General features: G+C 55.0%; 50 protein-coding genes, 1 pseudogene and 1 riboswitch. Of the genes and pseudogenes, 34 read left to right on the top strand and 17 right to left on the bottom strand.

The window, feature by feature from the left end; genetic code table 11:
• Positions 1–227 precede the first annotated feature (227 nt).
• From tsaD to U8T64_RS09565, 10 genes and pseudogenes are all read left to right on the top strand, one after another.
• Positions 228–1256: a tRNA (adenosine(37)-N6)-threonylcarbamoyltransferase complex transferase subunit TsaD gene (tsaD, locus tag U8T64_RS09520; RefSeq protein ID WP_322183179.1), complete on the top strand. Its 1029-nt coding sequence runs from the start codon at positions 228–230 to the stop codon at positions 1254–1256.
• Entirely contained in the window at positions 1256–1762 is a 507-nt protein-coding gene (locus tag U8T64_RS09525) for a GNAT family N-acetyltransferase (protein ID WP_322183180.1), read from the top strand. Before tsaD ends, U8T64_RS09525 begins: the two co-directional genes overlap by 1 nt.
• Positions 1759–3411 carry a biosynthetic-type acetolactate synthase large subunit gene (gene ilvB / locus U8T64_RS09530; RefSeq protein WP_322183181.1) on the top strand — a complete coding sequence of 551 codons (1653 nt, stop codon included), beginning with the start codon at positions 1759–1761 and terminating at the stop codon, positions 3409–3411. The genes U8T64_RS09525 and ilvB overlap by 4 nt, the downstream gene beginning before the upstream one ends.
• A gap of 44 nt (positions 3412–3455) precedes the next feature.
• Positions 3456–3926, top strand: coding sequence for an acetolactate synthase small subunit (gene ilvN / locus U8T64_RS09535; protein WP_322183182.1), 471 nt, complete (start codon positions 3456–3458; stop codon positions 3924–3926).
• A 29-nt stretch (positions 3927–3955) separates the two neighbouring features.
• A complete protein-coding gene (locus U8T64_RS09540; protein ID WP_322183183.1) occupies positions 3956–4360 on the top strand; it encodes a hypothetical protein in 405 nt (134 codons plus the stop codon).
• A gap of 47 nt (positions 4361–4407) precedes the next feature.
• Positions 4408–5058 carry a lysoplasmalogenase family protein gene (locus U8T64_RS09545; RefSeq protein WP_322183184.1) on the top strand — a complete coding sequence of 217 codons (651 nt, stop codon included), beginning with the start codon at positions 4408–4410 and terminating at the stop codon, positions 5056–5058.
• A 459-nt stretch (positions 5059–5517) separates the two neighbouring features.
• Positions 5518–6223 (top strand): annotated as a pseudogene (locus U8T64_RS13900) (class I SAM-dependent methyltransferase).
• 423 nt (positions 6224–6646) lie between these two features.
• Positions 6647–8107, top strand: coding sequence for a UDP-N-acetylmuramoyl-L-alanyl-D-glutamate--2,6-diaminopimelate ligase (locus tag U8T64_RS09555; RefSeq protein WP_322183185.1), 1461 nt, complete (start codon positions 6647–6649; stop codon positions 8105–8107).
• Between the two features lie 146 nt (positions 8108–8253).
• On the top strand, positions 8254–9588 hold the full coding sequence (locus U8T64_RS09560; RefSeq protein WP_322183186.1) for a C1 family peptidase: 1335 nt from the start codon (positions 8254–8256) through the stop codon (positions 9586–9588).
• Between the two features lie 75 nt (positions 9589–9663).
• Positions 9664–11031, top strand: a complete 1368-nt coding sequence (locus tag U8T64_RS09565) for a UDP-N-acetylmuramoyl-tripeptide--D-alanyl-D-alanine ligase (protein WP_322183187.1) — start codon at positions 9664–9666, stop codon at positions 11029–11031.
• A gap of 279 nt (positions 11032–11310) precedes the next feature.
• Here the strand turns inward: U8T64_RS09565 and U8T64_RS09570 are convergent, their stop codons facing one another.
• The 7 genes from U8T64_RS09570 to U8T64_RS09600 form a co-directional block, all read right to left on the bottom strand.
• Entirely contained in the window at positions 11311–12477 is a 1167-nt protein-coding gene (locus U8T64_RS09570) for a Gfo/Idh/MocA family protein (RefSeq protein WP_322183188.1), read from the bottom strand.
• A gap of 39 nt (positions 12478–12516) precedes the next feature.
• On the bottom strand, positions 12517–13305 hold the full coding sequence (locus U8T64_RS09575) for a sugar phosphate isomerase/epimerase family protein (RefSeq protein WP_322183189.1): 789 nt from the start codon (positions 13303–13305) through the stop codon (positions 12517–12519).
• 25 nt (positions 13306–13330) lie between these two features.
• Complete coding sequence (locus tag U8T64_RS09580) at positions 13331–14161, bottom strand: carbohydrate ABC transporter permease (RefSeq protein WP_322183190.1); 831 nt, start codon at positions 14159–14161, stop codon at positions 13331–13333.
• A 13-nt stretch (positions 14162–14174) separates the two neighbouring features.
• Positions 14175–15083 carry a carbohydrate ABC transporter permease gene (locus U8T64_RS09585; protein WP_322183191.1) on the bottom strand — a complete coding sequence of 303 codons (909 nt, stop codon included), beginning with the start codon at positions 15081–15083 and terminating at the stop codon, positions 14175–14177.
• A gap of 81 nt (positions 15084–15164) precedes the next feature.
• Entirely contained in the window at positions 15165–16514 is a 1350-nt protein-coding gene (locus tag U8T64_RS09590; RefSeq protein ID WP_322183192.1) for an ABC transporter substrate-binding protein, read from the bottom strand.
• A gap of 296 nt (positions 16515–16810) precedes the next feature.
• Positions 16811–17833: a LacI family DNA-binding transcriptional regulator gene (locus tag U8T64_RS09595; protein WP_322183193.1), complete on the bottom strand. Its 1023-nt coding sequence runs from the start codon at positions 17831–17833 to the stop codon at positions 16811–16813.
• A gap of 96 nt (positions 17834–17929) precedes the next feature.
• Positions 17930–19339, bottom strand: coding sequence for an MATE family efflux transporter (locus tag U8T64_RS09600; RefSeq protein WP_322183194.1), 1410 nt, complete (start codon positions 19337–19339; stop codon positions 17930–17932).
• A 471-nt stretch (positions 19340–19810) separates the two neighbouring features.
• Between U8T64_RS09600 and U8T64_RS09605 the strand changes: the two genes are divergently transcribed.
• The 10 genes from U8T64_RS09605 to U8T64_RS09650 all read left to right on the top strand — a co-directional run bounded on the left by U8T64_RS09605 (position 19811) and on the right by U8T64_RS09650 (position 30400).
• On the top strand, positions 19811–20359 hold the full coding sequence (locus U8T64_RS09605) for a flavodoxin family protein (RefSeq protein WP_322183195.1): 549 nt from the start codon (positions 19811–19813) through the stop codon (positions 20357–20359).
• Between the two features lie 39 nt (positions 20360–20398).
• Positions 20399–21442, top strand: a complete 1044-nt coding sequence (locus tag U8T64_RS09610; RefSeq protein ID WP_367575416.1) for a M42 family metallopeptidase — start codon at positions 20399–20401, stop codon at positions 21440–21442.
• A 31-nt stretch (positions 21443–21473) separates the two neighbouring features.
• Positions 21474–24107: an alanine--tRNA ligase gene (gene alaS, locus U8T64_RS09615; RefSeq protein WP_322183196.1), complete on the top strand. Its 2634-nt coding sequence runs from the start codon at positions 21474–21476 to the stop codon at positions 24105–24107.
• 33 nt (positions 24108–24140) lie between these two features.
• Positions 24141–24494 (top strand): histidine triad nucleotide-binding protein, encoded by a 354-nt coding sequence (locus U8T64_RS09620; RefSeq protein WP_322183197.1) that lies wholly within the window; start codon positions 24141–24143, stop codon positions 24492–24494.
• Between the two features lie 241 nt (positions 24495–24735).
• On the top strand, positions 24736–25275 hold the full coding sequence (locus U8T64_RS09625) for a phosphoribosyltransferase family protein (protein ID WP_322183198.1): 540 nt from the start codon (positions 24736–24738) through the stop codon (positions 25273–25275).
• Between the two features lie 189 nt (positions 25276–25464).
• A complete protein-coding gene (locus U8T64_RS09630; RefSeq protein WP_322183199.1) occupies positions 25465–27561 on the top strand; it encodes a ComEC/Rec2 family competence protein in 2097 nt (698 codons plus the stop codon).
• On the top strand, positions 27549–28628 hold the full coding sequence (gene holA / locus U8T64_RS09635) for a DNA polymerase III subunit delta (RefSeq protein WP_322183200.1): 1080 nt from the start codon (positions 27549–27551) through the stop codon (positions 28626–28628). The genes U8T64_RS09630 and holA overlap by 13 nt, the downstream gene beginning before the upstream one ends.
• Positions 28625–29260, top strand: a complete 636-nt coding sequence (locus tag U8T64_RS09640; RefSeq protein WP_322183201.1) for a ribonuclease M5 — start codon at positions 28625–28627, stop codon at positions 29258–29260. The genes holA and U8T64_RS09640 overlap by 4 nt, the downstream gene beginning before the upstream one ends.
• A complete protein-coding gene (locus tag U8T64_RS09645; RefSeq protein WP_322183202.1) occupies positions 29257–29673 on the top strand; it encodes a hypothetical protein in 417 nt (138 codons plus the stop codon). Before U8T64_RS09640 ends, U8T64_RS09645 begins: the two co-directional genes overlap by 4 nt.
• Positions 29674–29683: 10 nt before the next feature.
• Positions 29684–30400: a CBS domain-containing protein gene (locus U8T64_RS09650; RefSeq protein WP_322183203.1), complete on the top strand. Its 717-nt coding sequence runs from the start codon at positions 29684–29686 to the stop codon at positions 30398–30400.
• A 120-nt stretch (positions 30401–30520) separates the two neighbouring features.
• On the opposite strand, the gene U8T64_RS09655 is transcribed toward U8T64_RS09650, so the two are convergent.
• Positions 30521–31141 (bottom strand): cytidylate kinase-like family protein, encoded by a 621-nt coding sequence (locus tag U8T64_RS09655; protein ID WP_322183204.1) that lies wholly within the window; start codon positions 31139–31141, stop codon positions 30521–30523.
• Positions 31142–31456: 315 nt separating this feature from the next.
• On the opposite strand from U8T64_RS09655, the gene U8T64_RS09660 reads away from it, so the two are divergent.
• The 4 genes from U8T64_RS09660 to U8T64_RS09675 all read left to right on the top strand — a co-directional run bounded on the left by U8T64_RS09660 (position 31457) and on the right by U8T64_RS09675 (position 35792).
• Entirely contained in the window at positions 31457–32140 is a 684-nt protein-coding gene (locus tag U8T64_RS09660; protein ID WP_322183205.1) for a response regulator transcription factor, read from the top strand.
• Positions 32140–33582, top strand: a complete 1443-nt coding sequence (locus U8T64_RS09665) for a sensor histidine kinase (RefSeq protein ID WP_322183206.1) — start codon at positions 32140–32142, stop codon at positions 33580–33582. Before U8T64_RS09660 ends, U8T64_RS09665 begins: the two co-directional genes overlap by 1 nt.
• Before the next feature lie 432 nt (positions 33583–34014).
• On the top strand, positions 34015–34935 hold the full coding sequence (locus tag U8T64_RS09670) for a S66 peptidase family protein (RefSeq protein WP_322183207.1): 921 nt from the start codon (positions 34015–34017) through the stop codon (positions 34933–34935).
• Between the two features lie 14 nt (positions 34936–34949).
• Entirely contained in the window at positions 34950–35792 is an 843-nt protein-coding gene (locus U8T64_RS09675) for a P-loop NTPase (RefSeq protein ID WP_322183208.1), read from the top strand.
• A gap of 78 nt (positions 35793–35870) precedes the next feature.
• Here the strand turns inward: U8T64_RS09675 and U8T64_RS09680 are convergent, their stop codons facing one another.
• Complete coding sequence (locus tag U8T64_RS09680) at positions 35871–36467, bottom strand: TetR/AcrR family transcriptional regulator (protein WP_322183209.1); 597 nt, start codon at positions 36465–36467, stop codon at positions 35871–35873.
• Positions 36468–36644: 177 nt separating this feature from the next.
• Here U8T64_RS09680 and U8T64_RS09685 point away from each other — a divergent pair, with 177 nt between their 5' ends.
• The 4 genes from U8T64_RS09685 to rsgA all read left to right on the top strand — a co-directional run bounded on the left by U8T64_RS09685 (position 36645) and on the right by rsgA (position 40653).
• Positions 36645–38018: an MATE family efflux transporter gene (locus U8T64_RS09685; protein ID WP_322183210.1), complete on the top strand. Its 1374-nt coding sequence runs from the start codon at positions 36645–36647 to the stop codon at positions 38016–38018.
• A gap of 83 nt (positions 38019–38101) precedes the next feature.
• A complete protein-coding gene (locus U8T64_RS09690; protein WP_322183211.1) occupies positions 38102–38518 on the top strand; it encodes a hypothetical protein in 417 nt (138 codons plus the stop codon).
• Positions 38460–38963, top strand: a complete 504-nt coding sequence (locus U8T64_RS09695; protein ID WP_322183212.1) for a bacteriocin-associated integral membrane family protein — start codon at positions 38460–38462, stop codon at positions 38961–38963. Before U8T64_RS09690 ends, U8T64_RS09695 begins: the two co-directional genes overlap by 59 nt.
• A 655-nt stretch (positions 38964–39618) precedes the next feature.
• Entirely contained in the window at positions 39619–40653 is a 1035-nt protein-coding gene (gene rsgA / locus U8T64_RS09700; RefSeq protein ID WP_322183213.1) for a ribosome small subunit-dependent GTPase A, read from the top strand.
• Between the two features lie 398 nt (positions 40654–41051).
• On the opposite strand, the gene U8T64_RS09705 is transcribed toward rsgA, so the two are convergent.
• Positions 41052–42806 carry an S-layer homology domain-containing protein gene (locus U8T64_RS09705; protein WP_322183214.1) on the bottom strand — a complete coding sequence of 585 codons (1755 nt, stop codon included), beginning with the start codon at positions 42804–42806 and terminating at the stop codon, positions 41052–41054.
• Positions 42807–42919: 113 nt separating this feature from the next.
• Here U8T64_RS09705 and U8T64_RS09710 point away from each other — a divergent pair, with 113 nt between their 5' ends.
• On the top strand, positions 42920–43378 hold the full coding sequence (locus tag U8T64_RS09710; protein ID WP_322183215.1) for a putative ABC transporter permease: 459 nt from the start codon (positions 42920–42922) through the stop codon (positions 43376–43378).
• Between the two features lie 440 nt (positions 43379–43818).
• Here U8T64_RS09710 and U8T64_RS09715 read toward each other — a convergent pair whose 3' ends face one another.
• The 3 genes from U8T64_RS09715 to U8T64_RS09725 are packed head-to-tail and all read right to left on the bottom strand — an operon-like array spanning position 43819 to position 45717.
• Positions 43819–44079: a hypothetical protein gene (locus tag U8T64_RS09715; protein ID WP_322183216.1), complete on the bottom strand. Its 261-nt coding sequence runs from the start codon at positions 44077–44079 to the stop codon at positions 43819–43821.
• A gap of 15 nt (positions 44080–44094) precedes the next feature.
• On the bottom strand, positions 44095–45285 hold the full coding sequence (locus U8T64_RS09720) for a M56 family metallopeptidase (protein ID WP_322183217.1): 1191 nt from the start codon (positions 45283–45285) through the stop codon (positions 44095–44097).
• A 6-nt stretch (positions 45286–45291) separates the two neighbouring features.
• Positions 45292–45717, bottom strand: coding sequence for a BlaI/MecI/CopY family transcriptional regulator (locus tag U8T64_RS09725; RefSeq protein ID WP_322183218.1), 426 nt, complete (start codon positions 45715–45717; stop codon positions 45292–45294).
• 212 nt (positions 45718–45929) lie between these two features.
• Between U8T64_RS09725 and U8T64_RS09730 the strand changes: the two genes are divergently transcribed.
• The 3 genes from U8T64_RS09730 (at position 45930) to U8T64_RS09740 (ending at position 49045) form a co-directional block, all read left to right on the top strand.
• Complete coding sequence (locus U8T64_RS09730) at positions 45930–46955, top strand: zinc-dependent alcohol dehydrogenase (protein ID WP_322183219.1); 1026 nt, start codon at positions 45930–45932, stop codon at positions 46953–46955.
• Positions 46956–46977: 22 nt separating this feature from the next.
• Complete coding sequence (locus U8T64_RS09735) at positions 46978–47814, top strand: TrmH family RNA methyltransferase (protein ID WP_322183220.1); 837 nt, start codon at positions 46978–46980, stop codon at positions 47812–47814.
• Between the two features lie 472 nt (positions 47815–48286).
• The gene (locus U8T64_RS09740; protein WP_322183221.1) at positions 48287–49045 is read left to right on the top strand and encodes a sugar phosphate isomerase/epimerase family protein; all 759 of its coding nucleotides are present in this window, start codon (positions 48287–48289) and stop codon (positions 49043–49045) included.
• A 334-nt stretch (positions 49046–49379) separates the two neighbouring features.
• Here U8T64_RS09740 and U8T64_RS09745 read toward each other — a convergent pair whose 3' ends face one another.
• The 3 genes from U8T64_RS09745 to U8T64_RS09755 form a co-directional block, all read right to left on the bottom strand.
• A complete protein-coding gene (locus tag U8T64_RS09745; RefSeq protein ID WP_322183222.1) occupies positions 49380–49826 on the bottom strand; it encodes a hypothetical protein in 447 nt (148 codons plus the stop codon).
• A gap of 622 nt (positions 49827–50448) precedes the next feature.
• On the bottom strand, positions 50449–52002 hold the full coding sequence (locus U8T64_RS09750; protein ID WP_322183223.1) for a putative ABC transporter permease: 1554 nt from the start codon (positions 52000–52002) through the stop codon (positions 50449–50451).
• A gap of 728 nt (positions 52003–52730) precedes the next feature.
• Positions 52731–54254, bottom strand: coding sequence for an NAD(P)H-hydrate dehydratase (locus tag U8T64_RS09755; protein ID WP_322183224.1), 1524 nt, complete (start codon positions 54252–54254; stop codon positions 52731–52733).
• A gap of 69 nt (positions 54255–54323) precedes the next feature.
• Positions 54324–54471: riboswitch (FMN riboswitch) on the top strand.
• A gap of 135 nt (positions 54472–54606) precedes the next feature.
• On the opposite strand from U8T64_RS09755, the gene U8T64_RS09760 reads away from it, so the two are divergent.
• Together U8T64_RS09760 and U8T64_RS09765 are read left to right on the top strand one after the other, a co-directional pair.
• Positions 54607–55206, top strand: coding sequence for an ECF transporter S component (locus U8T64_RS09760; protein ID WP_322183225.1), 600 nt, complete (start codon positions 54607–54609; stop codon positions 55204–55206).
• A 150-nt stretch (positions 55207–55356) separates the two neighbouring features.
• On the top strand, positions 55357–56409 hold the full coding sequence (locus U8T64_RS09765) for a zinc-binding metallopeptidase family protein (RefSeq protein ID WP_322183226.1): 1053 nt from the start codon (positions 55357–55359) through the stop codon (positions 56407–56409).
• A gap of 436 nt (positions 56410–56845) precedes the next feature.
• Here the strand turns inward: U8T64_RS09765 and U8T64_RS09770 are convergent, their stop codons facing one another.
• Positions 56846–57583 (bottom strand): XRE family transcriptional regulator, encoded by a 738-nt coding sequence (locus U8T64_RS09770; protein ID WP_322183227.1) that lies wholly within the window; start codon positions 57581–57583, stop codon positions 56846–56848.
• Positions 57584–57671 lie beyond the last annotated feature (88 nt).

Consider the following 57671-nt stretch of genomic DNA (forward strand, 5'->3'; position numbering starts at 1 on the left):
GGAAATTCCCTATGGGAATTTCTCGATTGAAAGTACCGCAGCGGCTTAGCAAGTACAAATTTTAAGGTGGAGATCGTATATGCTGATTTTAGGAATAGAAAGCTCCTGCGACGAGACCGCAAAAAGAAAACGTACCGTTTTCTTTTCAGGAAATTCCCTATGGGAATTTCTCGATTGAAAGTACCGCAGCGGCTTAGCAAGTACAAATTTTAAGGTGGAGATCGTATATGCTGATTTTAGGAATAGAAAGCTCCTGCGACGAGACCGCCGCTGCGGTGGTGGAGGACGGCAGAAAGATTTTGTCTTCTGTGATCGCCTCTCAGGTGGAGGAGCACCGTATCTACGGCGGCGTGGTGCCGGAGATCGCTTCCCGCCGCCACAGCGAGGCCATAGTGGGTGTGGTACGGGAGGCCATGGAGCAAAGCGGAAAAACCTGGAAGGAACTGGACGCCATTGCCGTTACCTGTGTGCCGGGACTCATCGGGGCGCTGTTGGTGGGGGTGAATTTCGCCAAGGGCCTGTCCCTTTCTACTGGGCTCCCCCTGGTGCCCGTACACCATCTGAGGGGGCATATCGCGGCAAACTACCTGACTTCTCCGGAGCTTACGCCCCCCTTCCTCTGCCTGGTGGTGTCCGGCGGGCATTCCCATATCATTCAGGTGAAGGACTATACGGAACTTCAGGTGCTGGGACGTACCAGAGACGACGCGGCGGGAGAAGCCTTTGACAAGGCCGCCCGGGCCATGGGAATCCCCTATCCCGGCGGCGTGGAGCTGGATAAGATCGCCGAAGGGGGAAACGACAGAGCCTACCGGCTGCCCCACCCCAGGGTGGAGGGCGCGCCGCTGGATTTCAGCTTTTCCGGGCTGAAAACGGCGGTGATCAATCTGCTGCACAACGCTTCCCAAAAAGGGGAAGAGGTAAGCGTTCCCGATTTGTGCGCCTCTTACCGCCGGGCAGTGGTAAATTGCCTCACGGAAAATTTCCAAAAAGCAGCTGAAATGACCGGGGAAACAAAGCTGGTTATCGCCGGGGGCGTTTCCGCCAACCGTCTGCTGCGCAGGGAGCTTCTCTCCCTTTGTGAAAAAACGGGGAAAAAGCTCTATATGCCGGAGCTGAGCCTCTGCGGGGACAACGCCGCCATGATCGCTTCCCAGGGGTATTATGAATTTCTTGCGGGAAATACGGCGGGCATGGATTTAAACGCCGCGGCCCAATGCGATATTGCCGGGCGCTCTCACGGGAGGAAGCTGTGATGTACGGAAACATTGTGCCCATGACGGCGGCTTATGCCGGGGAAATGGCCTTCTGGCGCTATGAAGGCGAATGTTCGTTTTATAACAGGAACGGGCGGACGGACTACCCGGAGGGAGAGGCCTTCGCCTGCCTGGACCGGGAGGGGAAGCTGATAGGGCACTTCCATTTTGGGGCGGATGCCAGAATTCCCACGGTGGAAGCAAATGTCTATGAGGGAGATCATCTGGATCTCGGCCTGGGTCTGCGCCCGGAACTTTGCGGGAAAGGGCTGGGGGAGGAATTTGTACGCCTGGGAATGGAATTCGGCAGGAAGCAGTTTTCCGCCCGGAGCTTTCGGCTGTCGGTAGCCTGCTTTAACAAGAGGGCCGTCAAGGTCTATGAGCGCTGCGGCTTTCGTGTGGAGCGTGAAGTGACCAATTCCTATTTCAAAAATAAATTTTACGTTATGACAACGGGAAACAGCCCTGAATTTCATGGAGGCACAGAGCGGAGGGATCTCATTTGATAAGCGGAGCGGAAGTAATGGTAAAATGCCTGGAAGCTGAGGGAGTGGAAATCGCCTTCGGCTATCCCGGCGCGGCGATCTGCCCTTTTTACGACGCCTTGTACGGCTCTTCGATCCGCCATGTGCTGGTGCGTTCCGAGCAGAACGCCGCCCACATGGCCTCGGGCTATGCCAGGGCGGCGGGAAAGCCCGGCGTGTGTATCGCTACCTCCGGCCCCGGCGCCACCAATCTGATCACGGGGATCGCCACGGCGTTTATGGATTCCGTTCCCATCATCGCCATTACCGGCCAGGTGAATTTGGAGCTGCTGGGGCGGGACGTGTTTCAGGAGGCGGATATCACCGGGGCCTGCGAGTCCTTTACAAAGCACAGCTATCTGGTGACTTCCGCCGAAGAGCTGCCCCGGGTATTTCGGGAGGCCTTTCACATTGCCGCCACCGGGCGGCCGGGCCCGGTGCTCATCGATGTGCCTCAGGACGTGCAGGAGCAGCTGATTCCCCGGTTTCAGTATCCTGAAAAAGCAGATATCATCGGCTATAAACCCAATTTGGCAGGGCACCCCATGCAGATCAAGAAGGCGGTGAAGGCCATCGGCGAGGCAAAGCGCCCGGTGATCTGCTGCGGCGGCGGCGTGGTGCTGGCCGGGGCCCGGGAGGAGATGAACACCTTTGCCGGAAAAACCGGGATCCCGGTGGTCTCCACCATGATGGGCCTGGGGGCTATGTCCAACGCCGGCAGCGGCTGGGGCCTGTTGCCGCAGCAGGAGGAGCCCGCCTATTTGGGCATGATCGGAAAATTTGGCAGAAGCTTTGCCAACCGTGCCATCGGCGAAGCGGATCTGATCCTGCTCTGCGGCGCCCGGGTGGGGGACAGGGCCATTGCCCTGCCCAATCAGATCGCGGAGCAGGCGAAAATCATTCATATCGATGTGGACCCGGCGGAGATCGGGAAAAACATGCGGGTGGATATTCCCATCGTCGGCGATATCCGCCAGGTGCTGACTGCGTTGACAGAGCAGATAAAACCCGGCGATTTTCGGGAGTGGCGGCGGCAGGTGCTGCAATATAAGAACCAGTTCGTCCCAAGAGGGGAGGACCGGGAGGACGCGGTGGAGCCCCGTTCCTTTCTGCGCGCCCTTTCCGGCCTGATGGACGAGGACGCTATTTTGGCCGCCGACCCCGGCCAGTGCCAGATCTGGGCGGCCATCAATTTCACCCAGCGGTCAGGGCGCTTCCTTACTAGCGGCGGCCTGGGGACCATGGGCTATGCCCTTCCCGCCGCCTTGGGGGCGAAGCTGGCGAAGCCCCGGCGGCAGGTGGTGGCCGTCTGCGGGGACGGGGCCTTTCAAATGAGCCTGAACGAGCTTGCGGTGGTGTGCGCCTGCCACGCGCAGCTGAAGATCATTGTGATGGATAACCGCCGGCTGGGTATGGTACGGGAATATCAGAATCTTCGGTATGGCGGGCGGCATATCGCCACCCACATGGACGGAAACCCGGATTTTGTGGCGCTTTGCAGGGCCTATGGGATCCCGGCGGCCCTGGCGGAGAACAACGCTCAGGCGGAGGAGCTGGCCAGGGAAATGCTGGCCAGCCCCACGCCCTATGTGCTGGTCTGCCGGGTAGACCCGGAAACGCCCAGCGTTTGAAAAACGGCTTTCAGCGCAGTCTGCGAAAAATGGAGTGATGGGTTATGAAATACACGCTTTCCGTACTGGTGGAAAACAGGCCCGGCGTGCTGTCTAAGGTGGTGTCGCTGTTTTCCCGGCGGGGCTATAATATCGACAGCCTGGCGGTGGGTGCCACGGAGAATCCCGGCGTTTCCCGCATGACCATTGTGGGCCAGGGAGACGATTACATTCTGGAACAGGTGGAAAAGCAGCTCAATAAGATCATTCCCGTGATCAAGGTGCGCTCTCTGGGCACGGATGCGGTGAGGGCAGAGCTGATGCTGGTGCGCATCGGCTGCGATACCCAGAGCTTCGGGGAGATCAATCAGATCGCCGCCCTGATGAAGGCCGAGGTGGCAAGCGTCAGCAAAGGCTCCGTGACCCTGAAATTCGCCGGGGATCCCGAAAAGTGCGATACCCTGTTTGACCTGGTGCGGCCCTTCGGCGTAAAGGAGGTCACCCGCACCGGCGTAATTGCCCTGGAGCAGGGATAAGTCTGCTTTTTCCCTAAGGGGGGATCGTTGTGAAATGGCTCAAAAGGGCAGGTCTGGCAGTATTACTGCTGCCCGCTGTTCTGATCGCGGCATTTGTGGGGTATGAGGCTTTGGGAATGTGCGTCAACCACGCCGCCGCCCGGTGTCAGACGGAACAGCTGCAAAGCCGGCTGCGGCAGGAGCTTTCCGACGCTGTTGTGAAGGAAGCGTATTCGGAAACGGGAAATACCACCGGTACGGGAAATCATGTGGATTGCCTCTCCACCGTGATTTTTTCCACGTCCGTACCGGAGGAGGAACTCAAAAGCAAGCTGTCCCAATACTATGATTTCAGCGATGAGCAGTATTGCTGTCTTCAAAAAACCGCCGAGGGAGAGTATCTGTTTTATCTCAATACCTCCGCGCCTTTCGCCGATAACCTGGAGGGGCATTGAAAAGCGGAAAATCATAAAAACACAGCTGTAAAAAGGAGGAGCCTGCAATGAACCTGATCGTATATTCTTTTGTGGCCGTGCCGCTTTGGTGTGCCTGCTTTGCCCTGTATTTCATTTTGCGGCGGAACAGGCTGATGCGGGAAAGCCTGGTGGCCAAATGCGCTGGTACTTTTCTGGCAGCAGGCTCTGCCGGGTTTGCCTTCTGCCTGCGGGGAGAAACCCCGTTTGTCCACGGCTTTTTTTGGTTTTTCCTGCTGTGTATGGCGGCGGACGCTCTTTTGGAGCTTCAGTTTCTTCCCGGTATGCTGTTGTTTGCCGTTGCGCATATTTGCTGGATTTTAGAGGCCTGGGGCAGCTTTTCCCCGCGGTTTTTGTGGAGCCTGCCGGTTTGGGCGGCGGCCATGCTGGCGGCGCTTTTGCTGTTTCGCCGGGAGCTTCCCAAAATGGGAGTGCAGGCGGTATTTTGCTGCCTGTATGTGGCGGTATTATCCACCTCCCTGGCGTTGGCTCTGCCGCTGCCGCTTCTTTCTGGAAGGGTGGAATATCTGCCGCTTTCCCTGGGAATGCTCAGCTTTTTTGTTTCCGATATGATGGTGGCAAAATCAGAATTTTCCCATTTGGGGGAAAAGCTGCAAAAGCCGATCATGGCCCTTTACTGGCTGGCCCTGTACTTGATTTCCACGGCCCTTTGGCTGTGAGAAGGGAAGCGTGACGTGATGAATACCTTGCGGGAAGCCATTCAAAAGCTCATGGAAACAAAGCCCTCAAAGCTTGTGCTGAGTATTCCGGCCCAGGGGGAGACGCCCTATCAGCGGGTCGTGGTCCGGTGGATGGAAGCGGGCTATCAAATAGAAAGCTATACCGAAAAGCAGGTCTTTCATAAAAATATCCCGGCGGAAGAGCTGGGGGATTTTTGCCTGGAAGCGCTGGAAAGCTCTTTCCGGCAGCTGAACGCCTGGGCGGAGGGCTGCGAAACGGCGGTGCGGATCACGCGGAAAGGGAAAGTGCTTTACAGCCGCAAAAAAGCCGGAGAAACCGCGGCTTTGCCGCCTCCCTCTCACAACAGAAAGAAAAATTACCTGCTGCCGGAGGGCCAGGTGATCGAGCCGCTGGTGGATATGGGGATCTTTTCCAAAGAGGGAAAGATCCTGAAGCCCATGTACGATAAATATAAGCAGATCAACCGTTTTCTGGAGATCATAGACGATGCCGTAAAAAAGCAGAAGCTCACTCACCTGAACATCATCGACTTCGGCTGCGGAAAATCTTATCTCACCTTTATTGTATATTACTATCTCACGCAGGTCAGGGGGCCTTTCCGTCCACATGATCGGGCTGGATCTGAAGGCCGATGTGATCGAGGCCTGCAGCCGGGCGGCGGAAAAGTACGGCTATGAGGGGCTTTCCTTTCAGGTGGGGGATATCGGCGGCTTTCAGTGCCCTTTTGAAGTGGATATGGTCATTACGCTTCACGCCTGTGATACGGCAACAGACTATGCCCTTTTTAACGCGGTGGCCTGGGGCAGTAAAATGATTTTTTCCGTTCCCTGCTGCCAGCACGAGCTGAACCGCCAGCTGCACACCGAAGAACTTTCTCTTCTGACCCGGTACGGCATCATTGGGGAGCGCTTTTCCGCCCTGCTGACAGACGCGATCCGGGGCAATCTGCTGGAATATGCCGGATATCGCACCCAGCTTTTGGAATTTGTGGATCTGGCCCATACGCCGAAAAATATCCTGATCCGGGCGGTAAAGGCTCCGGAGCTTTCAGAGAAAACCAGGCAAAAGGCCTTGGAAGAGGTACGCCGTGCCATGTCGGAATTCCACGTAGAGCCCACCCTGTACCGGCTGTTTTTTGGATAATTAGGAATGAGCAATGAGAAATTAAGGATAAGGTCAAGTTCGACAAATTGGAACTTGCAGGTTAGCGAGCAGCAGAAACCTCTTGCCTCCCCTGAATAGGGGAAGAAGGTTGCTTGGCAACCTTCTGGGACCACCGTTAGGTGGTGGAGAGGTTCAGTTCGCTGAAAACCCGCATGAAGCTTAACTTTTCTGCTGTACGGTCGGAACCCCTCAGTCACGGCTTTGCCGTGACAGCTCCCCTTTCAGGGGAGCCAAGAGGTATCATATAAACTATAATTTAGCAATCTCTTATAATTGCTCATTTCTTGCCGTGCATATTGGTATAATATACATGGGAAGGAAAGCTTTCTATGGGAGGTTTTGTTGACTTTTCCCTGGGAAAAGCGTATGATGAAATGGATTTGTCAGAAAGGAAGGCGGAGTATGCTGTTATCAGAGCTTTTGGCCCCTCTGCACGTGGAGGCTGGCTTTCAGGACGTGGAAATAACGGACGTGGTCTATGATTCCAGAAAGGCAAGGCCGGGCTGTGTGTTTGTGTGCCTGCGGGGGGCCTCTTCCGATGGGCACCAGTATGCCGCCCAAGCCGGGGCCGCCGGGGCCGCCGCCATTCTCGCGGAGGAGCCAGTGGAAGTTTCCGGCGCCCAGGTGATCGTGGTGCCGGATACGAAGGCAGCGCTGGCTTTGACAAGCGCTGTCTTTTTCGGGAACCCGGCGGAGCGTGATATCAAGGTGATCGGTATCACCGGAACCAAAGGGAAAACCACTACCGCCTACATGGTGCGCTCCATTCTGGAGGCTGCCGGGCATAAAACCGGAATTATCGGCACCATCGGCGTGGCTTTTGGGGAACGGCTGATCAAAACGGAAAATACCACTCCGGCAAGCTTTGAAGTGCAGAAATACCTGCGTCAAATGGCGGACGAGGGCTGTGAATACTGTGTGATGGAGGCCTCCTCCATCGGCCTGAAGGAAAAGCGGGTGTACGGCTTTCCCTTTGCCGTAGGCGTGTTTACCAATTTTTCCGAAGACCATATCGGCGGCGTGGAGCATAAAGATATGCGGGAATATCTGGAAAGCAAGGCGCTGCTGTTTTCCATGTGCGAAACCGGCGTTGTGAATCTGGATGATCCCAGCCTGGAGGAAATGCTGCGGGGCCATACCTGCCAGGTGAAAACCTTCGGCTTTTCGGAAGACGCCTGGCTGCGGGGAGAAAACTGCCGCCATTTGAACCGCCCCGGCCTTTTGGGCATTGCCTTTGAGGTGTCGGGGGCCATGGGCTTTACCGCCGAGGTGGGGATCCCGGGGAAATTTAACGCCTATAACGCCCTGGCGGCCATGGGCTGCTGCAAGGTGCTGGGTATTTCCGAGGAAGCCATGAAGCAGGGGCTTCTCAGCGTGAAGGTAAAGGGGCGGGTAGAGCCTGTTCCGGTGCCGGGAAATTATACCCTGCTGCTGGATTACGCCCACAATGGCGTGGGCATGGAAAATATCCTTACCACTCTGCGGGAATACAAGCCCCACCGGCTGATCTGCCTGTTCGGCGCGGGAGGGAACCGCCCCAAGGTGCGCCGCTATGAAATGGGGGAGGTCAGCGGAAGGCTTGCGGACCTTTCCATTCTCACGGCGGATAATTCCCGCTTTGAAAATGTGCTGGATATCATCGAGGATATCAAGGTGGGCATGGAAAAAACAGCGGGGAGCTATCTGGAAATACCGGATCGCCGGGAAGCCATTCGCTGGTGCCTTACCCACGCGGAGGACGGGGATATCATCGTTCTGGCGGGGAAGGGCCATGAAGACTATCAGGAGATCGAGGGGAAGAAATATCCTTTTGACGAGCGGGTCGTGATCCGGGAGCTTTTGGAAAACGAAAAGCGGCAATGAGAAACTATAGCTTCCCTTGTCAAGTGAAGTTACTTACCACCGGGAAACACCGTTTGAGAGGTCTTTTGCAAAATCGGGCAGTATAAAGCCGGAGCCTGCTTCCGCTTTTTATCATTTTTTAGAAAAAAGGGAAAGGGAGAAACGCCATGGAAAAAAAGATCACAGCAGAACAGCTTGCCGCCTTTGAAAAGGATTTTGCCGCCGACCCGGCGAAACGGGTGGCGCAGCTGGCGGTCACCGCCAACGGCGTCAACAAATCTGCGGGAAACCCCTTCGCGCGCAGGAAGGTTCGCCACCAGTTTTCCATTCAGCTGGAAACGGGGAAAATTACGAATCAAAAGGCCTCCGGCCGGTGCTGGATGTTTGCCGCGCTGAACACCATGCGGGTGGAAGTAATGCGCAGGCTGAACCTGGAGCATTTTGAGCTGTCTCAGAACTATACCCTGTTTTATGACAAGCTGGAAAAGGCCAATTACTTTCTGGAAAATATTCTGGATACCCTGGAAGAGCCCACCGAGGGCAGGCTGATCTCTCATTTGCTGCGGGACCCCCTGGGAGACGGCGGGCAGTGGGATATGCTTTGCAATCTGATTGAAAAATACGGCGTTGTTCCCCTGGACGCTATGCCGGAGACCGCTTGTTCCTCCGCTACCCGTGAGGTGACCGTTTACATGACCCGGCGGCTGCGGGAATTCGCCTGTGAGCTCCGGGAGGCCCACGCCGCCGGGAAAACCGCCGAAGAGCTGCGGGAGCAGAAGGAAGTGATGCTCTGCAATATTTACAACATGCTGTGCATCGCCTTTGGAAACCCGCCCCAAACCTTCACCTTTGAGGCCCGGGACAAAAACAAGAGCTTCATTCGGGACGAAGCTCTGACCGGAACGGAATTTTTCCGGAAGTACATAGGCTGGGATCTCAGCCAGTATGTAAGCTTGATAAACGCTCCCACCGCCGATAAGCCTTACCACAAAACCTACACTGTGAAGATGCTGGGAAATGTGAAGGAAGGGCGTCCTGTAAAGTACTTGAACTTGCCCGTAGAAGACCTGAAACAAGCGGCTATCGCCCAACTGAAGGCTGGAGACCCCGTTTGGTTTGGCTGCGATGTAGGCCAGTCCTCCAGCAGAGAGGGCGGCATTTTGGATCTGGAGGCCCTGCGTGTCGATGAGCTTTTCGGAACCGTCTTTGGCATGAATAAGGCCCAGCGCCTGGATTACGGCGAAAGCCTGATGACCCACGCCATGGTCTTCCAGGGTGTGAACCTGGACGAGGCGGGAAACCCCACCCGCTGGAGAGTGGAAAACAGCTGGGGCAAGGAAGCGGGCGAAGAGGGCTATTATGTAATGAGCGACGACTGGTTCACCGAATACACCTATCAGGTGGTAGTAAACAAGAAATATCTCACTGCCGGGCAGCAAAAGGAGCTGGAGCAGGAGCCCATCTATCTGGAGCCCTGGGATCCCATGGGCTCGCTGGCCTAGTTTTGAGAGCATAACATGTCAGCCTGAGGGGCCTATAGCTTTATCAGGCTGACGTGCCGTCAGGAGAGGAGATTTATGCGAAGTAAGCTTTCTGAAATTGTCAAGGCCGCGGGGGGGACCCTGCTTTGCGGCGATGAGAATACCGTGGTCACCACCTTTTTTACAGACAGCCGGGAGGCAAAAGCGGGGGCAATGTTCGTCCCCATTCGCGGGGAGAAAACAGACGGCCACAAATTTATCGGCATGGCCCTGGAAAACGGTGCGGCCGCTTCCTTTACAGAGGAGAAAGCGGCGCCCCGCACGGGCCCGCTGGTTTTGGTAAACGATTGCCGGGCGGCTCTGCAAAAGGTGGGGGCCTGGTACAGAAGCCAGTTTTCCATTCCTGTGGTGGGCATTACCGGCAGCGTGGGGAAAACTACCGCCAAGGAAATGGTGGCCCAGGCCCTTGCGGCGCAGTACAATGTACATAAGACCGCCGGAAATCAGAACAGCCAGGTAGGCGTTCCCATCACTGTCTGCGGCTTGCGGAAGGAGCACACCGCCGCCGTGGTGGAAATGGGGGTGAGCATGCCCGGGGAAATGGCCCGGATCTCCGCCGTGGTAAAGCCTACCTGTGCCGTGATGACGAATATCGGCGTTTCCCACATCGAATATATGAAGAGCCGGGAAAACATTCTGGCGGAAAAAGCACGGATCGCCGATCATCTGCCGGAGGACGGCGCGCTTTTTGTAAACGGAGACGATGATCTGCTGCCCTCCCTGAAGCAGAGCGGCAAGCACAGGGTGATCGCCTTCGGCCTTAGCCCTCAGTGTGATTGGCGGGCTTCCTCTCTGCGAGAAGCGGATAAGGGAACCTTTTTTACCTGCGAGGGGCCGGGGGGAGAGCGGCAGGAGCTGTTCGTTCCCGCCGCCGGCCAGCACAATGTGCGAAACGCCCTGGCCGCCATGGCGGTGGCCCGTTATCTCAGCGTTCCCGCCGAAAACGCCGCGCGGGCCATCGGCGCCTACAAGGCCCCCGCCATGCGGCAGCAGATCGAGGAAGCAAACGGCCTCACCATCATTGACGACAGCTACAATGCCAGCCCGGATTCCATGCGAAGCGCCCTGGAGGTACTGGCCTCCCGGAAAAACACGGGCAAAAAGGCTGCTGTGCTGGCGGATATGCTGGAGCTGGGAGATCTTGCCCAGGAGGGCCATTTCTCAGTGGGAAAATACGCCAGAGAAAAAGGCGTGGAGCTTTTGGCGGCCATTGGGCCTCTTTCAAAGGAAATCGCCGCCGGATACGGTCAGGGGGCCCACTGGTTCGCCACCAACCAGGAAGCCGCCGCCTTTTTGAAGGAAGCTCTCCAGCCCGGCGACGCGGTGCTGGTAAAGGGCTCCCGCGGCATGAAAACCGATGAGATCGTGGCCGCACTGAAGGAAGCGGGCGCAATCCGAGGGTAGCAAAGGTCGCAGCCTTCGGCGTTTTATGTCCAGAGGAACAGTTGTTCAGCATTAGGGCGTGTTCAGATGAAGCTAACGCACACGCCTTTTCGGCAAATTTTGCAGGCTTCTATGTTAAAAATCCTAAGGTTTTTCGCCTTGAATCCTGCAAAATTTTGCTCGAAGATCCGTGCGCCTATCTTAAATGTAAACACGCCCTTGTTTCTTAAAGAAAAAGAACCTTTCCCTCATTTTGAGAAGAAAGGTTCTTTTCTGTTGTTCAGAGAAATATTTGGAGGATCAATGATCCAGTATGGCTTCGTAGGCAGTACCGGCCAAGGCCCGCAGCGGCAAGGCTGCCGGGCGCTGACAGGTGGATTCCATGGTGTGGATTTTTCCGCTTTCACTGCTTTCCCAGATGCCGTGGATCGCTTCAAAGGCGTGATAGCCCAGGGTGGCGTCGGCCCGGGGCTTGCGGCCGTTCAGAATGGCGTAAGCCAGGTCGGCGGCCCCGATTCCCCGGCACTCATCCTGAAAAGGATAGAGAATGGGCATTTTTACCGGCCCCTCTATGGTGTTTCGCAGAAGGTAAATATCCCCGCTGAACAGATTGGGGTCAAAGAGGATCAGCGAGCCCTGAGTTCCGTGAATTTCAATGTGCGGATTGGTGGGAATGGTCTCCTCTCCGGGGTTCGCGTCCACAGCGCCCTCGCTGGTCAAAACCAGAGACCCCAGCACGCCGCCGGAAAATTCCAGTGCCGCCGTCATGGTATTGGGCGAATCCACAGTGAATTCCTGACCGTACCTCGGGTGGCGCGGGTTGGTGTAAGGGCGCTGCGGCCTGCGGGTCTGCATAAATCCCGTTACCCGGCTGAGAGGGCCTAACAGATTTACCATATTGTGCAGATAATAGCCCCCCATATCAAAGGGAATGCCGCCGCCCCTGCTCAGGGTGAAGGCCTTATAGAGAGCTTCCTCCTCGCTGTGATCCTGATAGGAACGGACGCAGGCGGCATGAACGGCAACGGGGTCTCCGATCACGCCGGAATCCAGAAGATGGCGGGCCGTTTGCCAGCCGCCGCCCAGAAAGGTGTCCGGGGCGGAGATGAAGAAAAGTCCCTTGGAACGGGCTAATTCCACCAGCTCTTTTCCTTCATTGAGCTCTACTGCCACCATTTTTTCCGTCAATACATGCTTGCCCGCCTCCAAGGAGCGTTTTGTCACTTCATAGTGGGAAAGAGGGTATGTAGTGTTCAAAACGATTTCAATGGAGGGATCGTTCCAGATCTCTTCGTTGGTCATCTGCCGTATGTCGAACTGCTTTGCCCGAAGGGCGGAGCGCTCCGGGATCAGGTCGGAGCAGCCTACCATTTCCAGTACATGAAACTTTTTCGTGATCGTGTTCAAATATTTATAGCTGATCATGCCGCTGCCGATCAGGGCGGCCTTTACTCTTCTGAATGCCATATTGCAAAATCTCCTGTAAAATTGGTTTGAGAGGAAGGGCTAGAGCCCCAGCTTTGTCAGATTCCTGCTGCTGACCGCAAGGCTTTCAAAGGGATCTCCGGGACAAACGTCCTGCTCTACGATGATAAATTCCACGCCGATCTCCCGGCATACCGAAAGAATGGGAGGCCAGTTCAAATTTCCCTCGCCAACCTCGGCGAACCGTTTATGCACGTCCTCTATCCGTTCTGCTCCGCCTACAATGGCGTAATCCTTAAAATGTACAATATCCATGCGGCCCCGCATGCGGCGGAGCCAGTCTGTTACACACACGCCCGCGGCAGTGAGCCAATGGGTATCCAGGGCAAAGTAAAGGCCCTTGGGATCGGTTTCCTCCGTCAGAATATCCATACCGGTTTTTCCCTGCCCCAGGGAGAAAAACTCCAGAGCGTGAGGGTGATACAGCAGATGAAGCCCCTCTCCCTCCAGCAGCCGGGAAACCTGATTGATCTCCTGAGCGAAGAGATGGTAGCCCTCCCCTGACTCCCTCCATTCCTTCGGAAGGGTGCCGATGGAGATGGCGTTTACCCGGTGGAGCCGTGCGTTTTCTATGGCTTTTTCCACAGCGCCGGGGTTCTTCGCCAGTTCTTCCAGTTCGGCGTCGGCGGAACAGCCCGTAAGGCCCAGCTCATCCAGCATGGCCTGCATTTCCTCTTCCGATACGGCGGGAATGGAATAAGCCTGTACGGCATTGTAGCCCATATCACGGATCCGCCGGAGAGAGGAATAAACCTCTTCAGGAGAGCGGAGGTAGTCTCGAACGGTAAAAAGCTGTACTCCTTTTTTCATGGCGTATCATGTCCTTTCCTAAAGGTCACCCCTTCATGCCTGTAAAGGCAATGCCCTGGGTGATCTGCTTTTCAAAGATCAGGTAAACGATAAAGATGGGGACCATGGCGCATACGGTGCCTGCCATGGTAAGGGCGTACTGCATGGTGTATTGCCCGGAAAACATGCCCAGCCCCAGCTGCAGGGTATACTTGCTTGGATCGTTCAGGTAGATCAGCGGAGCAATGTAATCGTTCCACTGGCCGATAAAGGTAAAAATAGTCAAGGTTGCCAAGCCCGGTGTGGCCTGGGGCAGCATGATCTGTAAAAAGATCCGCAGTTCGCCGGCACCGTCAATTTTTCCTGCCTCCCGAAGCTCATTGGGAAGCCCCATGAAAAACTGGCGCATCAGAAATACCCCAAAGGCGCTGAAGCCCTGCATCAGGATCAAAGTGCTCAGCTTGTTGGTCATACCCAGCTGGCCCAGAAGGATATACTGAGGCAGCATGATGGCGTGCCAGGGGATCATGGTGGTGGCAAGGAAAGCCAGAAACAGAAGGTTTTTCCCGAAGAAGCGGAGCTTTGCGAAGGCATAGGCCGCCAGAGAGCAGCACAGCACCTGCAGGGCCGTGCCAAATACCGCGACAATGGCGGTGTTTTTGTAGAAAGTCAAAAACGGGACCTCCTGCCAGACCTTGCTGTAATTCCCCGGGTTTATGGGATCGGGGATCCACTGGATAGGATTGGTGAACACCTGCGCGTCATATTTCAGAGAGGCGGAGATCATCCAGAGGAAGGGAAATACCGTGACCAGCACCAGGCCAAATAGCAGCAGGTAAAAGGGAACGCGTTTTAAGAGCCGGATGGTTTTTGTCATACTTTTCCCTCCTTCATTCATAATGCACCCAGTATTTCTGCCCGACAAACTGGATCACGGTGATCACCAGGACCACCAGGAACAGGAAGTAGGAGATCGCGCAGGCGTAGCCCATGTGGGAATAGGTGAAGGCCTCCGTGTAGATCCGGTATACCAGAACCTGTGTGGCGTACCCCGGCCCGCCCCTGGTCAGCACATTTACCAGATCAAATACCTGGAAGGAATTGATCAAAAGCATCACGATGCAGAGGAAGATGGTGGGGGAGAGCATCGGGAGGGTGATTTTCCGAAAGCGCTGAAAGGCGGAAGCGCCGTCGATTTCCGCGGCCTCGTACAGATAGCCGGGAATGGTCTGCATTCCCGCCAGAAGGATCAGCATGTAGTAGCCGAAATTTTTCCAGACGGCAATGATGATCAGGGCATACAGCGCCCAATCGGAGGACATCAGCCATTTCGGCGGCTCGCTGACTCCCAGACCCATCAGCATAGAGGATAATGGGCCGTTGGGGCTGAAGATCAGCTTCCAGATCACCGCCACGGAAACCATGGAGGAGATGTAGGGCAGGAAAAAGCATACCCGGAAAAACTTGCGCCCGAAGGTCACCCGGTTGAGAACAGCCGCGAAAAACAGCGCCAGAAGCAGGGTAAGGGGCGTAAAGAGCAGGGCGTAGATCAGGTTGTTGGAAAAAGCGTTCAAAAAGTAGTCGTCGGAAAACAGCCGGTTGTAGTTTTCCAGCTTGACAAATTGCAGAGAATCCAGATTAAAACCGTTAAAATCGGTAAAGCTGAAAACCGCTCCGCTCAGGATCGGGAGAAAGAAAAAAAGCAGAAATCCCAGAAAAGCGGGAAGCACAAAAAGCCAGCCGGTCAAATTTTCCCGAAGAGAACGAATTCTTCTTTTTTCAGATGATTTTACAGCCACAGGGGACCTCCTATTACCAGGACAAACAGCCGGACCAGGCAGACCCGGCTATTCGTCGTTTGGCTACTATGAAGCCTGAAATTATTCCTGACTGAGCAGGGGCGTCCGGCGCTGGTCAAAGCTTGCGATGGCTTCGTCCACGCTCTTTTCTCCAATAAGGCAAAGCTCCTTTTCTTCCCGCCAGATGGCGTCTACCTCCGCACCGTTTCCTGTGGGGGGCATTTCGTAGCGGATTTCCGTATTGAAGAACGCGTCTGTGTTGTCAAGCCCGGAAAGCTCCCGGTATTCCTGCTCTATGGTATCGTCGGTATAAGAGGAAAGCATACCGCCTTCCGCCAGCAGCTTCGCGCCCTCGGCGCCGGTCAAAAACCTGATAAACTCAAAGGCATTTTCAAACTTTTTGCTCTGGCTGCTGATGAAGATAAAGGTGTTGTGACCACCGATGGTCGCCGGCTCCTGCACGCCGTCGGGCTGGGGCATGTAGGTAACGCCCATATCGCATTTTCCCGATAACTCCGCATTGTTGGCCAGCTCCTGCTTGGCGTTTCCAACAGTCCATTCGCCGTTGGGAAGCATGGCCACATCACCGTTTAAGAATATTTTTAACCAGTCGGTGGAGGTGCTGTTCATCTCTTCAAAGCTCATGTGAGAAGCATCTTCGTTGTAGATCCGGTTCAGGAGGCTCAGCCATTCCTTCAAGGCGCCGGAATCGGGATCCAGCACGTTGGAGCCCATCTGCACGGTCATGATCGGCTCGCCCATCCAGTTGGGCAAAAATCCGCCCCACTGCTTGGTACCGTCGTCCCTGGTTTTCGTCAGGCTCTTTGCCAGCACGGCGTATTCGTCCCAGGTCATCTTTTCCGGGTAGGGCACTCCCTCCGCGTCAAAGATCTTCTTGTTGTAGAACAGGGCGTAAGCGCTGAAGCGGTAAGGAAGGCCGTAGCATTTTCCGTCCGCCAGGGTGGTTTGGAAATCTTCGCCGTACCGGGAAAGATCGATTCCGGCAGCTTGGATCGCGTCGGTCATGTCCGCTAAATTTCCCACGTCCCGGCGCTTGGCAAAGTTTTTTACCACGCTGGTGCCAAAAAGATCCAGATCGCCGCCTCCGGCCAAAAGCGCGGTGATTTTATTTTCGTAAGCGTCCGGATCGCTGGCGGAGGAGGGCACGATGGTGAGGTTTACCTGGGTGGTTTCGCTCTGGGCGTTAAAGGCCTCTACAATAGCGGGCATGTACACGTCTTCATCGGCCCAGGTGTAGTATTCTACCGTCACCTTTTCCGCCGCGGGCTTCGATGTGCCGGAGCCCTGCGGGGCGGGCGCCGAAGCGCTGCCACTGCTTGTGGGTTTGTCTGAGCCGCACCCTGTCAGGAAGCACCCGGAGCAGAGCGTGGCGGCTGCCAGCAGCGCGGCAAAAACCTTGCGTTTTTTCATGTTTGTCACTCCTAAGAATAAAATTTGGTTTTGTGGAACCGCTTTCATATTATCATAAAGACATATCGTTGTCAATATCCCGATTTCTAATTTTTATTCAAGGAACTTTTTGGTAATAGTTGCAAAGATGCACAGAGATTCGCTTGGGGTTTTGACTTTGAATATGGAACCGATTCCATATTAAGGCAAAAAAATTTAGAACCTGTATTCCTGAACAGGGACGCTGCTTGAACGAAAGTCTCTGCTGTGAATACGGGTTCCAAGAGCTTGTACCGATAAGCCGCATGTACAAATTCTTATTCTTCAATGCTCATGCGGGAGGGAATGGTGATGTGCTGGCTCGGAAAAGCGTTTCCTTCCGGCTCCAAACGGTTAAAAAGGGTCTGGGCGGCTACTGCGCCAAGCTCTACCGGTACGGGAGAATACTGTACGGAATAGCGGAATGCGTCCAGAACATGAAAATCATCATACCCGGCTACAAAAATGTCCTCCGGAATTTTTATACCGTGAGAAACAAAGCCGCACACAGCGCAAACGGTGGCCTTACTGGATAGGGTGATCACAGCGGTGGGCCGTTTTGGCATTTCGGCAAAGCGCTTCATTGCGGCGTGATAGGAGTTGTCGGCACAGGAGGTGCGCAGGATATATTCCTCGCAAAGCTCCAGGTGGTGAGCGTGCAGAGCCTTTCTCACCGTTTCTATTCTGTCCGTATCTGTTTTCGATATGTGAGAGCCGGGCGAATCTTCCTTGGTATCAAGCAGCACGGCGATCCGTTTGTGTCCCTTTTGGACGATGGCTTCCACCAGCTCCGTCAGCCCGGAATCATTATCGATATAGATCGTGTCCCCGGCAAAGCCCGGAAGCTCCCGGTCCACGCAAACTACCGGAGTTTCATTTTTCAAAAGCTGATTCAAAAGCTTTACGTTATTGTTTTCCCGCACGCGGTTTGGAATGATGATCAGCCCAACTGCCTTGTAGGAAATCAGATCCTCAATAGCGGCCCGTTCCTTCTCTACGCTGTAATCCGTGTTACAGAACAATACTCGAAAGCCACAGCTCTCCGCCTTTTTTTCCACTGCGTACACCACATCGATAAAAAATTCATTGTAGATGCTGGGAACGATGATCCCAATCAGCCTGGAACGGCTTTTCGACAAGCTTACCGCCATGGCGTTAGGGGAATAGTCCATTTTTTCGATGGCCTTCATCACGCTGTCGTAAGCCTTTTTACTGACATAGCCGCTTTTATTGAGCACGCGAGACACTGTGGCGGGAGATACTCCGGCAACTGCCGCCACATCGCGGATAGTCTTTTTCAAAACGATCCCTCGCTTTCCTCTTTTGAAAATTTGCAAATTGCCCTGAACGGCGGCCCGCTAAGAGCCGGTTTCCTGCCTTAATATGTGGGCATTGCCCTAAGAGTTTTCCCCGGGACTGGGAAGCGTTTCCGGCTGCTCCTGGAACAGCCCGTTCCGGGTAATGTTCTTGATCCATTTTTTGCTGCGGTAATGGTGGATCACCCAGGGCCACTTGATGAATTCATCGGTGCAGAGCAGGAAATAGACCCACAAAGGCGGCAGCTTCAGCACGGCGGCGGCCACAAAGCCCAGGGGCAGGGCGTAAACCCACATGGCGAAGGTATCGCAGATCAAGCCGAAGCGGCTGTCGCCGCCGGCACGGAATACACCGGCGATCAGTGTGGTGTTTACCGCCGCACCCAGCACATAATAGGAATTGATCAGCAGCATGACCTTCAGATAGTGCTTTCCGGTTTCCGTTAAATCGGCAAAGCCCAGCACCAGGGGCATGGAAAGCAGCACGATCACGCCGCCAATGAGTCCGGTGATCACCGTGAGCCGCACGATCTTTTTGGCGTCCGCTTCCGCCTCTTCCAGCTTATTATCCCCAAATTTCTGGCCCAGCAGGATCCCGCCGGCGTTTGCCATGCCGAAGCAGAGTATGGTGCCGAAATTCCGCACCACCACCGCCAGGGAATTTGCCGCCACGGCATCGTTCCCCAAAAACTGGCCGATAATTACGGAATACAGGGAAAAGGCAAGCCCCCAAACGGTGTCGTTGGCCAAAGCGGGCAGGGCCATTTTCATAAAATCGGAAAACAGCTCCTTGCTGCGCAGGAACAGATAGGAAAGCTTCAGCTTCACGTCAGGGCTTTTGGCGGAAACAACAAAGCACAGCACAAGCTCCAGCACTCTGGAAATAGAGGTGGCAAGGGCCACGCCCGCCGCTTCCATTTTCGGCGCGCCGAACAGGCCGAAGATAAAGACAGCGTTCAAGATCACATTGGTGGTAAAGGCCACGGCGTTTAGGGCCATGCTGACGGTCACCCGCCCCACGCTGCGCAGCACGGAAAGGTAAACCTCCGTCAGACCCCAGCAGAGGTACGCCACACTCAAAATGCGAAGGTAGGAGGCGCCAATGCGGATCAGCTCCGGGTCCGGTGTGAACAGGCGCATCATCCAGTCGGGAACGGTCAGCGCGCCTAAGGCGAAGATCAGGGCGCAGGTCACGGAAAACCGCAGGGCGATCCCCTCCACCACCTGAATGGCTCTATGCTCTCCCTTGCCGAAATACTGGGCGCACAGCATAGTCGCCCCCGTGCCGAGCCCGTAAAGCACCATAAATAAAATGTTTGCGTATTGTGAGGCCAGAGATACCGCCGAAATAGAGGATTGGCCCACAAAATTCAGCATGACCACATCGGCGGAGCTCACGGCGGCGCTTAAAAGATTTTGCAGAACAATGGGAATGACCAGCTTCCCGATCTGGGAATAAAAGCTGTTTTTCTGCAGTGGGGTTGATTTCATAAAAGAGTTCCTCCCATACCCGAAAACAAGAACGGCCCGACAGCCGATATACAATGTTCAGTATAAGGTCAGGTCCCTTGCTTTGTCAATCCGGAATTTTCGCAAAAAGCAGAAGGCTTCCACAAGGAAAAAGGATTGACAGGAGAAAGCGAAGAGAATATAATGAAGCCAAATAGAGAAGAATTTCGTGCGGAGAAGATGCTTTTTTCTTTCCCATGCAGAGAGACGGTGGCAGGTGCAAGCCGTTTGGTGGAGAAAAGCAGGCCGCTCCCGCCGCCGGGTGTTTCATTGGCGGTGCGTTTTCGGCATGGCTGCTGTGAAGAATGGCGGCGTACCCCGGCGTTAACGGGAAGAAAAGCGGCCAAAAAGAAGCCCTGGGGCTTCTTCCGGCAATTTGGGTGGTACCACGGACCTGTCCGTCCCATGAGGGAGCGGGCTGGTCTATATTTTTTTGCGGGAAAGGAAAAGGCCATGGAAACACTGCTCCTGAACGGTTCTCCCAGAAAGCGGGGGGATACCGCCTCCCTGCTGGAAATGCTTCGGGAGCTTTTGCCGGGGGAGATCAGAGAGGTGCGGGCCTACTCTCAAAAAATTGCGCCCTGTGTGGACTGCCGTTACTGCTGGAAGCACAGCGGGTGCTGTCAACAGGACGGCTGGGCCGTGGTGGATGCCGCTCTGAAAAGCTGTGATAGTATCGTGCTGGCTTCTCCCATTTACTTCTCAGAGCTGACGGGGCCTCTGCTTTCCGTGCTCAGCCGCTTGCAGCAGTATTACTGCGCCAGGGCCTTTCGGGGAGAAAAGCTTCCCTTTTCCCCCAAGCGCGGCGGACTGATTTTGGTGGGCGGCGGCGACGGCAGCCCCCGCAGAGCTCAGGAAACAGCGGAAACGCTGCTGCGCCAAATGGGCTGTCGGGAGATCTTTCCCGCCGTTTTATGCCACAATACCAATACCGTTCCGGCTGTTGACGAGCCGGGCGTGAAGGAGCGCCTTCAGGCGCTGGCCGATTTTTTGAAAGGCTGATTTTTGCTTCCCTCATTTTTGAAAAAAGGAGAAATTATCGTGACACAAGTAGCGTATTGCGTGGAGCAGCTGAAAAAGCTCTGCGCCATTGACAGCCCCTCCGGTTTTACGGAGCGGGCGGCGGACTATTTGCTGGAGGAGCTTACCGCGCTGGGCTACGCGCCGAAAAAGACCAGAAAGGGCGGCGTTGCCGTCTGCCTGGGCGGCGAAGCGGCAGATCAAAAGGAGCCTGACGGGCTGCTGCTGATGGCCCATGTGGATACCCTGGGCGCGGTGGTGCAGTCCATCAAGGGAAACGGGCGGCTGCGGCTTTCCCCGGTGGGCGGCCTTCAGGCACAGAACTGTGAGGCGGAAAACTGCCTGATCTACACCAGGGAAGGGAAAACCTATACCGGCTGCCTGCAGCTTTGCGACGCCTCCGCCCATGTGAACCGGGAATACAGCGAGAAAAAGCGGCAGTTTGCCGGTATGGAAGTGGTAATTGATGAGCCGGTGAAAACCCCGGAGGATACCCGGAAGCTGGGGATCGAGGTGGGAGACTTCGTGTGCTTTTCTCCCCGCACGGTGGTAACGGAAAGCGGGTATATCAAAAGCCGGTTTCTGGACGATAAGCTCAGCGCGGCGATCCTGCTGGCCTATGCCAGGGAGCTGAAGGAAAAGAAGGCTTCCCTGAAGCGAAAGGTCTACCTGCATTTCACCGTGTACGAGGAGGTGGGCCACGGCGCGGCGGCCGCTGTGCCGGAGGACGTTTCCGAGATCGTCAGCGTGGATATGGGCTGTGTGGGCGAGGGCCTGCAGTGCACGGAGCGGGAGGTTTCCATCTGCGCCAAGGATTCCGGCGGCCCTTATGATTATACCGTCACCACCGCTCTGGTACAGGCGGCAAAGCAGGCGGAGGCGGCCTTTGCCGTGGACGTATATCCTTACTACGGCTCCGATGCCGAGGCGGCCCTTTCCGCCGGGTATGATGTTCGCCACGGCCTCATCGGCCCCGGCGTGTACGCCTCTCACGGCTATGAGCGCTCCCACAAGGACGGCGCAGAAAACACGCTGAAGCTTTTGTGGGCTTATACGGTAAAATAAGATGTTTTGAGGAAAACAGGAGGAAATCATTATGAAATGGACAGGACTGAACGAACTGAGAGAAAAGTATCTTGCCTTCTTTGAAAGCAAGGGGCATCTGCGGCTGCCCAGCTCTTCGCTGATCCCCCAGGGAGACAACAGCCTTTTGCTGATCAATTCCGGCATGGCTCCCATGAAAAAATACTTTACCGGCGAGGTCACGCCGCCCCGGGTCAGGGTGACCACCTGCCAGAAGTGCATTCGAACCCCGGATATCGACAGCGTGGGCATCGACGACCGGCACGGCACCTTCTTTGAAATGCTGGGGAACTTCTCCTTCAACGACTATTTCAAAAGGGAAGCCATCTCCTGGGCCTGGGAATTCTTTACGGAGGTTCTGGAAATGCCCCCGGAGAAGCTTTACGTCACCGTCTATCTGGAGGACGACGCTGCCTGGGATATCTGGACGAAGGAGATCGGTGTGCCCGAAAGCCACATGCGCCGCATGGGCAAGGAGGACAATTTCTGGGAGCACGGCTCCGGCCCCTGCGGCCCCTGCTCTGAAATCTATTTTGACCGGGGCCCTGAGCACAGCTGCCATAAGCCCACCTGCGATGTGGGCTGCGACTGCGACCGCTATGTAGAGATCTGGAACCTGGTGTTCTCTCAGTTTAATAACGACGGCCAGGGCAACTACACCCCCCTGGGCCGAGAAAATATCGACACCGGCATGGGCATGGAGCGCCTGGCCTGCGTCATGCAGGACGTGGACAACCTGTTCCTGGTGGATACGCTGCAGAATATTATGAAACATGTTTCAAAAATTTCCGGGGTGGAATACGGCGCTTCCCCGAAGACGGATATTTCCCTGCGCATCATCACCGATCATATCCGCTCCACCGCCTTTATGATCGGTGACGGCGTGCTGCCCAGCAACGAGGGCAGGGGCTATGTGCTCCGCCGTCTGCTGCGCCGGGCGGCCCGCCACGGAAAGCTTCTGGGGATCGACCGTCCCTTCCTTTCCGAACTGGCAGAGACGGTGATCCAGGAAAATGAGAAGGCCTATCCCGAGCTGCGGGAAAAGGAGACCACCATCAAGAAGATCATTGCCTTCGAAGAGGAGAGCTTTGCCAAAACCATCGACCAGGGGCTTTCCCTCTTGAACAGCCTGATCGACAAGGCGGATTCCAAGGTCTTCTCCGGCGACAGCGCCTTTACCCTGAACGATACCTACGGCTTCCCCCTGGATCTGACCCGGGAAATTTTGGCCGAGCGGGGCATGGAGGTAGATGAAGAGCGCTTCCGGGAGCTGATGCGCCAGCAGAAGGAACGGGCCAGAAACGCCAGAAAGGACGCGGGAGCAGACGCCTGGAAGGGCGAAAATACCGCGGCCGCCGGACTGCCCGCCACGGAATTTACCGGCTATACGGAGCTGAAAACCGGCGCGGAGGTGCTTGCCATTATTAAAAATGGGGAACGGGTGGAAAGCGCCTCCGCCGGTGAGGAAGTCTCCGTTGTGCTGGACCGCACCCCCTTCTATGGCGAAGGCGGCGGCCAGGTGGGAGACAGCGGCGTGCTGGAGGCCGAGGGGGTCTCCGTCGATGTGGTGGATACCACAAAGCATGAGGGGATCTATCTGCACCGCAGCGTGGTGGCGGAGGGCACTCTTAGCACCGGCGACAAGCTGGAAGCCTCTTTGGACGTTATGAGAAGAAAGGCCATCATGCGTAATCACACCGCGGCCCATCTGCTTCAGGCGGCCCTCAGGAAGGTGCTGGGCGACCATGTGGAGCAGGCTGGGCAGCTGGTCAATGAAGAACACGTGCGGTTTGACTTTACCCATTTCTCCGCCATGACTCCCGAAGAGCTTGCCATGGTGGAAATGGCGGTCAACGATGAGATTCTGAAGGCGGTTCCCGTCACCATGGTGGAAATGCCTATTGAGGAAGCAAAGCGGAGCGGGGCCATGGCTCTGTTCGGCGAGAAATACGGCGATGTGGTGCGGGTAGTTTCCGTGGAGGACGGCTTCTCCAAGGAATTCTGCGGTGGTACCCATATGGATAACACCTCCCGGCTGGGCCTGTTCAAGATCGTTTCCGAGTCCTCCGTGGCCGCCGGCGTGCGCAGGATCGAAGGCGTGACCGGTGCGGGTGTGCTGGCTGTGCTGGCGGCCCAGAGCCATACGATCCAGGAAACGGCCCAGGCCATGAAGGTCTTAAATCCGGCGGAGCTTCCCCTGCGGGCCAGGCAGGTCATGGCCGAAGCAAAGGAAAAGGAGAAAACCATTGAGGCGCTGAATGCCAAAATGGCCTCCGCCAACCTGGAAAGCGTGTTCCAAAACGCCCAGGAAGTAAACGGCGTAAAGGTGATGTTCGCCCTGCTTTCCGGCATGGACGGCAACGCCCTTCGGGCGCTGTGCGATAAGGTGAAGGAGCGGCCCGAGCCCGCGGCGGCGGTGTTTGCCGGCGTCAGCGGCGGAAAGGCCTCTCTGGCGGCGGTGTGCAGCAAGGCCGCCCAGGAAAAGGGGCTGAAGGCGGGCAATCTTGTGAAGGAGGTCGCCGTGATCACCGGCGGAAACGGCGGCGGACGGCCCGATTTCGCCATGGCCGGCGCAAAAGACCAGACCAAGCTGGACGAAGCCCTGGCCGCTGTGCCGGAGCTGGTAAAAAAGCAGCTGGAAGCATAAACGGAGCAAAAAGAAAAGGAAGTGACAAAGCAGATGGCAGACTGTATTTTCTGTAAGATCGCGGCGGGGGAGATCCCCTCTGATAAGGTGTACGAGGACGACTGTGTTTTAGGCTTTGCCGACCTGGATCCCCAGGCTCCGGTCCACGTGCTGCTGATCCCCAAGGAGCACATTGCCTCCGCCCAGGAGATCACGCCGGAAAACAGCGGGGTAGTGGCCCGTATTTTTGAAGCGGCGGCAAAGCTTTCGAAAGAGCTGGGGCTCACAAACGGCTTTCGCATCGTCAATAACTGCGGGAAAGACGGCATGCAAAGCGTACAACATCTGCACTTTCATCTGCTGGGAAAGCGCACGATGGGCTGGCCGCCCTTTCCGCCGGAAAATTGATCATTTAGCAGCGAACCGCTTACTTCCCACTTGTCATCCTGAGCAGAAAGCAAGGAGAACCTTGCTTTCTTGGCGAAGGATCTCGTCCTTCCGCTCTTTACTCAGATAATAAAGGACGAGATTCTTCGACAAAGCAAAGCTGGCTTTGCTTTTTGCTCAGTAATGACAGTTGGGAACTGTGTGCAAAACTATAAAAAATCTGGCCGCAAGGCCAATTTACAAAGTTGAAGGAGAATACTGTATGGGAAAGGTCTATAAAATGAACATTGCCGGGTGTGAGCGGGAGCTTCCCATCTGCCCTATCAATGAGCATATGGACATTGCTGGCTTTGTGATGTTCAGCGATGTGGAGATCACCGAGGCGGTGGCTAAGGCCCTGCTGGAAAAATGCCCGGAGCACGATGTGATCGTCACGGCGGAAAGCAAGGGGATCCCCCTGGCCTATGAAATGGCCCGTATCGGCTGCCGGAATTACGTGGTGGCCCGCAAGGGGATCAAGGCCTATATGGAGGAGCCTATCCATGTAGAGGTCAAATCCATCACCACCGACCATGTGCAGAAGCTGTATCTTTCCAAGGCGGACTGCGAAAACCTGAAGGGCAAGCGCATTCTCATTGTGGACGATGTGATCTCCACAGGGGAATCCCTTGCCGCCATGGAGGAACTGCTGCACGCCATCGGCGGCAAGGTGGTGGGCAAGGCCTGCGTGCTGGCGGAGGGAGACGCCAAGGACCGCACGGATATCCTTTACCTGGAGCCGCTGCCCCTGTTCTTTAAGTAAGTGAGGCGCCCCTTTGCCCTGCTGGGAGGAAGCGCGTTTCTCGCTCTTGTGCTGGCCGCCTGTAAGGGGGCCAGCTTTGCTATCTTGTTTTCTGCCGTTAGTGCCGGAGTGGGGATCCTTTTCCTTTTAGGGCTGGCAGGTTTCTATTTCACCAGAAGAAGGGCGGAGAAACAGGAAAAAGAGGCCCTTGTGCCAAAGCGTGCGGAGCTCTTTTTCAGAAAGCTTTTGTTCCCCTCCTTGGCGCTGCTGACAGCGGCGTTTTGCCTCTTTCGGTATGCTCACGCCTGGAACACGAGAATATCTCCTGTAGAGCGGCTGATCGGAACGGAAGCGAAAATCAGTGGCACGGTGCTGGATTACCCGGAGGAAAGACGCGGAAAAAGCATTTTTCTCCTGGAGGTGGAGCAGGTGACGGTGGACGGCAGGGTGCAGGCTCTGCCCGCCTTTACCGTCCGGCTTTCCTCCTGGAACGCCATTTCCTGTCACCCCTGCGACAGGCTGGAATGCACCGTGAAATTTTTCACCTTCAGCAGCGGCGGTGGCCTGTATTCCACCCGGAACTCCTATCTGGCGGACGGTGTGGAGCTGGGAGCCTATTTTTCCGACTATGAAAAGATCCAGGTCATTCCCGGTGAGGAAAGCCCGCCGGGCAAGTTCTTCGCACAGCTGCGGCACCGGCTGGGAAGAAGCTTTGAAAAGCGCCTGCCGAAGGCGGAAAGCGGGTTGATCCGGGCTATGCTGCTGGGAGAGAAAAGCCGAATTCCCCAGGAGGGCGGCCGAAGCTTTCGGAAGATCGGCGCTTACCATCTTTTGGTGATCTCCGGTCTGCACATGGCGGCACTGGCGGCTTTTCTTGCCTTCCTGTTCGGCAGGCTGCCCATCGGGCGGGTGGGGAAAAACCTGCTTACCGCCGGGGCGATCCTTGGCTTTCTGCTATTGACCGCGTTTCCTGTTTCCGCGGTGCGCAGCGGCATCATGTACATACTTGCCCTGCTGGCAGGGTGCCTGGGCAGAAGGACGGACAGTGTGAATTCCCTGGGAGTGGCGGTATTTGTGATCTGCGTGGGGAATCCCTTTTCCGGCGGGGATCTGGGCTTTGCCCTGTCCGCCTGCTCCACTTTGGGGATCCTGCTGCTGGGAAGCAAAATTTCCGGCGCCCTGCTGCGGCCTTTTGAAGCACGGTTTCTGCTTCGCCGTATGTTCACCCCGGTGGCGGCCTCCCTGGGTATGACCTTTTCCGCCGTGCTGTTTACCCTGCCGGTGCAGATGCTGGTGTTTCAGGAGCTGTGCCTCTTAGCCCCGCTTTCCAGCCTGCTTTTGGTCTACCCCTGTACGCTGCTGCTTTATTGCGCCCTGCTTTCCGCATTTTTCGGGGGATTTCCCCTTCTGGCTCCCCTGGCGGAACCTTTCACGCTTTGCGCCGGGTGGCTGGCCCGGTTTTCCCTGGAAACGGCGGAGCGGCTGGCGGCTTTGCCTAATTCCGTGCTGGATCTTTCTCAGCCGGTGTGGGCGGTGGCCGTGGTGGGCATTGTATTGCTTCTGTTCACGCTGCTCTTTGTAAAGCGGAGCCGGGGCATGACAGCCGCCGTGCTGCTGGGCGTCGTCTTTTTAGCCGGCTGCGGCGCTTTTCTGACCGGAACAGATCCGGGTACGGTGACGGTGGCCGCCGTACCGAATTCCACCTGTGTGGCGGTATTGCGGGGCGACAGGGCGGCGGTGCTTTCCCTGGGCGGATATCAAACCGACGCGGCGGAAGCACTGCTGACCCGAAACGGAGTCCGCCGGGTAGAACTGATCTGCTTTCCGGTACGGGATCGGGATGCCAGGGAAGGAGCCGCTTACCTGCTAAAGGCGTTTCCCGTGGAGCGGCTGGCGCTGCCGGAAAACGCCTATCTGGGCCGTGAGGTAACGCTTTTGGCGGAAGACGCGTGGCAGCTGGTTTGGCGGGACGGAGAGGAACTGGAGGTGCTGGACGGGGTAAAGCTCACGCCTTCCTCTGAAATGGCCCGAATCACCATCGAGGCGAACGGTGTTTCCGTTATTGTGGAAACGGGGGAAAGCGGAGAAGGCACATGCCAGGTGCTGTTTACCACCCAGCAGAAAAGTCAGATCGATTCCCCGTTTACCGTTTTGCAGAATGATGCTATAATAGGAGAATACCGAAGCGTTCCTTTGGGAGAGCTGCCGCCGGGGCGGTATCTGGCGCCGGACGGCAACGGACTGTATCTGGAGCTTTTCCCGGACGGGACCAGTAACTTCAGGGGGGAGAGCATGTGCCTGAATTGACGGAAGCCGAGCTGAAAAAACAGCTTGCCGCCGGAGAACTTTGCGGCGTGTACCTGATCGCGGGAGAAGAAAAATACCTAGTAAAGCGCAGCGCGAGCCGCCTGGTGAAAAAGGCGGCGGGCGAAGCCTTCCCGGAATTCAACCGCAACGAGTTCGGAAACGATTCCTCTATCGACAGCATTGCCGACGCGGCGCTGGCCCTCCCTTTTTTCGCGGAGCACAAATGCGTTTCTGTTTCGGATTTCAATGCGGAGGAAAAGGACGCGGTAGAGCTGCAAAAGCTCTACGAGCTCATTGAAACCTCTCCCGATACCACCAGCCTGGTATTCTGGTATCCCACCCTGGAATTTGACGGAAAAAAATCGGCCAAATGGAAGAAGCTCTTAAAGGCAGTTGGAGAAAGAGGCGGTGTGCTTATCCATGAGCGGCGAAGCGCTGCCGAGCTGCAAAAGCTGCTGCTTCGGGAAGCGGAAAAGGCGGGCTGTGCCCTTTCCCGGCAGAACGCCGCGCGGATCGTGGAATATGCCGGGCAGGACGTGACCCAGCTTCTCCACGAAATGGAAAAGCTCTGTGCTTTTGCCTTAGGACAGGCGGAGGAACAGGGCGGCGGGGCCTTGCCGGAGATCACGGAGGAAATGATCGAGGCGCTGGTGCCGAAAACCACGGAGACCACCGTGTTTCTCATGTGCAACGCCCTGGTGGCGGGAAATTACGAAAAGGCCTACAGCCTGCTGGACGTGCTGTTTTATCAAAACGAGGAGCCCATCGCCATTTTGGGCGCGCTCAGCTCCGCCTATATCGATATGTACCGGGTGTGGATCGCCCTGGGAAGCGGCCGGCCCGCTTCCGCCGCCGGTGATTACGGCGACTATAAGGGCAAGGAATTCCGACTGCGCAACGCGGAGCGCAATGTGAAAAGCCTGAAGCCGGAGGTGCTGCGGGAAAGCCTGGAGCTCCTTCTGGAAACAGATCTGGCGCTGAAGGGTTCAAAACTGTCCGGCAGGATCGTGCTGGAGGAGCTCATTGCGAAGCTCCTGCTGGCGGTAAGGGGGGAAAAGAAGGCGTGATCCGTATCAAGGAAGCTGTGGTAGTAGAAGGAAAATATGATAAGATCAAGCTTTCTTCTTTGCTGGAAGGCACCATTGTAGTAACAGAGGGCTTCGGCATTTTTCAGGACAGGGAAAAAATGAACTACCTTCGCCGCCTGGCGGAAAAGCAGGGCCTTCTGGTGCTGACAGACAGCGACGGCGCGGGCTTTTTGATCCGTGGGAAGATCTCCTCCTGCATTCCGCCCTCTCAGCTGAAGCATGCCTATATCCCCGATGTGCCGGGAAAGGAGCGGCGAAAGGCCACTCCCTCCAAAGCGGGCACGCTGGGCGTGGAGGGAATAGACCTTCCCACGCTGCGGGAAGCGATCCTGCGGGCGGGGGCCACGCTTCTGGAAACGCCCGGAGAAAGTGTCACTTCCGATGAAAAACGGGAGCAGGACGGGGAAAAGCTTGTAAAGGCAGATCTATTTGCCCTGGGGCTTTCCGGCTGGGCGGACAGCGCCGGACGCAGAAAGGCCCTGCAAAAGCGGCTGGGTCTGCCGGAGCGGCTTTCCGCAAGCGGATTTTTGCAGGCGCTCAACGCCCTGTATGGAAAGAAGGAGCTTATGAAGCTGCTGGAAGAACCGGAAGAAGGGGGAAACGAAGCATGAAGCTGACAAAGCAGGCGATAGACACTGTGAAATTTCGCAGCCGCGGCAAATGGTATCATGCCGGTCAGGTAGACGCCTTTTTAGAAGAGCTGCTTGTGGCGGTGGACGAGACGGAGCGGGAGCTTGCGGAGGGGAAAAGCATGGTTCGGGTCCTTACCGGGCAGCTGGAGAGCCTCCAGGGAGAAAACGCCCAGCTTCGCGGCCGCGCGGAGGAAGCCCGCACTTCTCCTGAAACAAAGGACGAGGCGGAGCGCAGGCTGCTTTGCCGGGAGCTGGAAAAGGAGCGGGACAGGCTGATCCAGGATATCAAGGCTCTTCAGGATTTCAGAGAAGCTTTTCGGGCCTCTATCGAGCGGGACGCCGCTTCCGTGGCAGAGCAGCTCAAAGGCTTTTCATCGGATAAGCTGCTATAGGGGGCAAACTATGACCGAGCAAGAGGAAAACAGGATCGATGTGTTTCTGGATCTCTACAAGCAGGCGGAGGAAGCCTTGGAGGAAAAATACCAGGGAGAGCGCCGCCGCCATTCCAGCATTGTCATGGAATTTCTGAAAGCCGAAGAAAGCGAGCCTGTTCGGGAAAAGCTGGATATTTGCCGGGAGATACGGAATCTCCTGACCCACAATGCCAACCTGAACGGAGAACCGGTGGCGGTCCCCTCCGCTTCGGTGGTGAAGGCCATGGAGGAAGCCCTGGAATTTATCAAGCGCCCGCCCCTGGCCCTGGAATTTGCCACCAGGGGAGAGAGGCTTATGAAAGCGGAGCTGAACCAGAAGGTCTTAAAGCTTATGGAACTGATGGATCAAAACGGCTATTCCCATATTCCTGTCATGCGGGAAGGACGGTTTTTCGGTGTGTTCAGCGCCGGCGCGGTGTTCCGCTATCAGCTCAGGGACAGAAAAGCCCTGACTCCGGAAACCACTCTGCGGGAGCTGGAAAAATATCTGGATATCAAAGAGCACATGGAACATTACGAATTTGTTTCCCGAAAGGAGACCTACCTTTCCGTGCGGAAAAAATTTGAAAAGGTAAAGGGGAAAAACCAGAGGGTGTCCGTCGTTTTTATTACTGAAACAGGCCGCCCCGGCCAGCGTCTTTTGGGGATGCTCACACCCTGGGACGTGCTGGGGGATCCGGCTTGACGGCGTTAAAGAAGCTTTGCCAAGAAAGGAAGAAGCTGGAAAGGGAAATTCCTTTCCAGCTTCTTCCTTTCTGAGATGCAGTGCGGTATTTTCAGGGTTTTAATGAAAAGCTGAATTGCTTTACACATCTAGTTTCCTGGTGGCGTCCTCCAAAAGCTCCACAGCCTGTTCTATGGTAAATTTCGAGGTGTCTAGCGTAAAATCGTAGTTGCTCAAATCGTCCCAGCGGTTGTTGGAGTAAAAGTTGTAGTAATTGGCCCGCTGCTTATCCTTTTTGGTGATAAAGTCGGGAGCCTTCTTCTCCTCACACAGTTCCTTCGCAACGATGCGCTGTACCCGGGAGGCTTTGTCCGCATGGATAAACACATTCAGGCAATGGGGGAATTCCCGCAGAATATAATCGGCGCATCTGCCAATGACCACACAGGGGCCTTCCTGCGCAGCCTTCTTAATGATATCGGATTGAATGAGGAACAGCTTGTCGTTGATGGGCATTTCGGTAAGCCCGGGGATCCGGGAGCCAAAACCATAGCCGCCTCCCATGACCATGGAATACAGCAGGCTGCTGGTAGCCTTTTCATCTGCGTTGGCGAATACCTCTTCAGAAAGGCCGCTCTGCTTTGCCGCCATGGCGATCAAGGCTTTATCATAAAAAGGGATCCCCAGCTTCTGCGCAAGCTTTTCTCCCACTTCGTGTCCTCCGCTTCCGTATTGGCGTGCAATCGTAATGACAGGCAGCATACCGGTTCCTCCTTGTAACAAGTTTCCAGTTATTTTGTTTGAACATAGAAGAAATGTAGATAGTTCTCCTAGAATTATCTTACTCTCTTTTTTCTAAAAAGTCAATAAGGAAGTTTTTACTCTTGAAAATTTCCCCTGTTCAGATTATTATTAAAAATAGTTTGGAAATCCTTTTTCAGGAAGGAAAGAACTCATCTCTGCTTTCCCGAATCTTCACAGAAAATTCACGCGTATGCGATAAAATAAGCGAATAGACAGATCCTGATTTATCAAATGCCGTGTGAGAAATCGAAAAACAAAAGGCGGGTGTTTTTTGTGTACCATATTCTGGTTACGGACGATGAGGAAAAAATCAGAACGCTGATCCGAAAATATGCGGAGTTTGAGGGGCACCGGGTCACAGAGGCGGAAAACGGCATGCAGGCGGTGGAGCTGTGCAGGCGGGAGCCGGAAAAGTTTGATATCATCATCATGGACGTGATGATGCCGGAGCTGGACGGCTTTTCCGCCGTAAAGGAGATCCGCAAGGTCTCCGCCGCCCCGGTACTGATGCTCTCTGCCAGAGGCGAGGAATACGATAAGATCCACGGCTTTGAGCTGGGGGTGGACGACTATGTGGTAAAGCCCTTTTCCCCCAAGGAGCTTTTGATGCGGGTGGGGGCCATTATGAACCGGGTGCGTCCCCGGGCCCACGCACCTCAGCGAAATACCGTTTCCTTCGAGGGCCTTTCCATCGATTTTGATGCCCGCATCGTCACGGTGGACGGAGAGCGCACGGAGCTTTCCCCTAAGGAGTACGATCTGCTCTGCTATCTTGTCCACAATAAAAACCTGGCCCTTACCCGGGAGATGCTCATCACCAATGTGTGGGGGTATGATTTTTACGGGGACGACCGAACCTTGGATACCCACATCAAGCTTTTGCGCAGATCCTTAGGCCCCTACAGCAAATTTATCGTGACCCTCCGTGGTGTGGGATATCGTTTTGAGGTGACCTGATGGAAACGCCGTATTCTCCTCAATTTCACCCGGCGGAAAAGCCCGCGCGTGGGCCGCTGAAGATCCGCTGGCAGATCGCTTTGGGCTTCGGCGTGTTCATTCTGGTGATCGCGGTGCTGCTGTGGGTATTTCAGATCGCCTTTTTGGGAACCTTTTACCAGGCGATCAAAACGGCGGAGGTAAAAAGCGCGGCGGAGCTGATCCAGCGAAAGCTGGAAGACAGCGACCTGGATACCAGGGTCAAAAAGCTTTCCAATGATCTGGGCATCAATATTCTGGTCACGGACGAGCTGGGCACCCAGTACAGCGCCTGGAAGCCCACCCAGCGGGAATGCCTGCTGGAAAGCATGACCCGCAGCGATCTGCGGGCGATTTTCAATGAGGTGAATCTTCAGGGCGGCAGGAAGCTTACCACCTACACCTCGCCCTTTACCTATCAGGACGGGGCCCGCCCTGAGGTGATCCTGTATGCGGAGGTCATGCGGACGGCCTCGGGTTGGAACCGAATGATCCTCATTGAAAGCGAGATCACCCCGGTAGACGCCACAGTGGAGACCCTGCAGGTGCAGCTGGTCTGCGTGACCGGCGTTATGGTGCTTTTGGGCGGGCTTTTGGCCTATTTCATCGCCAGAAGCATTTCCCGGCCGGTGGCGGCGGTCAACGAGGCCGCCAAGGAGCTGGCAAGGGGAAATTATGAGATACACTTTGCGGCCGGAGGCTCCAAAGAGGTCAGCGAACTGGCCCAAACCCTGAATTACGCGGCGGCGGAGCTTTCCAAGGTGGAGGGCCTGCGCAAGGAGCTTCTTGCCAATGTGTCCCACGATTTGCGCACTCCCCTTACCATGATCCAGGGTTATGCCGAGGTCATGCGGGACCTTCCAGGGGAAAACACGCCGGAAAATGTGCAGATCATCATCGAGGAAACAGAACGGCTCACAAGCCTCGTCAACGACCTCTTGGATCTTTCCCGGCTGGAATCCGGCGCGATCACCCTGGAACGGACGCGCTTTGATTTGACGCAGAGCATTCGCGCCATTCTGCGCCGGTACGATAAGCTGGCAAGCTACAGCTTCCCCTTTGAAGCGGAAGAGGACGTGTTCGTTACGGCGGACGAGCTGAAGATCTCCCAGGTGGTTTACAACCTGGTCAATAACGCCATCACCTACGCGGGAGAGGATAAAACCGTCACCCTGCGCCAAACCGTGGAAAACGGCAAGGTGCGGATCTCCGTTTCCGATACCGGAGAAGGGATCCCCCAGGACAAGCTCAAGGATATTTGGGAGCGCTACTACAAGGTGGATAAGGAGCACAAACGGGCCCAGGTAGGTACCGGGCTGGGCCTCTCCATCGTAAAAAACATTCTGGAACTCCACGGCGGCGCCTACGGCGTGGAAAGCGAAGAGGGAAAAGGCAGCACCTTCTGGTTCGAGCTGGAGTGCTGAGGAAAGAGTTCTTTCAATGAGCAATTAGGAATGAGCAGTGAGCAATGAAGGGAAAGGACAGAGCGATAAATTATAGTTTGCGGCGAGGCGCCGCAGCCACTCGTGCCCCTACTTGGTGCAGGAAAATGATTTCTGACCTGACCACAGGGACACCGCTAAATTGTAGTTTAGCACTCAGTTCCCCACTGTCATTCTGAGGAACGAAGTGACGAAGAATCTCGACCTTAATTCCAGAGCAAAAGGACAAAGGACGAGATTCTTCACTTCGTTCAGAATGACAGTTGGAAAGTGAGCAAGTAACCGTCAAATTCCAATTTACTGAATTCTGCTTCCGCCTTTATCATTGCTTATTTCTAATTGCGCGCGCTCTCATCTTGCGCCACGCCCTGAAATCGGGTACAATAGGCAAAAGGAGGAAAAGGAGGCCTTGCTATGCTTGCGCCTTGCCTGAGACCGGGCGGGACCATCGGGCTTTGCTCGCCAAGCCATGTTCCGCTGTATGAGGCCGCGCCGGGGCAGGAGATCCCCCGAAGCCGGGAGTATAAAAATATCATTGGGGAAATGGAAAAGGCGGGCTTCCGGGTGGTGGAGGCGGAGAACCTCTATAAAGATACCTGGGGCTATCTGGCCTCTGATACGGAGCGGGCCGCCGATCTGAACCAGCTGGCGGCCGATCCCGCGGTGGAATCTATCCTGTTCGGCGGGGGAGAGGGCAGCCCGGAGGTTTTGCCCTACCTGGATTTTTCGCTGTTCCGGGAAAACCCGAAGCGGATCTGCAGCTACAGCGATGGCACCACCATCTTAAACGCCATCTGGGCGAAAACGGGGCTTTGCACCTATTATGGGCAAAACCCGGGGTGCTTTGCAGAGCCCACAGAGTATAACCGCCGCCAGTTTGCGGGGCATATTTTAAGTGACAGCATGAAGCTGCACGAGAAAAATTCCCTCTGGCGCACTCTTACCCCCGGAAAGGCGGAGGGGGTGCTCTGCGGCGGGTATACCATGAATTTCTGTCTACTGCTGGGGACAGAATATTTTCCGGTAAATCCAAACGAGCCCCATATTCTGTTTTTGGAGGATCACGAAAAATACAGCGGACTGGGCCAGGTGAGCGCCTTTTTGGCCCGGATCGAGCAAAGCGATTTTATGAGGTCTGTCACCGGGCTGATTTTCGGAAATTATTGCGACAGGCCCTGCCCGGAGCTGTATGCCCGGTTAAAGCTTTTAGGGGAACGAAACCATATTCCCGTGGCGTACTGCGACGACTTCGGCCACGGGGAAAACCACGCCATTCTTCCCATTGGCGCAAAAGCGGTATTGGACGCGGAAAACCAAACCCTGAGATATCAATAAAAGGAGTTTTTACTATGAGCGAAAATTGTACGCACGACTGCTCTACCTGCGGCGAGGAATGCGCCTCCCGGGGCGCGCCCCAGAGCTTTCTGGAAAAAACCAACGATCTGAGCCATGTGAAGCGGGTCGTCGGTGTGGTCAGCGGAAAGGGCGGCGTGGGAAAATCCCTGGTTACCTCCCTGCTGGCAACGGCCCTGCGCCGCCGGGAAAACCAGGTGGCGGTGCTGGACGCCGATATCACCGGCCCTTCTATCCCCAAGTGCTTCGGCCTAAAGCAGCGGGCCATGTCCGATGAAAGCGGCCTGTACCCGGTAGAGACCAAAACCGGGATCCGGGTCATGAGCGTGAACCTGCTCTTGGAGGAAGAGACCAATCCGGTGGTGTGGCGCGGCCCGGTGATCGCCGGAGCCATCAAGCAGTTCTGGACCGATGTGGTGTGGGGCGATGTAGACTACATGTTTGTGGATATGCCCCCCGGCACGGGAGACGCTCCCCTTACGGTGTTCCAGTCCCTGCCTCTTTCCGGCATTGTCATTGTGGCTTCTCCCCAGGAGCTGGTGGGCATGATCGTCTCCAAGGCCGTGGAGATGGCAAAGATGATGAACGTGCCTGTGCTGGGGCTCATCGAAAACATGAGCTATTTTGCCTGCCCCGACTGCGGCAAGCAGTTTTCTGTGTTCGGCGAAAGCCACATTGATGAGGTGGCGGCGAAATACGGGCTGAAGGTGCTCTGTAAGCTGCCTATCGAGCCCAAGCTGGCAGCCGCCTGCGACAAAGGCGCCATTGAGCTTTTTGAAGGCGATTGGCTGGGCGAAGCCGCCGCGCTTCTGGAAACCCTGCCAGAGCAGGAAGCATAAAAAATCAAAAAAAGGAGCCGTAAGGCTCCTTTTTTGCGTTTCGTTTAGCTGTAAGGCCAATTTGCGGTATGCTTGCTTTTACCGATTTGCAGCACCTGACCAAATACGAAACAGAGAATCCGGCCCGTATTCCCGTTCCAGTATTTCATAGAGCTGTGCCGGAGTTTCCTTGCAATTTCTGTCCAGCCAGGTGGTCAGAAGAGAAGTTACGCCCGCTGTGAAGAAATGGTAGTGGTAAGCGCCCTCTCTGGGAATTCCGTGTCCCTGATCCGCCTCTTGGAGCTTTTGCACCTGCTTCTGAAATGGCAGATTCAAGGTTTCAACCAGGTAAGAGGCACGGCTGATCTCCCGAAAATACAGCTGATAAAATTGCCGGTACTCTTGTACAAAATCAAATACGCTTTCCATCACGCTGCGAAAATTTCCGCCTTCCAGAAAAATAATGTTCAGACGGTCGTAATGCATCTTTGCCATGGTTTTTTCCACCTGCTCCGCCACATCAAAGATATCCTGATAATGGGCGTAAAAGGTAGAGCGGTTGATGCCTGCCCGCTCGCAGATTTCCCGTACTGTGATTTTGCTGATCGGGCGATGCTCTGCCCAAATGATAGCATAAACCTCCCGCACGATAGCTTCGTCTGTAGTTTGGGCCCGGCGGTTGTTTTTGGTGTTCATAAAAGCCTTCCTTTCTCAAAAGACAGTAGTTCCCCTTGGTAAGTGGAGCTATTATTCCAACACTTATTGTAATACTGACGGTTGTTCTTCCTTTCTGTTCGCATTATACTGAAAATGCAATAAAAGAACAAGTGTCGGTTTAATAACCGCCGCTTCTCAGGAGAGGAAGGGCAGATCATGAAAAGCGAAACAATGATGAAGGAAGCCCCTGTGTGGAGGTTGATTTTGACCATGGGGCTGCCTGTGGTGGTCGTGATGATCGTCAACGTGCTCTATAACATGGCCGATGTATTTTTTATGGGGCAGACCGGGGAAACCCTGCAGGTGGCGGCCATTTCCCTTTCGGGCCCGGCGTTCAACATTTTTACCGGAATGGGCACGCTGTTTGGTTCCGGTGCCTGTACCGCCATTGCCATAGCCTTAGGGAAAGGCGGCCGGGAAAGTGTAAAGTATTACAGTTCCTTCTGTGTGTGGGGTTCGGCAGGTGTGGGCGTTATTTTAGCGGCGGCTATGCTCGTTTTTATGAAGCCTCTGCTGGGGGTGATGGGCGCAAACAGCGAAACCATAGGCTATGCTTCCATTTACCTGACCATTGTGGCATTGGGCTCTCCCTTTCTGATGTTCAGCGGGGCTTTGGGAAACGCCGTGCGGGCAGATGGCTCTTCCGGTAAGATTATGGTGATCAGCCTTTTAGGAACGTTTACCAATATTCTTTTAGACCCGCTTTTTATTCTGGTGTTTCGCTGGGGGATCGCGGGCGCTGCTGCCGCTACTGTGCTGGGAAATGTGGTTTCCAGCATGCTGGTGTTTCTGCACATTCGGAAAAGCGACTGCTTTTCCATTTCTCCCAAGTATTTTACTCTGCGCAAAGAGGTGTCCTTGCGGACCTTAAGCCTTGGTCTGCCCATGGCGGCCGGTACGGTGCTGATGTGCTTTTCCTCCATGTTTAGCAATCAGCTTCTGGTGAAATACGGCAATATCGCCTTGGCCGCCAACGGCGTGGCGGCCAAGGCCGGAATGCTGACAGCCATGATCGTGATGGGCGTGTGTATGGGGATCCAGCCGGCTATTTCCTATGCCTTCGGCGCGAAGGATCAAAAGCGCCTGCGGAGTATTTTGGTGGGAACGGGAGCTGCGGCTACCCTGCTCAGCACCGCCCTGGGGGCCGGGTTCCTGCTGGGAAGGGAAGTCTTTGTTACCGCCTTTCTGGACGATCCCCGGATATTGGAATACGGAAAGCTTATGGTGCTCGGCAGTATGGTCGCAAGCCCCCTTTACGGGATCTATCAGCTTTGCTCCGTGTATTTACAGGGCACGGGAAAGGTGACCTTCGCCACCCTTACCGCCCTGCTGCAAAAGGGGATCTTCTACCTGCCGGTGCTGTATCTGCTGGAAGCGTCCTTCGGCCTGGTGGGCCTGGTTTTTGCCGGAACCGTTACCGATGTGCTTTCCACGGCGGCAGGAGTCGCGCTCTGCCTGCTCTGGGCTAAGCAGCAAAACGGAAAAAACGCCGAAAGGGAAGAAGAGCCCCGGCTTGCTTCTCAGGCGTAAGAAAAGCTTCAGGAACAGGAAAAGATTTTTTAGAAAAACTGCGATATCCTGATTCTGGAAGAAACAGAAGGGGAGGAAATTGTATGAAGAGATTCAAAAAACTGCTGCCGCCCATTTTAGCGGCAGCTCTTTTCCTGTCCGGCTGCGGCGCCGACAGGGAGCAGAGCACAAATTTTAATTCGGCGGGGAAAACCCTGTACGCCACCGCCATACAGTACAGCGGAGAGGACGAAAGCGTTGAAGCTTATCTGGAGATCGCACAGCGAAGCCAAAAGCTGTTTCCCCTGCTGGAGGAGAATTTGGGCGCTTTTGTGATGAACGCCTATAACTATCAGGATATCGACGGTAAGGGAACGCCGCTGTATGAGGAAAACAGGCTGAATTATCCTGTGGAGATTGACCCTGCGGGCTGGACCGTTCAGGTCAGCAAAAACTATTTTTTTGCTGCACCCTGTAAAAACCACCGAGGGGAAGCCGGTAGAGGAGCTGCTGAAGCTTGAGGAAAACACCATGAACCTTCTGGTGCCGGAAAGCTGCCGGGCACAGGAGGCGGAGCTTCTTTCCGCCTGGCGGGAGCATTTCTACTTTGAAAAAGTGGAGGCGGAAAACAGCTACAACCAGCAGGCGGGAAAAACGGAACGGCTGGAGCTGAGCCTGGAGGACCTGGAAATTCATATCATCTATGTGCAGGACGGCCAGCGCTATTTTACCTATCGGGAAGACTGCGCGGTGGAAACGGGCGGCTGGATCACGGATCCTGTTGTGGAGATCTATACCTCCAATATCCACTGCAATTATGCCCACAGTAATTTATCACAGTGGACGTATTTCGCCGCCGATACGGAGAATGCTCAGGAAGCCTTTGCCGAAATGCTTCCCTTTGTACAGGAATGCAGCGCGGAAAAAAGCTTTCAAAAGGTGGAGCCCGTGGAATTTCTGCCCTGATTCTCCTGGCCTGAGTGAATTTTCCTTGCTTTTTCCCATTTCCTGTGCTAGAATACGGGCAGGAACGGCAGGAAAGCCTGCCGCGCCTTGACTGAAACGAAAGGAGCTGTTGTGTTATGAAATTTGTGTTTGAGGGTGCGTTTCTCTAAAATTTCATAGGGGCGGGGCGCTCCCCTGCCGCTTCAAGCGACCTTTCGTGAGGTTTCATACGGCATGTCAAAACAAGCCGCGAAAAGCAGCATGAAAAAGGCTGCTTTTTGCGGCATTTTTGCGCCCAAAAGTTGTTAGAAAGGGCAAAGGCTGGAAGTCTGATAAATTGGAATTTGTCTATCCTTAGCCTCCCCTTATTTATAAGGGGAGGGGGACCGCCGAACGACGGTGGAAGGGATAGTCACACGCAGAAAGTAGCATAGAATCGCTAGTTAAAATCCCCTCAGTCACGGCGTAGCCGTGACAGCTCCCCTTACTCTCGTAAGTGGAGCCTAAGGGCGCTAAACTATAATTTATCGAGTGTTTTTTACAACCACCGCCCAGCTTCCAGAATCCCTCTCTAACAACTAAAAACTAACAACTAACAACTACCAAGCGAGGTGATGCTTTATGAAATGTTTCGTGTCCAAAAGAATATTTCACAGAAAAGCACAGGAGGAATTGCATGATCGATTGGAAAGAATTCGGGCTTTTGCCCGAGGAATACTGTTTGGAAGCGGGAAGCCTTGCCAGAGTGACTGCTGTGCACAAAGAGCGGTATGGGCTGATTTGTGAGCAGGGGGAGTGCTACGGCAGGTTGAAAAGCGCCGTTTATTTCGGTGAAGGAACAGAGGAATTTCCCACGGTGGGAGATTTTGTGGAGATCGCCTATCAACCGGCGGGAGACAGCGTGCTTTTGCACACTCTGCCGCGCCGTACCTTCTTTTCCCGGCGGGACCCTATGCCAGGCCGCCCCACAGAGCAGGCGGTTGCCGCTAATTTCGACACGGTGTTCGTGGTACAGTCTCTCAATGAGAATTTCAATGTTTCCCGGCTGGAGCGGTATCTTGCCCAGGCCTGGCAAAGCGGCGCACAGCCGGTGGTGGTGCTGACAAAGGCAGACCTGCCGGGTGACCATGCCGCAAAGCGCAAAGCGGCGGTCGAAGCGGCCCCGGGGGTGCGGGTAGCCGCTGTCAGCGCGAAAACCGGAGAGGGTATGGAGGCGTTGGAGCCCTATTTGCAGCCCGGGCAGACCCTGGTGTTTTTAGGCTCCTCCGGCGTGGGAAAATCCAGTTTGCTGAACAGACTGGCGGGGAAAGAGCTGATGGAGACAGGCGAAATCCGGGAGGAGGACGGTAGAGGCCGACACACCACCACCCACCGGCAGTTGTTTCGCCTGCCCTGCGGCGCACTGGTGATCGATACCCCCGGCATGCGCCAGCTGGGCATGTGGGACGTAAGCACCGGCCTGGGAGAGGCCTTCCCTGAGATCGAAGAGCTGGCCGGGCACTGCAAATTTTCCGATTGCCGCCACGAAACGGAACCGGGCTGTGCCGTTTTGCAGGCTGTTGCCGAGGGCTTGATCCCCAGGGAGCGCTGGGAAAGCTACCGAAAGCTTCACCGCGAGGCGGCACTTTCCAGAAGAAAGGGAGAGCGGAAAAAGCAGCCGATGAAAAAGCTGGGGCAAAAGGGAAAAAGAGCAATCAGCAGCGAGGAATGAGGCAGCGTGCCGCCGCACCTGATTCGGGAAGGGAGTAAGCGCTGATGGAGAGCTTATGGCCCGGTGGAAAAAGATGGATAAATTGAAATTTGGCGGTGAACCGCTTACTTTCTACCTGTCATTCTGAACGAAGTGAAGAATCTCGTCCTTTGCCTTTTTTCCGGAATTAAGGGCGAGATTCTTCGTCACTTCGTTCCTCAGAATGACAGTTGGGAACTGTGCGCTAAACTATAAATTTATTACCCAGCCCTTCCTTTGTTGCACCGTAGGTGCCGCCACCGTCCATCATCTGGCATCCAGAATCCAGCATCGAAAAGTAAAACAACCGCTGCAAAACTTGACGTTTTGCAGCGGTTGTTTTACTTTTTTTGCTTCGCGCCCTTAAAGAAAATCCGTTTTTACTTCTGTGTAAATACCAGCATATTGCTCATGGCGCGGCCGGCGGAAACTGCCGTGCTGCCCTGAACATACAGGGCACAGGAAGCGCCGCCGTCCAGGTTCATGGCGGTCTGACAGCCCAGGGCCGCCATGGCGCTGCCAAGCTGACCCAAGGTGCAGGAGGCATGGGCGATGACCACGGTGCCGTCCTTCTTCACACCGATGGCCATTCTGGCGGCGGAGGTGCCGGTCACATGGGCGTCGGTAAAGCCTTCCTGCTGGTAGGTGGAAGTGTTGCCGTAGGCTTTTCCGTTCTTCACCACCGTGGGGCCGCAGCTCAGGGCGGCGACGATATCCTGGGTGGAGGAGCCCTGGTATTTCACAGAAAGCTCCAGCTTATCGCCTGCCTGGCAGCTTCCCACCAGAGTATCCCACTGAGAACGCATTTTACGTTCGTAAAGGACAAAGCCGGTTTTGGGGATCGGTACGTCGGAAGCGTTGTGATAAACCTTTGTGACTGTGCCGTTTTCATCGGCCACTGCGGCGTTCAGCACCTTGCCGGAAATTTTGCTGCCGAAGGCGCTGGTGGCAATCATTTTTGTTCCGTCATTTTGGGGAACGGAAAGGTTCAGTCCGATCTGATCCGTACCGGGGGCCTCGATCACCTGGCCGTCTCGAAAATGTGTGACGCTTTGCAGGGTCTTAAAAAATTCGATGGAGGCTTTTCCGTTGGAGTCCACCACAAAGGTGGGCTTGTAGGGGGCGTTGGTGTTGTCCAGGCGAAGGAGCTTTCCGTTGCTGATCAAAGTGGAATAGGTGGTCAGATAGTCGCTTTTGCTGGAATCATAGCACTGGTAGAACGCGCCGTTTACCGCGACGATGGCGTTGGTGCGCTTGGCAATGGCCGCCGCGCTTTCTGTGCTGTAGAGCTTGTTGTTGGCCAGAACCGCCTGAGCGGAATATCCATTCTGTGGGTTGAATTCCACTCCGCTTACGCTGACGCCTCCGGCGGTTTTGCTGAATTTTACAGGAGCCCGAAAGGTGGGCTCCGGTTCTACCGGGTCGATATCGGTGGGGTCTTTCTCCGGAATGACGATGCTTTGATCCACCGTGTGCTTCAAAAGAACGCTTTGAGCGTTCTTGAACACCTGGGCCACCTCGGCGCGGGTAGCGGTACTTTGAGGCTTTAGATAATTTTTACCGCCCTCGCTGCTGCCGTTGATGATCTTGTGGTCAGCGGCCCATTTTAAGCCGGTTTTCGCATAGGCGGAAACCTGGGTCTTATCGGGAAAGCTGTGGAAGGTGGTGTTGGAATACGCCGTGGTGTTGCCTGTTTTTGCCGCGTAATCATAGAAAATTTTCGCCATCTGCTGGCGGGTCACCGGGGTATCCGGGGCAAATTTCCGGTTGCCAACGCCGTTGATCAGGCCCATCTGGTAGGCCCACTCGATGGGGGCGGCGTAATAAAGGCCGGTGTTCACATCGGTAAAGCTGGTTCTGCCTGTCCAATCCTCCTTCCGGTAATTATCCGTGGCGTTGGCCAGCACGGTAACGAACATGCCCCGGGTCATGGGCCGCATGGGGGAAAAGGTGGTGGCGCCGGTGCCGTTAAACAGCCCGTTTTCATAGGCATAGGCCACGGCCCCGTGGTACCAGGCGCTGGCGGGTACGTCTGTAAAGGGCAGCTCCGCCGCAAAAGCGGACAGCGGGAGCATGCCGACTACAAGAAACATCGCCAGAAAAAGACTGATGATTTTGCAATGTGTCTTTTTCATGAAAAAACCTCCTTGGATCGTTCAAAGCTGAAACCATTATACAGCGCCGATTTGCGGTTTTCAAGCCCGGCCCGGGAGAAATGGCTTCTGGAAAGGCGCAGGGCGGCATACGTATGGGAAGGAAAAAGTTTGAGGAGGGGATAGGCTTGCGAAGCATGCAGAAATGGTGCAGGGCCCTGGTGCTGTTTTGTATCGGCGGGGTGCTGTACGTTTTGATCGAAGAGGTCGCCAGAGGGCGCTCTCACTGGAGCATGCTGCTTTTAGGCGGCATGTGCTTTCTTTTGATCGGCCTGATCAATGAAAAATTTTGCCGAAACCTGGGGCTTTTCTGGCAAATGCTGCTGGGCGGCGGGATCATTACCGTTCTGGAGCTTGCAACGGGACTCTTTGTCAATGTGTGGATGGGCTGGAACGTGTGGGATTATTCCAATATGCCTTTGAATTTATGGGGGCAGATCTGCTTGCCCTATTCTCTTTTGTGGACGGTGATCTCCCTGGCGGCAGTCTTTTTAGACGACTGGCTGCGCTGGAAGCTTTTTGACGAGCCCCATCGGAAGTATAAGCTTTTTTGAAAAGGGGAAGGAGTTTTGTGGAATTGGCAATTAGCAATGAGGAAGGGCAAAGAAAAAGTTTGGCAAATTGGGATTGAGCGGTGAGTCACCGCAGGCACTCGTGAAGCTGTTGGATGCAGGAGACTGGTTTCCGACCCGACCGACGGCGAGGTGTTCACTCTCCATCTGTCATTCTGAGCGAAGCGAAGAATCTCGTTCTTCGGGCCTTTTTGAAGGGCTTTAAGGACGAGATTCTTCGTCTCTATGCTCCTCAGAATGGCAAAGGAGAGAGCTTGTTCTTCTCTAATGACTAACAACTAACAGCTAACGACTAGTTCGCTAAACTATAATTTATCAGTTTCTTTTGCACTAAGCAGGGGCGCTGTTGCCCGCGGGGACATTGCCAGTGGGCGCAAAAAAGCCCCGGGCCGTTTAGCGGCTCAGGGCTTACTTTCTGCAAATCAGGTAACATAGATCCATACGGAATCCTGCCAGCGGTTTTGCGTCACATTCCAGCGGCGATACTGCCACTTTTTTGTATAGGGCTCCAAGCGGTATCTGATTTCGATCACATCTTCTGCCTGTGGGGAAATTCCGGAATCTGAATGAGAGGCCGCGGCAGGGGCGGCGGTATTCATTTCTTCCGCTCCGGCGCCCATGGCGGCGGAGGCGGCAAGCAGAGAAGCGCATACAAGCGCGCAAACTGTTTTTCTAAGTTTCATAAAGATACGCCTTCTTTATTCTTTAGAATTTTTCAGCGGAAATCCGCTTTCCAGCATCATCTCGCCAAATTTTTTAGAAGTGCGTTGCGGCGGAACATCACCGTTTACAACACAAATCCAATAAGAATCCCCGTCCGGAACCAGATATGCTGTTTCTGCGGTCATTTCGTTTCGGAGATCCTTTTCAGGAGGATCCCCGCTTGGCATGAATACATATCGGTAAGAAAAGAACATGGAAATCAACAAGAAACAGAGCACCAGAATAATGGCCCTGCGTTCTCTTTTTGTGTTTGGTTTATAGTTTGCGATGGCGTCGGTTCGCTTTTGTAAAAGTTTCTTTTCCCTTGGAGATTCTACCAATCCGGCCTCTAGGACTGCCGCGGGATCTGATTGCCGCGGAAAGCGGGAGGCCTCCTGCAGCGTGCGCAGCAGGATATCCAAATAAGCAATACGTTCTTCATCGGTTTTACACTGGTTGGTAACCACTGTGATATCGCACCGCAGCTCCTGTGTCTCCTTCAGATAACGGGGAATCAAATGAAGAAAAGGGTTCCACCAGAATACGGCCCGGGCCAGGTTGACCAGAAACCGCAGAGTGATATCTCCGTTTTTCCAATGGGTCAGCTCATGGCGCAGAATATAATGCAGCTCCGTATCTGTATAGTCCCGTTCCGGCAGCAGCACCCTGGGGTACCGCAAGCCGCTGACTTGGGGAACGGCAATCAACTCGTCCTGCAAAATGCGAATCCGTTTGATCTTCAGCTCTTCGCACAGGGAAATTGCCGTATCGAAGACTTTTCCATCGGAAACTTCTTCGTAAAGCTCCCAGCCGCGGACCATGGAGCGGTACATGAAAAAGAAGCGAAACAGCAGAATGACCGCGACGATCCACCATACGGCGGTGATCACCGCCATGGGGAGAATGCGAAAGGGCGGTTCGCCCGCACTGGTGGAAATGGACACGTGGCGGATCAAAAACGTATGGACGTGAACGTAAATGCCATTCCGAAAAGAAAGGGGCTGTGTGAAGCCGGAGAATTCCAGAGGAAAAAAGCAGCGAAACACACAACCCAGCAGCAGGAGATACAAAGCGGCGGTATCATACCGCCAAAAGTTTTGTATTGTTTTTCGGCACAACATCAAAATTCCAAGAAGTAGGCCGCTCCAGGCTACCGACGTCAGCAACGAATAGAATGAAAATTCCAATCGGTTTCACTTCTTCCGCCCCTGAATTTCTTTCTTCTTGGCTTCGATCACTTTTACCATTTCGTCCAGAGCTTCCACGCTGGTAGCGCCCGCTACGATGGCGGCTGCCATACGGCTGGGAACCGCTACCTTTTCCTCTCTTGCCTGGATCGCAGCGATCTCTACCTGCATGATGGCGTAATCTTCACGGGTGAGAGACGGAGAGAAGGTACGGCCCAGCTTCCGGGAATTCAGATAGAAGCCGGCAACCTCCACAGCCCCTTTATCCAGCAGAGAGTTTACCAGAATGTGAATGGAATTGGGCTTCCAGGAACACTTCCGCTTGGAGGCGGCCTCCAGGATCTCAGAACGGGCCAGGGCAATATCGGAATCCCAGAAAATGTTCATCAGCTCTTTTTCTTTTTTGGAAAGAGTAAAACGCTTTGTTGCCATTTTGTTTCACCTCCTTACGATAGATAATTTTTAGATATGTAAGCAATTTTCAGTATAGTTGTTTTTTCGGGGAAAGTCAACACTTTTTTTGCGTTTTATTTCGACAAAAAGCGATGGTTTTCCCCATTTTCACGCAATTATCAGGAAACACTTGACACCGGAGAAAAAATGCTTCATAGTTAGAAAAACAGGAAAACAGGGAGGTCAATTTTATGCTACAGCAGGTCATGACAGCGCCGGGCAAAGTCGAATTTCGGGAGGTGCCCATTCCGCAGCTGAAGGCGGGGGAGGTGCTGGTGAAGATCATGGAGATCGGGATCTGCGGCTCGGATATCCATGTATACCATGGAAAACACCCCTTTACAAGCTATCCTGTTACCCAGGGTCACGAGGTTTCCGGGCTCATTGAAAAGCTGGGAGAAGGGGTAACGGGGCTTACCATCGGCCAGAAGGTAACCATTCAGCCCCAGGTGGTGTGCGGGCAGTGCTATCCCTGCCGCCACGGGAAATATAATCTCTGTGAAAGCCTGAAGGTAATGGGCTTTCAGACCACGGGCGTGGCCTCTCATTATTTTGCGGTAGACGCCAAAAAGGTAACGCCCCTGCCGGAAACCATGAGCCTGGAGGAAGGGGCCATGATCGAGCCGTTGGCAGTGGCCGTGCATGCCGTGCGCCGAATGGGTGACATGACCGGGAAGGATGTTTGCGTGCTGGGGGCCGGGCCCATCGGTATTCTGGTGGCCCAGGCAGCCAAGGGCATGGGCGCGGCCCGGGTGATGATCACCGATATCAGCGAGGTTCGCCTGCAAAAGGCGGCGGAATGCGGCATTGATTTCTGTATCAATACCAAGGAAACAAATTTCGGGGAAGCGCTTCTTCAAAGCTTCGGACCGGATAAAGCCGATGTGATCTATGATTGCGCGGGAAACGACATCACCATGGGGCAGGCCATTCAGTACGCCAGAAAGGGCAGCACGATTATTTTAGTGGCGGTGTTCGCCGGTATGGCAAAGGTGGACCTGGCGGTTTTGAACGACCACGAGCTGGACCTGAACACCTCTATGATGTATCGCTCGGAGGACTATGAAAAGGCCATTGAGCTGGCGGATTCCGGCAAGGTGCAGCTGAAGCCGCTGATCTCCCAGCGGTTCCCGTTCCAAAAGTACCTGGAGGCTTACAAGTACATTGACGAAAACCGGGAAACGACCATGAAGGTATTGATCGACGTGCAGGAATAAAAGCCAGAAAGGGCGGCACACGATGAAGAAAAAGCAGATATCCGGCAAAAACGCGGACTATCAGAAATTTGAAGTGCTGAAAACCAACCGAAACAAGCGCTACCGGTACGGGGAGTTTTTCGTGGAGGGTGTGCGGAACCTGAATGAGGCTGTGAAAAACGGCTGGGAGATCGTTTCCTTTCTGTATGCCCCATCGCTGGGGCTTTCCGGCTGGGCGGCGGAAATGTTGGGAAAGGTAAAAACTCAGGTGAATTTTGAGCTTGCCCCGGAGCTCATGCGGGAGCTCAGCGGCAAAGAGGATACCTCTGAGCTGATGGCGGTGGTAAAAACACGGGAGGACAGCCTTTCCCGGCTGACGGAAGGTCTTTCTCCGGAAAAGCCTCCGCTGTTTCTGCTGTTTGACCGGGCCTCCAACCGGGGCAACCTGGGAACGATCCTCCGCTCCTGTGACGCATTGGGCGCAGACGGCCTGATCCTCACAGGCCATGCCGTGGACCTCTACGACCCGGAGGTGGTAGGCGCTTCCATGGGCTCCTTCTTCCATGTACCCGCCGTGCGGGTGGCGGATAATGAAACGGTGTTCCGGTTTATCCGGGAATTGAAGGAGCGTTATCCTGGTTTTCTCACCATCGGCACCACCGCCCATAAGCAATATCCCCTGTATGGGCAGGACCTCACCCGCCCGCTGCTGCTGATGGCAGGGAATGAAACAGAAGGCCTGTGCTATGCCTTTAAGGAGGTCTGCGACGTGCTTTGCACCATTCCCATGGCGGAAAGCTCCTCCGCCTCCTCCTTCAACGTGGCCTGCGCGGCTACCGTAATGCTTTATGAGGCTTCCAGGCAGAGGGCGAAGGGGTAAATGATTTTATATGGCACCCCTTGGCTTTCTCGCCTGTCGGCTCGGTTGCTGTGCCCCGGTGGGGCACGCCCAGCAACGACCGAAGCGACAGCTGAGAACGGTTCGCACCAGCGGTCTCGCCTGTCGGCTCGGTTGCTGTGTGCCGGTGGCACACGTCCAGCAACGACCGAGTTGACAAACGAGAACGGGTCAGAGCGGTTGCTGTGCCCCGGTGGGGCACGTTCAGCAATGTCTGAAGCGACAGCTGAGTTCTCCACTGGAGACCTTCCCCCCACCGGGACGCGCTCACCCTAACGGTGGTCCCCGCAGACTGCGAAGCAGTCTGTTTCCCCTATTCAGGGGAGGCAAGGGTTACTGCTATTTATTAGCCCGCTAAATCCCAATTTACCGAACTTTTCCTTTGCCCTTCTTAATTCCTAATTGCTTATTTTCTATCGCTCAACACAAAAAATAAAGAGGAGTGTTTATCAGTATGATGACCTTAGGCGCGCAGCTTTTTACTTTGCGGGACTACACCCAAACAGTAAGCGACCTGGACTATTCCCTGGGCCGTGTAGCGGAGATGGGCTACAAAACCGTGCAGATCTCAGCCATTGGGCCGATCCCGGCGGAAACTGTCAGGGAGCTTTGCGATAAGCACGGCCTGGAGATCGTGCTGACCCATACCGATCCCAACCGGATCTTAAACGATACCGAAGCGGTGATCAAGGAGCACGAGGTCATGGGCTGCGATTATATCGGCATTGGGATGATGCCGAAGAAGTACTGCTCCTCGGAATGGCTCTGGCACTTTGCGGAGGATTACCGGAAGCCCGCGAAGAAGATTGCGGCGGCAGGGAAGCTTTTAATGTACCACAACCACAATATTGAGTTTCAGAAATTCGGCGGCAAGCTGGTTTTGGAAACTCTGGCGGAAAGCTTTGCCCCGGAAGAGCTGGGCTTTACCCTAGATACCTACTGGGTGCAGATGGGCGGCGCCGATGTGTGCGAATGGCTTACAAGGCTTCAGGACCGTACGCCCTGTGTCCACCTGAAGGATATGGCCGTGCGGGGGTGGGATCCTGTGATGGCCCCTGTGCTGGAGGGAAACCTGGATTTCCGGAAGATTCTCCGCACCATAGAAGAGCTGGGCGGCGTAAAGCACCTTCTGGTAGAACAGGACATCTGCGAGGGCAGCCCCTTCGACTGCCTGAAAACAAGCTACGACAACCTGCATAAGCTGGGCTATTAAAACATAATAGAAAAGAAGAAAACAGCGGAGAAACCGAAACACTCGTTTTTCTCCGCTGCTTTTTTAGTGGATAAAGTTTTCCTGCTCCATTTGTCATTCAATAAATTGGAATTTAGCTTCCTTCGGCTCCACTTACGCGAGTAAGGGGAGCTGTCACGGCGTAGCCGTGACTGAGGGGATTAGAACTGGCGGTTTTATCCCACTTTCTGCGTGTGACTATCCCTTCCACCACCTATCGGCGGTCTCCGCAGACTGCGAAGCAGTCTGTTTCCCCTCTATAAATAAGGGGAGGCAAAGGGCGGATAAACTATAATTTATCGGTTAGTTTTTCCCGCTATTTCAAAAAGAAAAGGCCCTCTGTAACGTTTACGAACAAAGTTGGGGAGTTTTTGTCCCCGCCGGGGGCGTACTGCCTGCCGTCCTTTAGAATGGTTTCGTCCGAAACGCCGATCCGCATGGTTTTTCCATCGGAAAAGGTGAACAGGTACTCCATTTCGGGGGGTTCTCCCTCGCTGGCGGTGCCGGGAAGGGATACGCAGAGAAGCTGGGCGGTTCCCGCGGCAAGCCGAAGCCGCTCCGGGTCCGTAAGGGTAACGCTTTCCCCCTGCCGGGTGATGCGCACCTCCCTGATGTTTCCCTGCTCCGCCTGCTGCCGCAGATTTCCGGCGATGGGCCAGCCGTGAAAGGCATACCAGATGATGGCGGAGATAGCCGCTGTAAGTAAAATGATCCCAATTTGAACCAGCACCCTTTTCCAGATGCTTTTTGTCCGGTCACTCATTGCGGCACCACCTTTCTCTTAGTTTCAGTATAGCCGAAGGCAGGAAAAAGTCAAGGCGCTTCTATTTTACGGGAAACCGGTAAATGATAGTTTAGCAGACTAGTCGTTAGCTGTTAGTTGTTAGTCGTTAGAGAAGGGCAAGTCCCCTTCCTTGTCATCCTGAACAAAAAGCAAAGCAAGCTTTGCTTTCTCAGCGAAGGAGCTCGTTCTTCATTCCAGAAAAGGATAAAGGACGAGATTCTTCACCGCTTTCAGCGGTGAAGAATGACAGGGAGAAAGTGAGTGGCTCGCCGATAAATTATAGTTTAGCGGCGAGGCGCCGCGGCCACTCGTGCCCCTACTTGGTGCAGGAAAATGATTTCTGACCCGACCGCAGGGACACCGCTAAATTATGGTTTATCGCCCTTAGGCTCCACTTATTTATAAGGAGAGCTGTCACGGCAAAGCCGTGACTGAGGGGATTCTAACTAGCGATTCTATCCCACTTTCTGCGTGTGACTATCCCCTCCACCACCTATCGATGGTCCCCGCAGACTGCGGAGCAGTCTGTTTCCCCTCTGCAAGCAAGGGGAGGCTTTTCTCGCCGCCAAATTCCAATTTACCGAACTTTTTTCAATAAAAGCTAATCCTGATGGGGTGGCAGGGGAGGCTCGTTTTTCACGATCGCCGGTTTGCCCACATATTCCATATGGGGATAGATGATCTCCAGAAATTCATCGGGGAACCAGGTATCGAAGAAGGTCTGTACCGGGTTGGTGGCGGGGATCCGGTTGATTCGTTCAGACTGCCGGTACACCGCTCCGGAGGAAAGCAGGATATCCACCGCCATAAAAATAGTAACGCCGATGGTGAGCGGCTTCCCAATCTTTTTGGGGATTTTCTGTATGGCCCGGGACAGCACCGGGTACATATCCTTGACCCAGAGAAGGCCCAAAACACCCCAGAAGAAGGAGTAAAGCAGGTTAGTCCTGCCGCTGATATTCAGGGGCGAATCGCTGTATTCCCAGGAGACTGTGCCGAACACCGCCTGCTGAAGGAAGCTGCACAGGTATTCAAAGCCGCCGCCGATCACCATGCTGGCAATGAAGATCAGGGAATCCTTCTGGTTGTACATTTTGTAGAGGAACAGGGTGATGGCCACCGCGCCGAAGCCGTATACCAGAATAAAGGGGCCCAATACCACGCTGACCCGCAGTTCCAGGCGATGGGGCGGAACGATCAGAGCATACAGCGTTTCCAGCACAAAGCCCGTCACGTTGCCGATCATAAAGATCCAGAACAGCTTGGAATAGCACAGGCCAAAGGCAAAGGGCTTTTCCGCTCCCTCCGGCAGCTTTTCCTCATAGGCGGCGATAGCCGCTTCGTTCCGCCGCCGAAGTGCTTCAGAGGAACGGCGGCGAATGCCGTTTACATTCTGCCGCAAAAGTTCCAGCTGTTCATTGTGCTTTAAGGATTTCAAATCGGGGAAGGCCTTCAGCAAGCGGCGGTGCAGGGGATTGGCCCGCAGGCTTTCCTCGTACTTTTCCTTGAGGCGGGCGGCCTCCTTCTGCCAGTCCTTTTCCAGAAGCAGCTTCTTTTCCTCCAGAACAGCGGCTCCGGCATACAGCCCCTCTCCCAGCTTATCCGACCCAGCCTTCAGCTTGCCGGAAACGTATTCCAGGTTTTTGAGCTTTCTGTTCAGGCCGATAATGGAAACCACCGTCACCGCAAAATCCGCGGCGATCAGCCCCAAAAGCACGCTAAGCAGCACCCAGCCCACCGTTCGGGGCATCAGAGATACCAGATACCGGGAAGCAGGCATCACGATCCCCACCACAGCGGTGCCGGCAAAGGCCCACAGCAGGGAAAATTTCAGGCAGATATAGCCGCTTAAATTGTGCGGTTCATTGGAATAATCCCACCATTTCTGGTGGAACACCTTTTCCAGCAGAAACCCGGCCACCCATTCCAGCGTGGAACCCACCAGCATACTGCCGATCAGCAGCGCCGGAATATTGTAGCTTACAGGACGCAGGCAAAAATCGATGAGCACCACGCCAAAACCGTAAATGGGGCAAAGGGGGCCGTTCAAAAAGCCCCGGTTCACAAATCGCTTTTCCACGAAAGCGGCAAATACCACCTCGCTGCACCAGCCAAGAAAAGCAAAAATGAAAAAACACCACAGATAAGTATACATAACTTTTTAACCCCGCCGGAACCGCCCGGCTTCCCTCTTTTCCTTCCGATAAAATTTGCGTACCATATTGTAGCAAATTATGCTTTTCATGTAAAGGGCGCTTTAGAGCAGCGAGAAGGCAATGAGCAGTGAGGAATTAGCAATGAGCAATTAGGAAGGTCAAGGGTATCGGCGGTGTAACCAACGCTGATAAATTGGAATTTGCAGGCTAACGAAAAGCAGAAAACTCTTGCCTCCCCTGAATAGGGGAAACAGACTGCTTCGCAGTCTGCGGGGACCGCCGTTAGGGTGAGCGCGTCCCGGTGGGGGGAAGGTCTCCAGTGGAGAACTCAGCTGTCGCTTCAGACATTGCTGAACGTGCCCCACCGGGGCACAGCAACCGCTCTGACCCGTTCTCGTTTGTCAACTCGGTCGTTGCTGGACGTGTGCCACCGGCACACAGCAACCGAGCCGACAGGCGAGACCGCTGGTGCGAACTGACCGAACCGACAGGTGAGACTCGGTGGAGAGGTTCAGCTCGCTAAAAATCCATATAGAACCTGATTTTTATAGCCTTCCAGCACGGAACCCCTCAGTCACGGCTTCGCCGTGACAGCTCCCCTTTCAGGGGAGCCAAGGGGTGCCATATAAACTATAATTTCCCGGCGTTGGTTACAACGTTTGTGCCCCTTGCCCTTCATTGCTAATTGCTCATTCCTCATTATTATGGTCAGCACCCTTCTAAACAACTATCCTCTTCTGATGCTCTGAATCGCTTCCGGCAGAGCATCGATCAGATCTGTGGGAAGCATGGAGCGATTTCCAAGGCGCTTCGCGCACAAATCGCCTGCCAGACCGTGGAGGTAAGCTCCTGCGGCGGCGGCCTCAAAGGCGGGAATTCCCTGCGCCGCCAGGGAGGCAATGATCCCCGCCAGCACGTCGCCGCTGCCGCCCTTCGCCATGCCGGAATTCCCAGTGGGGTTTATGGCGCAGCGGCCGTCCGGCCCGGCAACGACGGTAGCGGCGCCCTTCAGCGCCACAACGGCCCCGGTCTCCCGGGCCTTTTCCCGGGCGGCCCCCAGGCGATCCGCCTGGATCTCGGAAATATCGTCACCGCAAAGCCGGGCCATTTCCCCGGGGTGGGGGGTCAGGATCAGGGGCGTTTCAAGCTCCTCTAAAACGCCAGGGCGCCGGGCGGCAAAATTCAGAGCGTCCGCATCTACCACCAGGGGCACGGAGCAATGAGAAAATACCGGGGGACATACTGTATTTGCAAGCTCTCCCAGCCCGCAGCCGATCAGGCAGGCGGTGGAGCTGTCAAGGGCCTTTTTCAGCTTTTCCTCACTTTCCTGCCGCCGGTTTTCCCAGTCCAGAACAAGAAAGACCGCCTCCGGTACGGCCTGCGCCAGAATGGGGTAGATGCTTTGCTCCACGGCAATTTTCAACAGCCCCACGCCGCAGCGCAGCGCCCCTCTTGCCGCCATGATACAGGCCCCCGCCATGCCGTAGCTGCCGCACACCAGCAAAAGCTTTCCCAGATCTCCCTTGTTGCTTTGGGGAGCGGGCTCTGTCAGAACAGCGCGGGGAAGGGCGCCGTCCGTTTCAAAAAAACGGGTCTCCGCCGCCTCCAGCAGCACCGGGGGAACGCCCACTTGCCTCACCACCGTTTCCCCGCAGTATTCCCTGGCGGGATAAGAGCAGTTGGCGGGCTTTTTTCCGGTAAAGGTCACCGTTACGTCCGCCCGGAAGGCCCCGGGGCTCACACGGCCTGTATCGCAAACTGCGCCGCTGGGTAAGTCCGCTGAGATCCGCAGGCAGTCCTGGCGGCCTGCCAGCTCCAGAAAGTCCAGCCCCTCTCCGGAAAATTCTCCCCGGAAGCTGAAGCCGAACACACAGTCTATGATCAGCTCTGCCTGCTCCAGCGCCTTTTCGCTTTCCTCCCGCTGTTCCAGCACGGAAAGCACCCTTACCGAAGTCGGCATCGCCTGAAAGGCGTTTTTCGCAAGGGGCGTTTTTGGTTCTCCCTGAAGCAGCAGCACCGTACACAAGGCCCCGTGCTCCGCTAAATATCGCGCGCAGACGAAGCCGTCGCCGCCGTTATTTCCCTTGCCGCAGAGCAGTACCGCCCGTTTTCCGGCAATGGGCCGAAGGCGGCTGACCGCTTCCTCCGCCAGCGCCGCGCCCGCGTGCTCCATCAACGTTTGCAGGGAAACGCCGGAGCGCTCCGCCATACCTTCCAGGCGCTGCATTTCCTCCTTGCAGAACAGCTTCATGAAAAATCCCCCTTGCTTTGATCGATTCTCTTGACAAAACGGTGAGTTCTCAGTAAAATAATAACAGCAAATGATCTTCGGGGCAAGGTGAAATTCCTGACCGGCAGTGAAAAACCCGTGTTTTGGGTTCCAGTCTGCGAGCGGCGGGCGAAACGTCCGCTGTTGAACCGGTGAAATTCCGGTACCGACGGTACAGTCCGGATGGAAGAAGATTGAGGCTGAAAAGCGCCTTCAGCGCTTGTTTTCCGTGCTTCGGAAATCGGCCTCGTACCCCGGAGAGCGCTGTGCGCCTCCGGCTTTTTTGTTTTTCGGGGATCCTTTGCAAACAAATTTCCAGAAAGGGATGGTTTTGATGCAAAAGGAATTCAATTTACGAAAGCTGGCGGTTTCCGCCGTCATGGGCGGAGTCGCCACGGTGCTCATGTTTTTGAGCTTCAGCGTGCCGGTGATCCCCGCTTTTATCAAGCTGGATTTTTCCGAGCTGCCCGCCTTGATCGCAGCGTTCAGCATGGGCCCGCTTTCCGGCGTACTGGTGTGTTTTGTAAAAAACGCCGTCAACGCGATTTTTACCTCTACCGCCGGGGCAGGGGAGATCTGTAATTTTCTGATGGGCGTTACCTTCGTACTGCCTGCCGGGTGGATCTATAAGCGGCACAAAAATCTAAAGGGCGCGGTGGTCGGCTCTCTGGTAGGGGCGGCGGTCATGGCGGTGTGCAGCCTGCCTATCAATTACTTTATCAGCTACCCGGCCTATTCCCTGTTTTACGGTCTCAGCACAGATATCATTTTGGGAATGTACCGGGCCATAAACCCCAATGTAAATACGCTGTTCGACGCGCTCTTGTGGTTCAACGTACCCTTTACCTTCTTTAAAGGCATTTGTGATGTGGTTTTGACCTTCCTGGTGTATAAGCGTCTTTCTCCGGTGATCAAAAAGCTCACCACTGCGTAAAGAAAATCTGCTGCATAAAAAGGTTCCGTCCTGTCTGTGAAAAGGCAGAACGGAACCTTTTTTAGGAAATTTTCAGTCGTTTCACTATGATTTCTTGGGAAAGTATAGTATACTGAACACTGATGTTAAGAATGGAAAAGAGGGAAAAGCATGGATCGTAAATTTTTGAAGGAGCTGCTGGAAACGCCTTCTGTCAGCGGCCATGAGGAGAAAATCCAGAAAAAGGCGCTGGCGTTTGGAAAGCAATTTGCCGGAAAGCAGCTGACAGATCCCAGCGGGAACGCTGTTTCTGTAGTGAACCCTCAATCGGAGCACAGGGTGCTGCTCTGCGGGCATATCGATGAGATCGGTTTTATCGTGACCCATATCGACGGTGAGGGCAGGCTGCACCTGGCGAAGGCCGGGGGCGTTCGGCCCCGGCTGTATCTGGGAAGCCCGGTGCAGGTGTGGCACGGAGAAAGCATGGTCAGCGGTGTGGTAGCTGTCTCTTCCGAGCTTTTGGGCAAGGAAAAAACAGAGGTCTCTGACCTGGTGGTGGATATCGGCGCGGGCACGAAAGAGGAAGCGGCGCAGGTGGTTTCCGCAGGAGACCCCGTGTGCGCGGACGTACAGGTCAAGGAGCTTTTGAACGATCGCTTCACCTGCCGGGCGCTGGATAACCGCACGGGAGCCTTTGTGGTGCTGGAAGCCGTCAGGCGGGCGGCGGAGCTGGGCGCTTCCGCCGGAATTTACGCCGCCACCACCGTGGGGGAAGAAACCACCATGCGGGGAGCATATTATGCCGCCTCCCGAATAAAGCCCGCCTGCGCGCTGGCGGTGGACGTCACCTGGGCCAGCGACGCGCCGGGAGGCGACCCCGCCTCTACTGGAGAGGTAAAGCTGGGAAGCGGCCCGGTGCTCTGTATGGGCTCCGCGGTCAATAAAAAAATGAACGAGCTTCTGAAAAAAACGGCGGAGGAAGTGGGGATCTCCATACAGTGGGAGATCGCCACAGGGCGCACCGGCACCGACGGCGATTCCGTGAACCTCACCGGCGAGGGCGTCCCCATGGCGCTGGTGTCCATTCCTCTCCGCTATATGCACAGCTCCGTAGAGATGGGAAGCTGGAAAGACCTGGAAAGCTGCATTGAGCTCATCGCCCAGTTCCTGCTTCGCCTTTCCAAGGAATTAGAGCAGGGCTTCTGCTTCAGCCCCATTGCTTGAGTTTGGATTCCGGACAGCGGCGCCAGATAAATGAGCAATGAGAAATTAGCAATGAGCAATGAAGGGCAGGGTCACAAGCGTTGAAGCAATGCCAGTTAAATTGGATTTTGGCGGTGAGAAAAGCCTCCTCTTGCTTTGCGGAGGGAAAACAGACTGCTACGCAGTCTGCGGGGACCACCGTAAGGTGGTGGAGGGGATAGTCACACGCAGAAAGGCCATAGAATCGCTAGTTAGAATCCCCTCAGTCACGGCACAGCCGTGACAGCTCCCCTTACTCGCGCAAGTGGAGCCTCTAAGGACGCTAAACTATAATTTATCGCCCCACCCTTGCCCTTGATTGCTCATTCCATCTGCCGCCCTGCCCTTTCCCCAAAAAATCCGCAAAGAAAAACCTGTATTCACAGCCGTCGTTCTCCGGTTATGAATACAGGTTTTATCAGCTTATGCCCAATTTTCCCAGCACCCTGCCCTGACAGCGCAGGTCGTCGAATTCGTGAAGGGGGATGGGGTCATACTCGGGGTTCAGGGAAATCAGCTCCCGGTCTCCCAGACGCTTGATATAGCCTTCTCCGTTTAAGGCGAAAATACCGATCTCGCCTTCTCTCACCAGCTCGTCCAGCCGCTCCACAAAGACGATATCGCCGTCCTTATAGGCAGGCTCCATGCTATTTCCGTTGACTCTGGCACAGTAATGGGCGTTTTCCGGCACCTGCTCCGTGGGGATCTCCAGCATGGTTTTGTAGCCGCTGTCGTCTGCCCAAGGCTCGCCGGGCCCGGCGGAAACCGCCAGATCATAGCAGTTGATGTAGGTGATATTCCCGGTTTCCTTCCGCTCCACAACGTGGGTGATGCGGTCATATTCCAGCTCCAGAGCGCTATCGACCACCCGTTTCCCGTGTACATCCAGTACACGGTATTTTTTTATCAGGCCGTATTCCTCCATGGAAAAATCTGCCGCTGAGCCGAGACCGGCCAACTCCTCACAGTCGTAGATGCTGCAAAGGGCCAGAAAAACATCGGCATTTGGCATGCTGACGCCGTTTTCGTATCCGTACAGCGTTTTTTCGGAAAGGGAAATGCCGTAAAGGGCCAGCTTCCGGGCCACATCTCTTCCGGAAAGCCCTGAGGCGCTTCTGAGCTGCTTGAGCAGCGGGGGGATCGGAACGCGTTTCATATAGGTTCCTCCTTTTTGGGCGTGAAAGCGGAGCATTTCCACACTTGATGCTCTTATCCTATCACGTTTTTTCCGCGAGGTCAACGAA

The organism is Neglectibacter caecimuris, assembly GCF_034335015.1.
GTDB lineage: Bacteria > Bacillota > Clostridia > Oscillospirales > Acutalibacteraceae > Acutalibacter > Acutalibacter caecimuris_A.

Coding starts and splice junctions, on each gene's coding strand:
- U8T64_RS09590 (WP_322183192.1), bottom strand. CDS start 16,514: ATGAAAAAACGCAAGGTTTTTGCCGCGCTGCTGGCAGCCGCCACGCTC.
- U8T64_RS09690 (WP_322183211.1), top strand. CDS start 38,102: ATGAAGAGATTCAAAAAACTGCTGCCGCCCATTTTAGCGGCAGCTCTT.
- U8T64_RS09765 (WP_322183226.1), top strand. CDS start 55,357: ATGGATCGTAAATTTTTGAAGGAGCTGCTGGAAACGCCTTCTGTCAGC.
- U8T64_RS09650 (WP_322183203.1), top strand. CDS start 29,684: ATGACCGAGCAAGAGGAAAACAGGATCGATGTGTTTCTGGATCTCTAC.
- U8T64_RS09605 (WP_322183195.1), top strand. CDS start 19,811: ATGGAAACACTGCTCCTGAACGGTTCTCCCAGAAAGCGGGGGGATACC.
- U8T64_RS09680 (WP_322183209.1), bottom strand. CDS start 36,467: ATGAACACCAAAAACAACCGCCGGGCCCAAACTACAGACGAAGCTATC.
- U8T64_RS09685 (WP_322183210.1), top strand. CDS start 36,645: ATGAAAAGCGAAACAATGATGAAGGAAGCCCCTGTGTGGAGGTTGATT.
- rsgA (WP_322183213.1), top strand. CDS start 39,619: ATGATCGATTGGAAAGAATTCGGGCTTTTGCCCGAGGAATACTGTTTG.
- U8T64_RS09545 (WP_322183184.1), top strand. CDS start 4,408: ATGAACCTGATCGTATATTCTTTTGTGGCCGTGCCGCTTTGGTGTGCC.
- U8T64_RS09760 (WP_322183225.1), top strand. CDS start 54,607: ATGCAAAAGGAATTCAATTTACGAAAGCTGGCGGTTTCCGCCGTCATG.
- U8T64_RS09715 (WP_322183216.1), bottom strand. CDS start 44,079: ATGAAACTTAGAAAAACAGTTTGCGCGCTTGTATGCGCTTCTCTGCTT.
- U8T64_RS09750 (WP_322183223.1), bottom strand. CDS start 52,002: ATGTATACTTATCTGTGGTGTTTTTTCATTTTTGCTTTTCTTGGCTGG.
- U8T64_RS09525 (WP_322183180.1), top strand. CDS start 1,256: ATGTACGGAAACATTGTGCCCATGACGGCGGCTTATGCCGGGGAAATG.
- alaS (WP_322183196.1), top strand. CDS start 21,474: ATGAAATGGACAGGACTGAACGAACTGAGAGAAAAGTATCTTGCCTTC.
- U8T64_RS09645 (WP_322183202.1), top strand. CDS start 29,257: ATGAAGCTGACAAAGCAGGCGATAGACACTGTGAAATTTCGCAGCCGC.
- U8T64_RS09580 (WP_322183190.1), bottom strand. CDS start 14,161: ATGACAAAAACCATCCGGCTCTTAAAACGCGTTCCCTTTTACCTGCTG.
- U8T64_RS09675 (WP_322183208.1), top strand. CDS start 34,950: ATGAGCGAAAATTGTACGCACGACTGCTCTACCTGCGGCGAGGAATGC.
- U8T64_RS09745 (WP_322183222.1), bottom strand. CDS start 49,826: ATGAGTGACCGGACAAAAAGCATCTGGAAAAGGGTGCTGGTTCAAATT.
- U8T64_RS09770 (WP_322183227.1), bottom strand. CDS start 57,583: ATGAAACGCGTTCCGATCCCCCCGCTGCTCAAGCAGCTCAGAAGCGCC.
- U8T64_RS09555 (WP_322183185.1), top strand. CDS start 6,647: ATGCTGTTATCAGAGCTTTTGGCCCCTCTGCACGTGGAGGCTGGCTTT.
- U8T64_RS09620 (WP_322183197.1), top strand. CDS start 24,141: ATGGCAGACTGTATTTTCTGTAAGATCGCGGCGGGGGAGATCCCCTCT.
- U8T64_RS09725 (WP_322183218.1), bottom strand. CDS start 45,717: ATGGCAACAAAGCGTTTTACTCTTTCCAAAAAAGAAAAAGAGCTGATG.
- U8T64_RS09730 (WP_322183219.1), top strand. CDS start 45,930: ATGCTACAGCAGGTCATGACAGCGCCGGGCAAAGTCGAATTTCGGGAG.
- ilvN (WP_322183182.1), top strand. CDS start 3,456: ATGAAATACACGCTTTCCGTACTGGTGGAAAACAGGCCCGGCGTGCTG.
- U8T64_RS09560 (WP_322183186.1), top strand. CDS start 8,254: ATGGAAAAAAAGATCACAGCAGAACAGCTTGCCGCCTTTGAAAAGGAT.
- U8T64_RS09705 (WP_322183214.1), bottom strand. CDS start 42,806: ATGAAAAAGACACATTGCAAAATCATCAGTCTTTTTCTGGCGATGTTT.
- U8T64_RS09710 (WP_322183215.1), top strand. CDS start 42,920: ATGGGAAGGAAAAAGTTTGAGGAGGGGATAGGCTTGCGAAGCATGCAG.
- U8T64_RS09565 (WP_322183187.1), top strand. CDS start 9,664: ATGCGAAGTAAGCTTTCTGAAATTGTCAAGGCCGCGGGGGGGACCCTG.
- U8T64_RS09625 (WP_322183198.1), top strand. CDS start 24,736: ATGGGAAAGGTCTATAAAATGAACATTGCCGGGTGTGAGCGGGAGCTT.
- tsaD (WP_322183179.1), top strand. CDS start 228: ATGCTGATTTTAGGAATAGAAAGCTCCTGCGACGAGACCGCCGCTGCG.
- U8T64_RS09575 (WP_322183189.1), bottom strand. CDS start 13,305: ATGAAAAAAGGAGTACAGCTTTTTACCGTTCGAGACTACCTCCGCTCT.
- U8T64_RS09755 (WP_322183224.1), bottom strand. CDS start 54,254: ATGAAGCTGTTCTGCAAGGAGGAAATGCAGCGCCTGGAAGGTATGGCG.
- U8T64_RS09670 (WP_322183207.1), top strand. CDS start 34,015: ATGCTTGCGCCTTGCCTGAGACCGGGCGGGACCATCGGGCTTTGCTCG.
- U8T64_RS09570 (WP_322183188.1), bottom strand. CDS start 12,477: ATGGCATTCAGAAGAGTAAAGGCCGCCCTGATCGGCAGCGGCATGATC.
- U8T64_RS09655 (WP_322183204.1), bottom strand. CDS start 31,141: ATGCTGCCTGTCATTACGATTGCACGCCAATACGGAAGCGGAGGACAC.
- U8T64_RS09665 (WP_322183206.1), top strand. CDS start 32,140: ATGGAAACGCCGTATTCTCCTCAATTTCACCCGGCGGAAAAGCCCGCG.
- U8T64_RS09740 (WP_322183221.1), top strand. CDS start 48,287: ATGATGACCTTAGGCGCGCAGCTTTTTACTTTGCGGGACTACACCCAA.
- U8T64_RS09735 (WP_322183220.1), top strand. CDS start 46,978: ATGAAGAAAAAGCAGATATCCGGCAAAAACGCGGACTATCAGAAATTT.
- U8T64_RS09600 (WP_322183194.1), bottom strand. CDS start 19,339: ATGAAATCAACCCCACTGCAGAAAAACAGCTTTTATTCCCAGATCGGG.